The following is a 57,403-nucleotide window of genomic DNA, read 5'->3' on the forward strand; positions in this document are numbered from 1 at the left end:
ATTACGGTGGTCTGACACCGAGGCGTTATCGGGCGCGCACGTCGGGCTCTCGGCGCCTACGGTAGGGGAAACTCAAGACATAAGGCGTTAGCGCCCATCGGGGGACAGCGATGATTCGGATAGCCTCTTTGTTTGCCTTGGGATTCATTTCGCTCCAATGCTTCGCTAGCGATTCTGTCAGCTACGCCCAAATGGCTAGAGCCAGTTGGAGCTCTTTTGAGTGCTCAACCCTTGCATCGAAGATGTGGCAACCTGCCGAGCAAGAGCGTCTGTTCAACTTTGGTTACGCGCAAGGGCGAGAGTTCATCTCTGCGCTAGAGGCAGGAAAGATCAAACGCGAAGATCTATCATCGCATGCGCCAGTGGGTGCCCTCCTGCTACTGGAGGGTCCCAGCGCGGATTTCATCCTCGGTCGAATCTACGCGGCTGCAGAGGAGAATGCTCTGAAAGATGTCTATCGGACAGATGAGGTTTTCAACTCCGAGGCCACACAGGAACTGATTGCGTTCAACAAGTTCACGCGCAGCAACCGCCAACTTATCGGCAATGGGCGGTGAATTAACACCCCAAGTGCACCACCCCTGAGATCGCGCTGAGCCTTTCGATGGGTGTCTGGTAGCCATACCGCTTCCTCGGTCTTGTGTTGAGTTTGTGGACGACACGGTCGCAGTCGCGTTGCCGTACGCGTGCGAGGCTCTTTCGTTTGGGGAAGTATTGGCGCAACAGGCCGTTGAAGTTCTCGTTGCTGCCGCGTTCCCAAGGCCGGTGCGGATAGGCGAAGTAGCAGCGTACACCGGTCGTTTCTTCGAGCACCTTGTAGCCATGGAACTCGGTGCCGTTGTCCCAGGTGATGGTCTTGAAGGGCAGGCCGCTGTCGCGGATAAGCTCCAGGACGGCGCGGTTGACGGCGGTAACGGTGCGGTGGCGCAGCTTCTTGACCAAGCTCATCCCTGAGCTACGGTCGACAAGGGTCAGGAGACAGTCGCGTTCGCCTGCGGCGCCCATGACGGTGTCGCCTTCCCAGTGGCCGGGCTCCTTGCGCAGCTCAACGGCTTCGGGCCGGGTGTCGATCATGGGTTTGCCCTGCAGGCGACCGCGTGTTTCCAGCGGTGAATTAACACCCCAAGTGCGACAGCAGTGTCCCTATTCCCTGTGTCCCTGTCCTTAGTAGCCGCCGAGCGGGCGAGCCGTTCGAGCATCGCCGTCCTGTTTTACGCCGCGCCGCAGCATTCCCGCATGCTATAGGGCCGGCCGATTTCTTCATTGGTATGGAATTGCTCGCCCGCCTATCCTCCGCAGTTGGACCGGCGAGGGTGGGGTGCTGGACGCAATGGGCTTCGGGGCGGGATGTTCAAGGCGAGAGAGCGGCGCCCTGGCTTGGGCGACGCTGGCGCTGATCTGCCTGTGCACACTCTCCGGGGTGCTGCAGGCGCAGGCGGACGGCTATCGCTGGCGCAACGTTGCGATTGGCGGCGGCGGATTCGTCAGCGGGCTGGTGTTCCATCCGGCCGAAGCGGGCCTGCTGTACGCGCGCACCGACATTGGCGGTGCGTATCGCTGGGAATCCGTGGGGCGGCGCTGGACGCCACTGCTCGACTGGATGGGCGAGGACGACCGGGGGCGTTTGGGTATCGAAAGTCTGGCGCTGGATCCTTCCGATCCGGACCGGCTCTATCTCGCGGTCGGCACCTACCTGCACGAGCGTGGTGCCGACGGCGCGATCCTGCGTTCGCACGATCGTGGCGCAACGTTCCAACGCGCCGCGCTGCCGTTCAAGCTGGGCGGCAACGAGCAGGGCCGCGGCAACGGCGAGCGGCTGACGGTGGATCCGAACGACGGCCGCGTGCTGTTGCTGGGCACGCGCGCGCATGGGCTGTGGCGCAGCGATGACGGTGGCGCGCGCTGGGCGGAAATGCCCGGGTTCCCGGCCATCGCGAAATCCAGGTCCGCCTGGGCGAAGGGCTGGCGCGACGAGGTGCCGATCGGCATCGCGTTCGTGGTGTTCGACCCGGCCAGCGGAACGCAGGGGACGCCGTCGCGCACGATCTATGCGGGTGTTTCAACGCGGGAAACAGCGATCTATCGCTCCGATGACGCTGGCCGCAGCTGGCAGGCCGTGCCGGGCCAGCCCGTTGGCCTGCGGCCCAGCCACATGGTGCGCGACGCGCGCGGGCGCTGGCTGCTGAGCTATGGCGACGAGCCCGGGCCCAACCACATGGCCGATGGCGCGGTGTATCGCTTCGATCCGGCCGACGGCAGCTGGACCGACATCACGCCGCTGCCGCGCACGCCGGGCGTGGCCAGCGGCTTCGGCTGGGGCGCGGTGGCGGTGGACGCGCGCGATCCGGACGTGATCGTGGCCACGACGTTCCGCCGCTATCGGCCGCGTGACGAGCTGTTCCGCAGCACCGACGGTGGCCGCAGTTGGGTCGCGACCTTCGAGCGCTCGCGTTTCGATCACGCCAGCGCGCCGTGGACAACGGATGCGACGCCGCACTGGATGGCCGACGTGGAGATCGATCCGCACGATCCGGACCGGATCTGGTTCGTCACCGGCTACGGCGCCTGGTCCTCGCGCAACGCGCGCGCGTTCGATGCCGGCGACGTGCTGCTGTGGGAATTCCCGCAGGCCGGATTCGAGGAAACGGTGCCGCTGGCGCTGGCGAGTCCGCCGCAGGGCGCGCACCTGGTCAGCGGGCTGGGCGATGTCGACGGTTTCGTGCACGACGATCTGGACGTGTCGCAGCAGCGCTTTGCCGGGGTGCGCTTCTCCAACACCGAGAACCTTGCGTTCGCGGGACAGGCGCCACAGCGCATGGTGCGCAGCGGCCACTTCCACAACCGGCCCGAGGGCGCGGTGCGTGGCGCGTGGTCTGGCGATGGCGGCCGCAGCTGGACCGCGTTCGCCAGCGAGCCGCCCGAGGGCGAAGGCGCGGGACACATTGCCCTGTCGGCCGATGGCGCGCGCGTGATCTGGCATCCGCGCGGCGCCGAGCATCACTGGTTGAGCGACAACGCCGGCGCCCGCTGGCAGAAGGTGCGTGGCCTGCCGCGCGGCGCGGTGGTGGAGGCGGACCGCGTGGAATCGGCCATCTACTACGGGTTCGACGCGACCAGCGGAACGCTATACGTCAGCGGCGACGGGGGCGTGTCGTTCGAGGCGGTGCGGGCGAAAGTGGGTGAGGTCGGCGACTGGTTCCGGGCCGAGATCCAACCGCATCCGGCGCGCAGCGGCGAGGCCTGGGTGGCGGCGTCGTGGCGCGGCCTGCTGCACTGGTCGCCGGGCAAGCTCGTGCGCCTGCCGGGCGTGGACGATGCGCGTTCGGTCGGGCTTGGCGCGCCGGCGCGCGAGGGCGAGCCGCCGGTGCTGTTCGTGCACGGGCAGGTCGAGGGTGCGCCGGGCCTGTTCCGCTCCGACGACGGCGGCCGCAGCTGGCGTCGCATCGATCACGACGGCATGCGCTTTGGCGGCATCATGCGTCACGTCACGGGCGATCCCCGCCTGCACGGCCGCGTCTACTTCGGTACCGAGGGACGCGGCATCTGGTATGGAGATCCGCAATGAATCATTCGTCCACATCGTCTGCTCCGGTCTGCAATTGCCACCGCCTGCCGCGGCTGCTGTGCGCGGGCGCGCTGGCACTGCTCGCCGCCGGCGTGCAGGCAGTCGAACTGCCGCGCATGTTCTCCGACGGCATGGTGCTGCAGCGCGGGCAACCGGTTCCGGTCTGGGGTTATGCGGAGCCGGGTGCGCGCGTCGAAGTCGCCTTCGATGGCGCCAGCGTCCACGCCAGTGCCGACGGCAACGGCGCGTGGCGCGTAGAGCTTCCGGCGCGCGAGGCGGGTGGGCCGTTCGTCCTGCGCATCGACGATGGCAAGGCGCCGGTCGAGCTGCGCGACGTACTGGTGGGCGACGTGTGGCTGGCCTCGGGACAGTCGAACATGGAGTGGCCGATCTCGCAGTCCGCGGATGCCGAAACCGAGATTGCACGCGCCACTGATCCGCTGATCCGCCACTTCAAGGTTCCGAAGTCCTGGGCGGGCCTGCCGCAGTGGCAGCTGGCCGGCGGCGACTGGATCGCATCGACGCCTGAAGCGGCTGGCGACTTCTCGGCGATCGCACACTTCTTCGCGCGCGAGCTGCGCGCGTCCGAAGGCGTGCCGATCGGCATCATCGACAGCACCTGGGGCGGCAGCAGCATCGAGGCGTGGATGGATGCCGGCACCCAGGGCATCGACGGCGACGGGCTGGTGGAGCTGGCGCGCCGGATGAAGGAGGAAGACGAGCGCGCGCTCGCGCAGTCGCGCGCACAGGTGGCGCGGTGGCAGCTGCCGGCCGACGACAGCGCGTGGCATGCCGCGGGCCTGGATACTTCCGGGTGGGACGACATGGCCGTGCCGGGCCTGTGGGAAGCAGCCGGCTGGAACGGCATGGATGGCGTGGCCTGGTACCGCACCACGTTCACCCTGGATGCGGAGCAGGCGCGGCGCGGACTGACCATCGGCGTTGGCCGCATCGACGACAGCGACACCACATGGGTCAACGGCGTCGAGGTCGGGCAGACGCAGTTGCAGTACGACCTGCCGCGTGTGTACGCGGTACCGGCGGCGGCGCTACGCGCCGGCGTGAACGAGATCGCGGTGCGCGTCACCGACAACGGTGGCGGTGGCGGCATCCATGGGCCGGCGCAGGAACTGTTCGTGCAGCCGGAGGGCGGCGCACGTCTTGCGCTGGCAGGCACGTGGAAGTTCCGCCCTGCCGAGGTCACCGCGCTTGCGCTCGACGACAACAAGAACCAGCAGCCGACGCTGCTGTACAACGCGATGATCCGTCCGCTGCAGCCGTTTCCGGTACGCGGCGTGATCTGGTACCAGGGCGAGTCCAACGCCGGCAGCGTCGAGCAGGCGATGGCGTACCGGGTGCAGTTCCCGGCGATGATCCGCCAGTGGCGCAAGCAGTGGAATGCCCCGGAACTGCCGTTCCTGTGGGTGCAGCTGGCCAGCTGGCATTCGGGCGGGGACCAGGGTGATACGAGTCCATGGGCGGTGCTGCGTGAATCGCAGACCGCAACGCTGTCGCTGCCGGCAACGGCGCAGGCGGTGGCGATCGACATCGGCGATCTCGCCGACATCCATCCCAAGAACAAGCAGGACGCCGGCAAGCGGCTCGCGCTGGCGGCGCGGCATGTGGCCTACGGTGAGGCGGTGGTGCATTCGGGGCCGGTGTTCACCGGTGCGACCTTCGATGGTGGCGCGGCGACGCTGGTGTTCGAGGGCAACGGCAACGGCGAGGCTGGCCGCAGCGGGCTGACCGTGCGCGGCGGTGGCGTGCTGCAGGGCTTCCGGCTGGCCGGCGCGGATCGCATGTTCCATCCGGCCAGCGCGACCATTGACGGCGAGCACGTCGTGGTGCGGAGCGAGGCGGTGCAGGCGCCGGTCGCGGTGCGTTATGCGTGGCAGGACGCGCCGGTCGACGCAAATCTGGTCGGCGCCAGCGGGCTGCCGGCATCGCCCTTCAGGAGTGACGAATGGTGACTGCGCTGCGACGCATGACGCAAGGCTTGGCAGTTTGGCTCCTTCCCCCGCGTGCGGGGGAAGGCCGGGATGGGGGCGGGCCCGTCGCGTCGGAGCGTGCCCCCACCCAACCCTCCCCCGCACGCGGGGGAGGGCTCCAAGCGTTGCGGATGACCGGGCTGGCAAGCCTGCTTGCGCTTGCGGCCTGCCAGCCGACTGCTGAAAACAAGGGCGCTGCCGTCGCGACCGATACCGTGACCCCGAATCCGGCCTTGGAGGCCGGCGAGCGCCCGATCCCGCGCTTTGAAAGCCGCGACGGCAAGCACGCCCTGATCGTCGACGGCGCACCGTTCCTGATCCTTGGCGGCCAGGCGCACAACTCCAGCAACTATCCCGACCCGCTCAAACAGGTGTGGCCCGCGCTGGAGGACCTCGGTGCCAACACGCTGTCGATCTCGGTCGCCTGGGAGCAGGTCGAACCCGAGGAAGGGAAGTTCGACTTTTCCTTCGTCGACCACCTGCTGCAGCAGGCGCGCGAGCACGACAAGCGGCTGGTCCTGCTGTGGTTCGCGACCTGGAAGAACAACGGGCCCAACTACGCGCCACGCTGGGTCAAGCTCGACAACGCGCGCTTCCCGCGCGTGGTGCGCGAGGATGGCGTGGTGCTCAACTCGCTCTCGCCGCATGCGCAGGCGACGCTCGACGCCGACCGAAAGGCTTTTGCCGCGCTGATGCGCCACCTGAGGCAGGCCGATCCGCAGCGCACGGTGATCCTCGTGCAGCCGCAGAACGAGCCGGGCACCTACGGCGGCGTGCGCGACTTCTCGCCGCTGGCCCAGCAGGCGTTCGACGGCGCGGTCCCCGAGGCGCTGCTCAGGCATCTTGGCAAGTCCCCCGGCACCTGGCGCGAAGTGTTCGGCAGCGACGCCGACGAAACCTTCCATGCCTGGCATATCGCGCACTACATCAACGAGGTGGCGAAGGCGGGCAAGGCCGAGTACCCGCTGCCGATGTACGTCAATGCCGCGCTGCGCGGTCCGTTCAATCCGGGTCAGCCGGGCCAGTACGCCAGCGGCGGTCCGACCGACAACATGCTCGACGTCTACAAGGCCGCCGCGCCGGACATCGACCTGCTCGCGCCCGACATCTACATGCCCGAGTACGTCAACTACACCACCGTGCTCGAGCGCTATGCGCGGCCCGACAACGCGCTGTTCGTGGCCGAGACCGGCAACTCCGCGGCGTATGCACGCTATCTGTTCCCCGCGCTTGGCCATGACGGAATCGGCTGGGTACCGTTCGGCATGGACTACACGCCCTATGGCAACTTTCCGCTGGGCGTGAAGCGCACCACGCCGGACACCATCAAGCCGTTCGCGCTCGGTTTCGCCCTGGTCAACCAGGGCATGCGCGAGTTCGCGAAGGCATCGTCCGAAGGCCGCCTGCACGGGGTCGCCGAGCAGGCCGGCGTGCCGGAGCAGACCATCCGCCTCAACGACCGCTGGAACGCAACGATCGGCTACGGCATGCCGCACTTCTGGTTCGTAGGCGACGTGCCGGGTAACCCCGAACCGATCGGCGGCGCGCTGATCGCCGAACTCGGTCCGGACGAGTTCCTGGTCACCGGCATGCATGCACGGGTGACCATCCATCCTTCGGCCCAGGGCGAAGCGCTGATCTACGACCGCGTCGAGGAGGGCCGCTACGTCGATGGCGCCTGGCAGTTCCAGCGCAACTGGAACGGCGACCAGACCGACTACGGCCTGAACTTTTCCGACGCAGTGCAACTGCTGCGCGTGACCCTTGCGACCTACCGCACCACTTCCGACGTCGACCCCCAGGAGGACTGACGCCATGACCCGACTTTCCCGTTTCCCGCGCCTGCTTGCCCTGCCCGTGGCCATGGCCCTGGCCGGCTGCGGCGCGCAGGCCGCCACCAGCTGGGAGCGCGTCGACGATGGCCTCGTCGTGCGCCCGCTCGCCGACGGCGCCGCCGACGTGCGCCTGCAGGTGGTGTCCGACCGCATCATCCGCGTCACCGCCGACCCGGACGGCGATTTCGAGCGCTCCAGGAGCCTGATGCGCGTGGAGCGCGAAGGCGCGGCGCCGACCTTCGAAGCCAGCGAAGCGGACGGCAAACTGCGCGTCGTTGCCGCCGGCATCTCGGCCGAAGTCTCGTTGGCCGACGGCCGCGTGGCCTTCTTCGATGCCGCCGGCAAGCCGCTGGTGTCGGAAGTGGCGGGCGGCCGCAGCTTCGAGGCCACCGAGTTCGACGGCACGCCCTACTACAGCATCCGCCAGCGCTTCGAGTCGAACTCCGACGAGGGTCTGTACGGCACCGGCCTGCACCAGCAGGGCTGGATGAACCTCAAGGGCCGCGACGTCGAGCTGTTCCAGCACAACATCGACAATGCGATCCCGTACCTCTCGTCCAGTCGCAACTACGGCATCCTCTGGGACAACAACTCGATCACGCGCTATGGCGATCCGCGTGGCCTGCGGCAGATCGGGGAGGCGGTCACGCTGTACGACAAGGACGGCAATGAGGGCGCGCTGACCGCGACCTACTCGATCGACGGCGAGGTCAAGCTCACGCGACGCGAGGGCAAGATCGACTATCAGTTCATCTCCGGGCTGGAGGACTTCCCCGACGAGGGCAAGAACCTCGCGCCGGGCGGCCGCAGCGACGTGCTCTGGGAAGGGCAGATCGAGGCCAGGAGCGACGGCCGCCACAGCTTCTCGCTCTACAACAGCGAGTACGCCAAGCTTTACGTCGACGGCAAGCTGGTGATCGACCGCTGGCGCCAGAACTGGAACCCCTGGCACCACGAGTTCGCGCTCGACCTCAAGGCCGGCCAGAAGCACGACCTGCGCATCGAGTGGGATCGCATCGAGCCGGCCTACATCGCGCTGCAGGGGCGCGACCCGCTGCCGGCGGCGGAGGCGCAGGACCTGTCAATCTGGTCCGAGGCCGCGCAGGTGATCGACTACTACGTGGTCGCCGCGGACGACGCCGACGGCGTGATCGCCGGCTACCGCGAACTCACCGGCAAGGCGGTGCTGCTGCCGAAGTGGTCGTACGGCTTCTGGCAGAGTCGCGAACGCTACAAGACGCAAGCCGAGCTCACCGACGCGCTGGACGAGTACCGCCGCCGCAAGCTGCCGATCGACGCGATCGTGCTCGACTGGTCGTACTGGCCCGAGAACGCATGGGGTTCGCACGATTTCGATCCGAAGAACTTCCCGGACCCGGACGGCATGGTCGATCACGTGCACGCGCAGAACGCGCAGGTGATGATCTCGGTGTGGCCGAAGTTCTATCCGACCACCGAGCACTACAAGGAGCTCGACGCGGCCGGCTACATGTACAAGCGCAATGTCGAGGTCGGCGAGCTGGACTGGATCGGCAAGGGCTACCTCAACTCGTTCTACGATCCGTTCACGCGTGAGGCGCAGGACATCTTCTGGCGCCAGGTCAACACCAAGCTCAACAGCAAGGGCTTCGACGCCTGGTGGCTGGATGCGTCCGAGCCGGACCTGCACAGCAACATCGACACCGGCGAGCGCAAGGCGCGCACGATGCCGAACGCACTGGGTTCGTCGACCGAGTACTTCAACGCCTACCCGCTGCCGCATTCGGAAGGCGTGTATCGCGGATCGCGCGAGGTCGAGCCGGACAAGCGCGTGTTCATCCTGTCGCGCGCGTTCTTCGCGGGTCAGCAGCGCGCCGGCGCGGCGTTCTGGAGCGGCGACATCGTGCCGCGCTGGGAGGATTATCGCGAGCAGATCTCGGGCCTGGTCAACGCCTCGATGGCGGGCGCGCCAAACGTCAGCTTCGACATCGGCGGCTTCTCGCCCGAGCGGCGCTACGAGCAGAAGGACCCGGCGCACCTGCCCGAATGGCGCGAGCTGAGCCTGCGCTGGTTCCAGCATGGGGCATTCGTGCCGATCTTCCGCGTGCACGGCCAGTTCCCCTACCGCGAGATCTGGGAGATCGCGCCCGAGGGCACGCCGCATTACGACAGCTTCGTGCACTACCTCAAGCTGCGCTACACCCTGCTGCCCTACATCTACACGCTCGCCGGCGACACCTGGCACCAGGACGGCAGCATCCTGCGCGGGCTGGCGATGGACTTCCCGGGCGATGCGAAAGCGCGCGACATCGCCGACCAGTACCTGTTCGGACCGGCCTTCCTGGTCGCGCCGGTGACGGAGTTCAAGGCCACCAGCCGCGAGGTCTACCTGCCGGCGGGTACGCAGTGGATCGACTTCGAGACCGGCAAGCGCTTCGATGGCGGGCAGACGATCACCGCCGACGCGCCACTGCAGCGCATGCCGCTGTTCGTGCGCGCCGGGTCGATCGTGCCGCGCACGGTGGTGCAGCAGTACGTCGACGAAAAGCCCGATGCGCCGCTGACGATCGAGGTCTACACCGGCGCCGACGGCAGCTTCTCGCTGTACGAGGACAACGGCCGCAGCTATGGCTACGAGCGCGGCGAGTCGGCGCGCATTCCGCTGGCGTGGGACGAGAAGAAGGGCGAGCTGTCGATCGGCGCGCGCGAGGGCGAGTATCCCGGCATGCAGGTCACGCGCGAGGTCCGCGTGCGCTTCGTCGACGGTCCGCGCGGCGACAACGGCGCGCTGGAGCCTGCCGCCGACGTGACCGTGCGCTACGACGGCGCGGCGCAGGTGGTCGGGCGTCCGGCGAAATGACGGATCGCGGCGCACGCGCATGAGCTTCGATCCACGTCGCCGGGAGGCGCTGAAGGTCGCCGCGCTCGCCGCGGTGGCAGGCGGTGCAGGCGCTGTCGGCCTGGCGCAGGCTGCGCCTGCTGGCGCCAATGCCGGCACGCGTGCGGCCGCGTCGACCGTCGGCGGGGCCGCGTCGTCCGCGACCGGCCCTGCGGGCGAGGCCCGGGACGCGCTGCGCCTGTGGTATCCGCGTCCGGCCACGCAATGGGTCGAGGCCATGCCGCTGGGCAATGGACGGCTCGGCGCCATGGTCTGGGGCGGCGGCAAGCACGAGCGCATCCAGCTCAACGAGGACACGCTCTACGCCGGCGGGCCCTACGATCCGACGCCGCCGGGCGCGCTGGCCGCGCTGCCGGAGGTGCGGCGGCTGCTGTTCGCCGGTCGCTACGCCGAGGCCGAGGCGCTGGCCAACGCGAAGATGATGGGGCAGCCCATCAAGCAGATGCCCTACCAGCCGCTGGGCGACCTGGTGCTCGATTTCTTCGAGATCTCCGAGACCAACGGCTATCGCCGCGAACTCGACCTCGATACCGCGCTGGCAAGCTCGACCTTCGAGGCGCGCGGCCTGCAGCATCGTCGCGAAGTGCTGGTCTCGCCGGTGGACCAGTGCGTGGCGGTGCGCCTGTCGGGCGACAAGCCCGGGCGCCTTTCGTTGCGCATCGGGCTGGCGAGCGACCAGCCGTCGGCGCAGGTTGAATCCGATGGCGACGCCAGCCTGCTCATGCGCGGCCGCAACGAAGCCGCGTTCGGCGTCGAAGGCCGCCTGCGCTTCGCCGCGCGCCTGCGCGTGTTGCCGCTGGGCGGCACCTTGCGGCGACAGGGCGATCGCATCGAGGTGCGCGATGCCGACGAGGTCCTGCTGCTGCTCACGGCGGCCACCAGCTTCCGGCGCCACGACGACGTATCCGGCGATCCGGACGCGATCACCCGCGACCAGCTCGCGCGCGCGGCCGCGCGCAGCTGGCAGGCGCTGCTCGATGACCATGTCGCTGCGCACCGCATATTGTTCCGGCGCGTGTCGATCGACCTGGGCCGCACGCCGGCCGACGTTTCCGCGCTGCCCACCGACGAGCGTGTCGCCCGTTTCGCAGACGGGCACGACCCGCAGCTGGCCGCGCTCTACCACCAGTTCGGCCGCTACCTGCTGATCGCCAGCTCGCGCGCGGGATCGCAGCCGGCCAACCTGCAGGGCATCTGGAACGACCTGATGCAGCCGCCGTGGGAAAGCAAATACACGATCAACATCAACACCCAGATGAACTACTGGCCCAGCGAGGCCAACGCGCTGGCCGAGTGCGTCGAACCGCTGGAGCGCATGGTCTTCGAGCTGGCCGAATCCGGCGCCCGCACCGCGCGCGCGATGTACGACGCGCCGGGCTGGGTCGCCCACCACAACACCGACCTGTGGCGCGCCACCGCACCGATCGACGGCGCGCAGTGGGGCCTGTGGCCGCTGGGTGGCGCCTGGCTGCTGCAGCAGCTGTGGGGCCGCTGGGATTACGGCCGTGACCTCGCCTACCTGCGCCGCGTGTATCCGTTGTTCAAGGGCGCGGCCGAGTTCTTCGCCGCCACCCTGGTCGAGGATCCAAACACCGGCGCGATGGTCACCGCCCCCTCGATTTCGCCGGAAAACGTGCATCCGCACGGTGCCGCGCTCTGCGCCGGCCCGTCGATGGACGCGCAGATCCTGCGCGACCTGTTCGGCCAGTGCATCGAGGCGGCGCAACTGCTCGACGCGGACGCGGATTTCGCGGCGCAGCTGGCCGGGCTGCGCGACCGTCTGCCGCCGCATCGCATCGGCAAGGCGGGGCAGCTGCAGGAATGGCAGCAGGACTGGGACATGGACGCGCCCGAGATCGACCACCGCCACGTCTCGCACCTGTACGCGCTGCATCCCTCCAGCCAGGTCAATCCGCGCGATACGCCGCAGCTCGCGGCCGCCGCGCGCCGTTCGCTCGAGATCCGCGGCGATGAGGCCACGGGCTGGGGCATCGGCTGGCGGCTCAACCTCTGGGCGCGGCTGCGCGATGGCGCACGCGCGATGAAGATCCTGCGCATGCTGCTGAGTCCGTCGCGCACCTATCCCAACCTGTTCGACGCGCATCCGCCGTTCCAGATCGACGGCAACTTCGGCGGCACTGCCGGCATCACCGAGATGCTGGTGCAGAGCTGGGGTGGGACGGTGTTCCTGCTGCCCGCGCTGCCGCCGGATTGGGCAACGGGCGAACTGCGCGGGCTGCGCGTGCGCAATGCCGCGCGCCTGGACCTGGCCTGGCGTGACGGCGCGCTGCACAGCGCCACCCTGCACAGCGACCGCGGCGGCGACTACCGGGTGGACTATCGCGGCCGCGAACTGACGCTGACGCTTGCCGCAGGCGAGTCGGCGCTATTGCGGCCAGGTCGCGGCGGGCTGGTGCGTGCGTGAGCGGGTTGACGCGTCGCCGCAGTCGGTTTCTCCGGCAACGGATTGCGCACGAATGCTGCAGTGCAGGAACCCTCCGGACGGTGTCTCGGGCTACCCTAGCGCGCTGGATGACAGCGCAGTCATCCAGCGCTGCCGTGTCGTCGCGCAAGCGGACATCGGATGTCTTCCGTGAGGTCGGGTGGAAGACATGGATGACGGGGCATCGGTCGTTGTGGCGTGCCCGTCTTCGCGGGAATGCCGGTGGACACAAGCCGGCAGTAGTCAGGCAAAGAAACAGTGCATATCCCGGGGAGGGAGTACATGAGCAGTCCCAACGCATCAGGTGAGAACACCCGTTTCATCATCCTGATCAGTCTGGTCGCCACCATCGGCGGCTTCCTGTTCGGCTACGACAGTGGCGTGATCAACGGCACGGTCGACGGCATCACCGTCGCCTTCAATTCCGACGCTGCGGTGACCGGTTTCAACGTGGCCTCGATGCTGCTGGGCTGCGCGATCGGCGCCTGGTTCGCCGGCACACTGGCCGACCGCTACGGCCGGCGCACGATGCTGCTGTGGTCGGCGGTGTTCTTCATCGTCTCGGCCTGGGGCTCGGGCATCGCCACCTCCTCGGCGGAGTTCGTGGTCTACCGCGTGATCGGCGGTTTCGCGGTCGGCGCGGCCAGCGTCATGTCGCCGGCCTACATCGCCGAAGTCGCGCCGGCACGCTACCGCGGGCGGTTGGCGACGGTGCAGCAGATCGCGATCATTTCCGGCCTGTTCGCCTCGTTCCTCAGCAACTACCTGCTCGCGCGCATGGCGACCTCGTCGATGGCCGAACTGTGGCTAGGCTACGAGGCCTGGCGCTGGATGTTCTGGGCCGAGCTGTTGCCGGCGTTCCTGTTCCTGTTCATGCTGTTCTTCATCCCGGAAAGCCCGCGCTACCTGGTCGCACGCGGCCTGCGCGAGCGCGCGAGCAAGGTGCTGGCGCGGCTCTACGGCGCGGTCCAGGGCGAGCGCAAGCTGGGTGAGATCGAAGGCTCGCTGGCCACCGATCACCATCGCCCGCGGCTGTCGGACCTGATCAGCAAGACGACGGGCAAGATCCGGCCGATCGTCTGGATCGGCGTGGGCCTGGCGACGTTCCAGCAACTGGTCGGCATCAACGTGGTGTTCTACTACGGCGCGGTGCTGTGGCAGGCGGTGGGCTTCTCCGAAAGCGACGCGCTGCTGATCAACGTGCTGTCGGGCGCGCTCAGCATCGGTGCCTGCATCGTGACCGTGCTGCTGATCGACAAGGTGGGCCGCAAGCCGCTGCTGTGGATCGGCTCGGTCGGCATGGCCATCACCCTGGGCCTGGTGACCTTCGCCTTCGCCACAGGCGGGGTTGATGCGGCGGGCAAGCTGCAGCTCACCGATTCGATGGGCCTGCTGGCGCTGATCGCGGCCAATGCCTACGTGGTGTTCTTCAACATGTCCTGGGGCCCGGTGATGTGGGTGATGCTGGGCGAGATGTTCCCGAACCAGATCCGCGGCTCGGGCCTGGCGGTGGCGGGTCTGGCGCAGTGGACCGCGAACTTCCTGATCACCTGGACCTTCCCGATGATGCTGGCCGGCATTGGCCTGGCCGCGGCCTACGGCATCTACACGGTGATGGCGGTGCTGTCGGTGTTCTTCGTGTTCAAGTTCGTGTACGAGACCAAGGGTCGCGAGCTGGAGCAGATGGAAGGCTGAGCCTGCATCCGGTCGCCGCCACGGCAGGCGGCGACCGGCTTTCGATGGCAGAAGCAAGTACGTGATTCCCGCGCTCGCGGGAGTGATGCGTCGCTGACGATGACGACGTGGCCCGACACCTGGTGTCGCTGCCACACCTGGAGCGTGCAATGCAGTTGTCGAGCCTCGATATCGGCATCGTGCTGGCCTACCTGGCCGGCGTGTTCGTGCTGGCGCAGTGGGTGTCACGCGAAAAGGCGGGGCACAGCAAGAACGCACAGGACTACTTCCTCGCCAGCAAGTCGCTGCCCTGGTGGGCGATTGGCGCCTCGCTGATCGCGGCCAACATCTCGGCCGAGCAGATCATCGGCATGTCCGGCTCGGGCTACGCGATCGGCCTGGCCATCGCGTCGTACGAGTGGATGGCGGCGGCGACGCTGCTGATCGTCGGCAAGTGGTTCCTGCCGGTGTTCCTGCGCAACGGCATCTACACCATGCCGCAGTTCCTCGAGCAGCGTTACGGCACCCGCATCCGCACGGTGATGGCGGTGTTCTGGCTGGGCCTGTACGTGTTCGTCAACATCACCTCGATCCTGTGGCTGGGCGCGATCGCGGTCAGCCAGGTCACCGGCATGGACCAGATGCTGGCGGTGGTGCTGATCGGTGTGTTCGCGCTGGCCTACCAGCTCTACGGCGGGCTCAAGGCCGTCGCTCTGACCGACATCGTGCAGGTCACCCTGCTGGTGCTGGGCGGCCTGCTGGTGGCCGGGCTCACGCTGGACCAGCTGGGCGAAGGCAACGGCATCGTGGCCGGCTTCAACCGCCTCTGGGCCGAACATCCCGGCCACTTCGAGATGATCCTCGACAAGGACAACCCGTTCTACAAGGACCTGCCCGGCATCAGCGTGCTGATCGGCGGCATGTGGATCATGAACATCAGCTACTGGGGCTTCAACCAGTACATCATCCAGCGCGCACTTGCCGCCAAGGACATCCATGAGGCGCAGAAGGGCGTGCTGTTCGCCGCCTTCCTCAAGCTGCTGATGCCGGTGATCGTGGTGCTGCCGGGTATCGCCGCGGTCACGCTGGCGTCGGATATCTCGCGCCCCGACGAGGCTTACCCGACGATGATGCGGCTGTTGCCGACCGGCATCCTCGGCCTGGTGTTCGCTGCGCTGGTGGCGGCGATCGTCGCCTCGCTGGCCTCGAAGATCAATTCGGTGGCGACGATCTTCACCCTGGATTTCTACGCCAAGCGCGCGCCCCAGGCCGACCAGCAGCGGCTGGTGCGCGTGGGCCGCATCGCCGCCGCGGTGGCGGTGCTGCTCGGCATCCTCACCGCCAAGCCGCTGCTGGGCAGCTTCGACCAGGCCTTCCAGTACATCCAGGAATACACGGGCTTCTTCACCCCGGGCATCGTGGTGATCTTCGTGCTCGGCCTGTTCTGGAAGCGCGCCAACGAGGCCGGCGCGCTGGCTGCCGCGATCGGCTCGTTTGCGCTGTCGGTGGTGCTCAAGCTGGCGTGGCCGTCGCTGCCGTTCATCGACCGCGTCGGCCTGGTGTTCCTGCTGGCGCTGGCGCTGGCGGTGGTGGTGTCGCTGCTCACCCGGCATTCGCCGGAGAAGGACATCATCCAGACGCGCGACGTGGACTACCGCACCAGCGGCGCGTTCAATGTCGGCGCACTCGCCGTGGTGGCGATCCTGGTCGCGCTGTACGCACTGTTCTGGTAGCCGGTCTTCGCCGCTGCGGATGCGGCGGACAGGGCAGGCGCGCGGACGACTGCGCCGCGCGGGTTCCCGGCGCCTGGCACATCGGCGATGACCCGGCTGCAGTACGATCGCGGCCGCACTTGATCCAGGTCAGACAGCGCGCCGTCGGCGGCCTGCATCATCCCGCGCTGCAGAACGCGGGGCGACTGGGGAATGAAGCGGAACAAGCCGGGCGTGCCTTGCGTCGGGATGGGCGCGGCGCGCGGCATCCTTGACTGGAACGTGCCGGATGCGGCGGCGCCTGTCCGCGCCGTGCGCGCGTCCGGTGGCGACGGCGGGGCATGAGCTTCCACGACCTGCGCGGTTTTCTCGATCGCCTGTCCGCGCGCGGCGACCTGCTGCAGATCGATGCGCCGGTCGACCCGGTGCTCGAAAGCACGGCCCTGTGCCTGCGTGCGCAGCGCGAACAGGGTCCGGCGCTGCTGATGCGCCAGCCCACCGGCTCGAGTCACGCGCTGCTCGGCAACCTGTTCGGCCATCGGCGCCGCATCGAGCTGGCGCTGGGCGACCGGCCGCTGTCGTCATTGCGCGAGCTGGGCCAACTGCTGGCACGGCTGAAGGAACCTGACTGGCCGGGCTCGATGCGCGAGGCGCTGGCCGCGTGGCCGGGGCTGGCGCAGCTGGCGCATGCGGCGCCCCGGCGCGTGCACGAGGCCGCGTTCTGCGAGCAGGTGTTCGAGCGCGACGAGATCGACCTGTCGCGCCTGCCGATCCAGCACTGCTGGCCGGGCGACGTCGACCGCCTGCTCACCTTCGGCCTGGTCGTCACCCGCGGACCGCAGCGGCGGCGCCAGAACGTGGCGATCTACCGCCAGCAACCGATCGGACGCAATCGCCTGATCATGCGCTGGCTACCGCACCGCGGCGGCGCACTCGATTACGCAGCCTGGTGCCAGCAGCATCCCGGCCGCCCGTTCCCGGTGCTGGTGGCGATCGGCGCCGATCCGGCCACGATGCTTGCGGCGGTCGCGCCGATCCCGGACACCATGTCCGAATACGAGTTCGCCGGACTGCTGCGCGGTGAACGCACCCGCGTCTGGCACAGCGCGGCCACCGGGCTGGATGCACCGGCCGGTGCCGAGATCCTGCTCGAGGGCTTCATCCATCCCGGTGACACCGCGCTGGAGGGGCCGTTCGGCGACCACACCGGCTACTACAACGCGCAGGGCACGTTCCCGGTGCTGACGGTCGAACGCATGCGCATGCGCCACGACGCGATCTACCACGGCAGCTACATGGGGCGCGCGCCGTTCGACGAACCGTCGGTGCTGTCGATGGCGCTCAACGACGTGTTCGTGCCGATCCTGCAGCGGGTGTTTCCGGAGATCATCGACTTCCACCTGCCGCCGGAAGCCTGCTCGTACCGCATCGCGGTGGTGTCGATCCGCAAGCAGTACGCCGGCCATGCGCGGCGCGTGATGATGGCGGTCTGGTCGTACCTGCGCCAGTTCACCTACACCAAGTTCGTGATCGTCACCGACGAGGACATCGACGTGCGCGACTGGGGGCAGGTGCTGTGGGCGCTGTCCACGCGCGTGGACCCGGCGCGCGACATGCTGCTGGTCGAGAACACGCCGATCGATTATCTCGACTTCGCCTCGCCCGTCGCCGGCCTGGGCTCCAAGCTCGGGCTCGATGCCACCCGCAAGTGGCCGGGCGAATCGGACCGCGAATGGGGCCGTCCGATCCAGCTGGATGCAGAGGTGGAGCGGCGCGTCGATGCGCTGTGGTCGCAGCTGGGCGCCACCGGACGCGTCGCGGAACCCGCCACGGGGCCGCTGCCTGCCGCAATCAACACAGGGAGTCACTGATGCAACTGGTATGTCCCGCGGGCAACCTGCCTGCACTGCAGGCCGCGATCGACGCGGGCGCCGATGCGGTCTACGCGGGCTTCCGCGACCAGACCAACGCGCGCGCGTTCCCCGGCCTGAACTTCGACGAGCAGGAACTGCGGCGCGGCATCGCCTACGCGCATGCGCGCGGCCGCAAGGTGTACCTGGCGCTCAACACCTATCCCGACAGCGTGCGCCTGCCGTACTGGCAGGCCGCGGTCGACCATGCCGCCGAGCTGGGCGTGGACGCGATCATCGCCGCGGAGATGGCGGTACTCGACTACGCCTGCCGCACGCATCCGGTGCTGGCCCGGCACCTGTCGGTGCAGGGTTCGGCCACCACCGCGCCGGCGCTGAAGTACGCGTACGAGCGCTTCGGCATCGCCCGCGCGGTGCTGCCGCGTGTGCTGGCGCTGCAGCAGGTGGAGCGCCTGTGCGCGGCTTCGCCGGTGCCGCTGGAGGTGTTCGCCTTCGGCAGCCTGTGCATCATGGTCGAGGGCCGCTGCCAGCTGTCGAGCTACGTCACCGGCGTCTCGCCCAACCGCCACGGCGTGTGTTCGCCGGCCAGCTTCGTGCGCTGGGACGAGCATCCGGACAACAGCCGCAGCGTGCGCTTGAACGGCATGCTAATCGACCGCTTCGGCGAAGCCGAGCCGGCCGGCTATCCCACGGTGTGCAAGGGCCGCTACGCCGTGGGCGGCGAGGTGTTCCACGCGCTCGAGGAACCGACCAGCCTCAACACCCTGGAGCTGCTGCCGAGGCTGGCCGAGGCCGGGGTGGTGGCGCTGAAGATCGAGGGCCGCCAGCGCGGCGTGGCCTACGTGCGCGCGGTGACCTCCACCTGGCGCCAGGCGATCGACCGCTACCGCGCCGATCCGCAGCGCTGGACCACCGAGGCTGCCTGGCAGCAGGCGCTGGCCGCACACGCCGAGGGCCAGCAGACCACGCTGGGCCCCTACCACCGCGCCTGGCATTGAGGAGGCACCGATGAAGCTGAGCCTGGGGCCGCCGCAGTACTTCTGGCCGCGCGAGCGCACGCTCGCGTTCTATCGCGACGTCGCCGGCTGGCCGGTGGACATCGTCTATCTGGGGGAAACGATCTGCAGCAAGCGCCGCGAGCTGCGCCTGCAGGACTGGCTGGCGATCGCGCACGAGCTCGCCGCCGCAGGCAAGGAAGTGGTGCTCTCGACGCTGGCGCTGATCGAGGCCGAATCGGAGCTGGGCGCGCTGCGCCGCCAGGTCGGCAACGGCACGTTCCGGATCGAGGCCAACGACCTGTCCGCGGTACAGGTGTGCCGCGAGCAGGGGCTGCCCTTCGTCGGCGGACCGACCCTCAATGTGTACAACCATCGCGCCCTGGCGATGCTGATGGCGGACGGGCTGTGGCGCTGGGTGCCCGGCGTCGAGCAGGGTCGCACCCTGCTGCAGGAGCTGCGCGAGGCGCTGGAGGTCGAGGGCGGCACGATGCCCGAGGTCGAGATGCTGGCCTGGGGCCGCCTGCCGCTGGCCTATTCGGCGCGCTGCTTCACCGCGCGCGCGCTGGACGTGCCCAAGGACCAGTGCGGCTTCCGCTGCATCGAGCATCCCGACGGCCTGCCGCTGGCCACCCGCGAGGGCGAGCCGTTCCTGACCATCAACGGCATCCAGATCCAGGGCACCGAGGTGATGGACCTGCTGCCCCAGCGCGACGCGCTGATCGCCTGCGGCGTGGGCGTCCTGCGCATCTCGCCGCAGGCCCACGGCACCGACGAGGTGCTGGCCCATTTCCGCCAGGGCCTGGCCGCGCCGCAGCCGCCGGCGCCGCTGGGCGCGCACAACGGCTACTGGGACGGACGGCCGGGCAAGGCGACGCTGGCGCAGGCCTGAGCCACGCCGCGGGCGCGCATCGACGCGGGCCTATTGACCCGGCCAGCCGAAGTTTTGACTCGTGTCATTCCGAACCCGCGCAGCGGGTGAGGAATCTCGTTCTGTCAGGCCCGTGTCGGCGATCGGGATCCCTCACCTGCGGTTCGGGATGGCAAGTTCAAACATCGTGTGGCCGGATCAACAGGCAGGGGCGTCACTGCGGCTATGCGCACCGAGGCTGCCGCTGCGGTGCAGCGCCGCGTCCAGCAGCCGCAGCGCCAGCCCGCCCTGCCAGCCGTAATCGGCCGCATCGGCGTGCAGCAGGTGCGCGGCCACGGTCAGGCCGATGCCGTCGCGGACCGGCCCGCAGGCGCTCCACAGCAGGCTGCGCAGGCGCGCGAGTGCGTCGGCGTCCGCCGCCGGGCCGGCGCTGGCCCAGGCGAACGCGCCGCTGCGCTCCATCGCCGGCCAGGTGTCTTCCGCGCCCAGCAGCCGGCCCAGCCGGCGGCCGAAGACCAGGCCTTCGAGCAATGAGTTGCTGGCCAGCCGGTTGGCCCCGTGCACCCGGTTGCAGGCGACCTCGCCGACCGCGTACAGGCCAGGCACCGTGGTGCGGCCATCGCGGTCGGTGGCCAGGCCGCCCATGTGGAAGTGCGCGGCGGGCGTGATCGGGATCGGCTGCCGGGTCGGGTCGATGCCGTGCGTGCGGCAGGCCGCGTACACGGTGGGAAAGCGCGCCGGCCAGGCGTCGCCGAGGGCGGTGGCGTCGAGCCACGCGCCGCCGTGGCGCTGCAGCTCGCGGCAGACGCGACGCGCGACCAGATCGCGCGGGGCAAGGTCGGCCAACGGATGCAGGCCGGCCATGAGCGCCTCGCCGCGGCCGTTGCACAGGCGCGCGCCGGCGCCGCGCAGGGCTTCGGTGACCAGCGGCAGCGGCTGGCCGTCGCGGCGGGCACCGGGCACGGCCAGCGCGGTGGGATGGAACTGCACGAACTCCAGGTCGCGCCCGGCGGCACCGGCCGCCAGGCCCAGCGCCAGGCCATTGCCGTCGGCGCCGGCCGGATTGGTGCTGGCGGCAAACAACGCGCCCAGCCCGCCGGTGGCCAGCACCACGCCGCTGGCTTCGAGCGGCGCGATCGTGCCCCGCGCGTCGCGCACCCGCAGGCCGGCGACGGCGCCGCCGCGCAGCAACAGCGCCTCCGCGTGCTGGCCTTCGCGCAGTTCGACGTGCGCGGCCGTGCGCGTCGCCCGCAGCAGGGTGCGCAGCAGCGCCGCGCCGCTGGCATCACCGCCGGCGTGCACGATGCGGTCGGCGTGGTGGCCACCCTCGCGGCCCAGGCGCAGGCGGCCGTCGTCGTGGTCGAAGACCAGGCCCAGCGACTGCAGCCAGGCGATCGCCGCCGGTGCCTGCCGTGCCAGGTAGCGCACCGTGGCGGCATCGTTGTGCGCGGCGCCGGCCACCAGGGTGTCGCGGACATGCGCGGCCGGCGAATCGCCGGGGCCGATCGCCGCTGCGATCCCGCCCTGGGCCAGGGCGCTCGCGCTGCCCGCACCCTCGCGTCCGCGCGCGAGCACCAGCACTGGCCGTGGTGCGGCGGCCAGGGCGACCGACAGCCCGGCGACGCCGGCGCCGACCACCACCAGCGGCGCGCAGGCCCCGGCGCTCACACCCGGTCGCGCCGGCCCACCGCCAGCATCCGCTCCAGCGCGGTGCGGGCACGCGCTGCGATGTCCGCCGGCACCTGCACCTCGTGCCTGAGATCGCGCAGGCAGGCGTGGATGCCGGGCAGGGTGATCCGCTTCATGTGCGGGCACAGGTTGCAGGGCTTGATGAACTCGATCTGCGGGAAACGCGCGCGCAGGTTGTCGGCCATCGAGCATTCGGTGATCAGCGCCACGCGCGCAGGCCGCTCACGCTCCAGCCACGCGCCCATCGCCGTGGTCGAGCCGACGAAGTCGGCCTCGTCCTGCACCTCCGGCGGACATTCGGGGTGCGCGACCAGGCGCGCATCGAAGCGCTCGCGCGCGTGCCGCGCCTGCTGCGCGGTGAACTGCTCGTGGACCTCGCAGCGACCGTCCCACAGCACCAGTTCGATGCCGGTCTGCAGGGCCACGTGGCGGCCGAGGAAGGCATCGGGCAGGAAGATCACCCTGTCGGCGCCGAACTGCGCGGCCATCGCCTCGACCACCTGCGCGGCATTGGCCGAGGTGCAGCAGGCGTCCGATTCGGCCTTCACCGCAGCGCTGGTGTTGACGTAACTCACCACCGGCGTGTCGGGGTGGCGGTGGCGCAGCTCGCGCACGTCGGCGGCGGTGATCGAGGCGGCGAGCGAGCAACCGGCTTCGGGATCGGGGATCAGCACGGTCTTGTCCGGCGCCAGGATCTTCGCGCTCTCGGCCATGAAGTGCACGCCGGCCAGCACGATCAGCTGCGCCTCGCAGTCGGCCGCGGCCTGGGCCAGGGCCAGCGAATCGCCGGTCACGTCGGCCACGCCGTGGAAGATTTCCGGCGACTGGTAGCTGTGCGCCATGATCACCGCGCCACGCTCGCGCTTGAGGGTGTTGATCGCGTCGATCCACGGCAGGTGCAGCGGCCATTCCAGGCAGGGCAGCAGCGGCTCCAGGCGCGCGCCGAGTTCGGCGTACGCCGATTCCAGTTCCGGGCGCCAGCGCGGTGCGGTGTCAGCCATTGCGGGCCTGCCGTGCGGCACGGGCGAAGCGGGCGCCGCGATGCAGGACGATGCGCAGCGCCAGCGGCACCGCTTCCCAGGGCATGCGGTCGAGCAGGTTGCGCACGGTCAGGCCGAGTTCGGTGTCGCCGGTGAGCACCAGCCTGCGCTGGAAGAACAGCGTGTCGGCGTCCTCCAGGCGCGCCGCCAGCAGCAGCAGGTCGGTCGCGCTGCCGCGCACGGTGGCTTCGGCCGGTGCGTCCACCGCATGCAGGCGCCCGTCACGCCACTCCAGGACGCAGCGCTGCCCCAGGTCCACCACCTCGATGCCCAGGCGGCGGCCGGCGAGTTCGTCCAGCGCGCTGCCGATGTGTTCCGGTGCCAGCGCCTGCGACAGGGCGCGGGCCACAATCCGGTCGCGCAGCGGCGCAGGCGCGAGTCGCAGCAGCGGACGCCAGCGGGTGGGTGGCGGGATCAGGCGCAGCAGGGCGTGGGATCGGGTCATGGTGGGGTCGCTTGTGGCAGTGGGGATGGCACGGCACGCCGCCGCGCGGGTGGCGTGGACGCCCTGCTGGTGCAGGGCATCGGTGAACAGGAAGGAGGCCAGGCCGTCGGCGGTCCCGGCCGACACGTGCAGGCGCCGCGCGAGCCTGCGCGCGCGCAGGCGCACCTGCGACTCGCGCGCTTCGTCGCGCAGCGGACGTCCAAGCGCACGCTTCTGTCGTCCGGCCGCCGCCGACATCAGCCGGCGCAGCGCCAGCAACCCGAGCATGCCGTCATCGACCCGGTCGATGCCGTGGCGCGCGCAGGCCAGCAGCAGCGACGCCAGGGGCGGGTTGATCGGCAGTGGCGAGGCAGGCGATGGCTGGTGCATGGGACCCCGGGTGATCGATTTGGATGTCGCTCTTGCCGCGTCCTGCTCCCTCCCCCGCCCGCGGGACAGGGCGGGGGCACTCTCGCCGGAAGGGTGCCGGCTTCGCGCGTCACGCACCCCCATCCCAGCCTTCCCCCGCTTGCGGGGGAAGGGGCCCAAGCGGTGCTGCGCCCCTGTCCGCGGCAGAAGCGGCCCGCCTTGCTCCCTCCCCCGCATCGCGGGGGAGGGTTGGGGTGGGGGCGCTCTTTGCCGGAAGCGGGTTCGCAGTCGCGCAGGCTATCGGTGCCGCCAGCCGTCCCGCGCTGATCCAGGTCAAGCGCCTGCCGGTGCCGGAGGAGTGTCGTCGCCAGCGCCGGGACGCAGCGCGCGCGCGGCGGGCAGCACCTCGGCCTCGAACACCGCGCGCGCCTGCGCCTGGTCGAAATCCGCATGCCTGCGCTTGGCCACGCCATAGTCCGACAGCGTCAGGTGCGCGTCGGCCTGTACGCCGGCCTGCGCCAGGCAGGCGCTCACGCAGTGCAGCACGCAGCCGTCCAGCGCCAGGATAGGCCGGCCCGCCTGCGCGGTGCGCACCAGGCCGGTGACGCCGCCGCCGACGCCGGCGATGCACGACATCTCGGCCGCGCCCTCGCGGTCGAGCCACAGCGCCAGCTGGTTGGCCATCTGCGCGGCGCTGGAGCAACCCGAGCACGAATACACCAGCGGTGGCTTGGCCTTCCTGGACATGTCGGTCTCCCCGTTCGGCAGGCAGGCGCCCGCGGTGCGCGGCGGCGCTGGTGCCCGCGCCTGGTCGCGGCGGCGCACCGCCTCGGCATCGTGGTGCAAGGCATCCGCTACGACGCCGGCAGCAGCGCCCGCAGCCGCGCCTGCAGGTGTTCGAAGTAGCGGTCGATGTAGCTGATGCCGTTCTCGCGGTCGATCAGATAGGGGTTCATCAGCGTGTGGCGCAGGATCACCAGGCGGCCGGCGTCGTCGCCCTCGTCGCCGCTGGCCGGATCGATCCCGAGCGCGCCGAGGATGTCCTGCATGTCCTGCTCGCCGACCACGTCGCGCCGCAGCGTGGTGATCGAGGCGAAGAACTGCTTGAGCTGCAACGGTTGGCCGGGATCGCAGCGCAGCTCGTCGTGGAGCTGGCGCACGAGGACGTTGGCGCGGGCGAGTTCGCGGTTGCCGCGCGGATTGAGCGCCAGGCAGACCAGGTTGCTGTCCGGTGGGAACGGCACCACCGCCGCCACGGTGCCTGCCATCTCCACGGCGAAACGCTGCGCGCGCGCCTGGAAGGCTTCCGCGGCAAGCACGGTCTGGCGCGGCAGCAGGCCGAAGTTGGCGTGGTCGAGTGGCAGCACGCGATGGCTCACGTACACCGCGGCCGCCATCGCACCGGACTTGGAGCCTTCCGGGATGAGCTGCCCGAGCTGCCGGTAGCGGGTCGCGTAGTCGTCGGCCTCACCGCTGTGGAACACGTAGTCGGCCGCCTCGGCCAGCAGCGGCATCGCGCGCTGGTCGCGGCAGATGAAGGCGCCGGCGCCGTAGGGCAGGTAGCCGAGCTTGTGCGGATCGACGGTGACCGAATCGACCTCGGCCAGCGCCGCGAATGCGGCGTGCACCGCCGGCTGCGGGAATTCGTCGAAACCCTGCCGCACCTCGTGCAGCGGGCGCAGGCTGCCATCGGCATTGCGGAACAGGGTGGTCAGGTAACCGCCCCAGGCGGCGTCCACGTGCACGCTGAAGCCCAGGCCGCGCGCCTGCGCGCGCTGGCGTGCGGCCACCACGGCGTCGACCGGATCGATCGTGCCGTATTCGGTGGTGCCCAGCACGGCGACGGCCATCAGCACCGGCTGGTGGTCGCGCGCGCACTGCTGGAGCGTCTCCTCCAGGGCATCGGCATCCAGGCGCATGCCGCGCGTGGGCAGCAGGCGCAGCTGGTCGCGTCCCAGGCCCAGCATCTTCAGGCCCTTGCTCCACGAGTAGTGGGCGGTGATCGGCGCCAGCACCAGCGGCACGCGCAGGTCGCGATGGCGTCCGAAGAATTCCGCCAGCCCCAGTTGTTCGACGCGCTGCGCCTGCACCCGCCCGCTCCAGCGCGCGCGATCGGCGGCGGGCTGCGTGGCCAGCCACTGCCGCCACTGCGAGAACAGCGCGATGCCGGCTTCGGGTGAAAGGTTGAACGCCTGCCAGTCGTCCTCCGGCAGCGCCATGTCCGGCACGGCGGCCGCGCGCAACGCCACCGGGAACGCCTTCAGCGCCAGCGCCAGCCGCAGCGACTGGTAGTTGGCCAGGGTGCCGCCGGAGGTCAGGTGCCCGAACGCGCAGTCCGGCCGCGCCGGATCGTCCGGCCAGCCGAGCATGCGCGCCAGCTGCAGGCCGACCTGCATTTCCAGCTGCAGGGTCACCGGCGCAGCGTCGCCGCTGACGTTGTTGGGGTTGTAGGGCAGGGTCAGGATCTGCGCCGCCAGCCCCGGCAGCAGCAGGTCCGACACCATGTGGCCGATGTAGCGCGGGCTGTGGAAGGGCACCGAACGCTTGAGCGCGGCCGAGAGCTGGTGCAGCTCGCGCCGCGTCCTGGCCTCGAAGGCCTGGTAGTCCGGATGCTGCGCGGCGCGGGTGGGGATTGCCGGCGGATCCTCGGGATGGAAGTTGCGCCGCCAGTGCACGTGGTCGCGCAGGAACTCCACCACCAGCCGCTCCAGCAGCGTGTCGTTCTCGGCGTAGGGGCCGAGGAAGCAGGCGTCGAGCATGCGCTGCCCGTCCGCCGGCGGAACGTCGGCGGGGGAGGGCGTCATGAGGAAGGGGGCTGGCTGCATGGGGCGAGCCTAGCGGCCGGTGGCCAGGCGCCCCATGACCCAGATCAACCCGCCTGCGGGGCAGGCGCGGCAATGCGGCCGCAGGTCGGCGGGGAATACGATGGTCAGCGTGCGCAGTCGCCAGTGGCCAGGGGCCGGGCGGCGCCGGGCCGTGCGCGCGTCGTGCCGCCTCGAGCGCCGCGACCGGTGCGCCTGGAGCTGCACCGCCCGCGGCAATGGCGAAACGGGATGAAGCCTGCCCGATGGCAAGGTGCGCCGTCGCAGCGCGTCATGCACCAGCTAGTGTGCCGTCTACCGCCGTCGCGGTTTTCGGTGATACCGTCACGACGCGCATAGTGCTTATGGATCCGGGCGCGCTGGGAACAGGGAAGACTATCTGGTGCGTCCCGAGGTCATTGATCGGGATGGACATGCATGGTTATGGAAGATGTCGCGATCACCGGCATGGGCCTTGTTTCGCCCATCGGTTTGAACGTGCCCGAGGCGGAAGCCTCTTTGCGGAACGCCGCCTCCGGTATCCGCCTGTACGAGGCGCCGCCGATCCGCAAGCCGTTCGCGGCGGGCGCGATCCCGGTGCAATTCGAGGAGGAGTTTCCCAGGCTCGAGCGGCCGTTCCTGGACCGCGTCCAGCAGATGGCGATCCTGGCCGCGCGCCAGGCGATCGCGCAGGCGGGGCTTGAGGAATTCTCCAGCTACGGCGAGCGTGCGGGGCTGTACTACGGCAACGTCAACGGCGGCACCGCGACCGGGCTGGAATGGTTCCAGCAGCTGCTGCTCGAGGGCCGGCAGCGCTCGCGGCCGTGGACCTCGATGGCGATCATGGGCAACGGCGGCGGCGCGCAGATCGCGATCCGCCACCGCATCACCGGCCCGGTCATCACCAGCTCCAGCGCCTGCGCGTCCTCGGGCGTGTCGATCGGCGAGGCGGCCCGGGCGATCGCGCGCGGCGACCTCGACATCGCCGTGGCCGGCGGCGCGGAAGGCTCGCTGACCTCGCTGGTGCTGGGCACCTTCGACGGCACGCGGGCGATGTCCGAACCCGACCCTGACGATCCGTCCACCAGTTGCCGTCCATTCTCCAGGCAGCGTACCGGCCTGGTGCTGGGCGAAGGAGCGGCTTTCGTGATCCTGGAAAACGCCAGGCTCGCGCGCGAGCGCGGCGCCACGATCCTGGGTTACCTCAGCGGCTACGCCTGCACCAACGACGCCCACCACATCGGCATGCCCGATTCGCGTGGCCAGATCGCCGCGCTGCGCTCGGCGGTCGCCTCGGCCGGCCTGCAGCCCGCGGACATCGCCTATGTCAACGCCCACGCGACGGCCACCCGCGGTGGCGACGAGATCGAGTCCGCCTCGATCCGGGAGGTCTTCGGTGCCGGCCCTGGCGACGCTGCGGTCTCGTCCACCAAGTCCGTGCACGGCCATCTGCTAGGCGGCGCCAGCGCGCTGGAGCTGGTGCTGACCCTGCTGGCGATGCGGATCGGCATGGCGCCAGCCAGCGCCCATATCGGCGAGCCCGACGCTGCCTGCGCGCTCAACCATGTCGGCCCGGCTCCGCGTGCCATGCCGATCCCGCATGCACTGTCCTTCTCCTGCGGCTTTGGCGGCACCAACGTCGCACTCGTGGTTTCCAGTACCCCCAGGCAATCGCCATCCCGCCCACAAGGAGAGTCCCCATGCACCACGCCCTGACTGCCCCCCGCAACGTCCACACACGTGTCAGCACCCAGTTCCGCCAGCTGGCCGAACGCACGCTGTGGGTCACCGTCGCCCCCGACGCCTCCGGCGTCCACAACTTCACCCCGGCGCTGGTGGAGGAATTCCACGGCCTGATCGACGAGCTGCGGATCCCGGCCGCGGTCGCCGGCGCGATCGGCCACCCGCCCCCGTATGCGGTGATCCAGTCCAGCCATCCGACCTACTTCAGCCAGGGTGGCGACCTGCGCTTCTTCCTGCAGTGCATCAAGCGCCGCGACGTGCAGCAGCTGCGCGAGTATTCGATGCGCTGCCTCGACGCCATCGTCGCCTGGTCGACCGAGTTCAAGGGCAACATGGCCACGATCTCGCTGGTGCAGGGCCGCGCGCTGGGCGGTGGCTTCGAACTGGCGCTGGCCGCCGACCACATCATCGCCGAGGAGCAGAGCAGCTTCGGCTTCCCCGAGATCATGTTCGGCCTGTTCCCCTGCAGCGGCGCGATGGGCCTGCTGTGCGAGCGCATCACGCCCAAGGCCGCCGAGAAGCTGATGACCAACAAGAAGGTCTACAGCGCCGCGCAGCTGCTGGAGATGGGCCTGGTCGACGAGGTCGTGCCGCAGGGCGCGGGCGAGCTGGCGGTGGAGCGCCATATCCGCGAACACGCATCGCGTCGCAAGTCGCGGATGATGGTCCGCCAGGCAGTGCGGCGCACGGCCGGGATCGACTATGCCGAAGGCAGGCGCGTGGTGGAGGACTGGGTGGAGGCGGCGATGCAGCTTTCGGCCGAGGAGGTGCGTGCCATGGAGATGCTGATCCTGATGCAGGCGGGTGAGCCGCCCGCGCCCGCCCCGGTGGCCGATGCCGCACCGGCCACAGCCGCGGTGGCGCGCGTCGCCTGAGTCGGGGTGCCGCGGAACGGCGTGCTTTCCGGATCCAGCTCCCTCCTCCGCTTGCGGCGGAGGGACGGGGCGGGGCCTGCAGCGCATCCCACCTGCAGCCGCCCCACTCCAGCCGGGGCAGCGGTCAGTTGTTCACAGCAAGCTGCGTCGCAAAGGCCAGCCGCAGGTCGTCCAGGGCCTGGCAGCTCCTCGCCACGCAGGCGTCGAGGTCCTCGTGCCAGCGTGGTGCGCTGCCGGTCAGCACGTCGTGGGTCATGGTCATCAGGCGATCGGACAGATGTGCCAGCCGCACCACGCCCAGGCTCAGCGCCACGCCCTTCATCGCATGCGCCTGCTTGTGCAGGCCCGGCAGGTCGGCGCCGTCCAGGGCCTCGGCCAGGGCCTGGTGCAGGGCATGGATGTCGGCGATGCCGTCGGTGATCACCGCATGCAGGAAGTCCGGGCTGTCCTTGATTTCCCGCAGTCCCTCGATCGCGCTCGGGTCCAGGTATTCGACCGGTACCCCGCTGATCGCCACCGCGCCCTGCCGTGGCCGCAGCGGCTCGACCGGCACCGGCCGCGCCTCGTCGGGGAACACGCTGGCAATCGCCTGCCGGATCTTCTCGAACGTCAGCGGCTTGTAGATCACGCCGTTGGCGCCGAGGTCCTCAAGCAGGCGCGTGGTCATCGCCGTCGTGTCGGCGGTGATGAAGAAGGTCGGCGACAGCTGTACCCGGCTGTAGGCATAGGTCTGGTAGACCACCGCACCGTTGACGTCGTCCATGTTGTAGTCGAGGAAGATCACGTCGTAGGTGTTGGCGCTGAGCATCACGATGGCTTCGTGCCCGCTCTCGACCGCCGTGACCTGGTGCCCGTCCTTGAGCAGCATCTCCCTGAGCAGCGAAAGGTTGGTGGCATTGTCGTCGGCCACCAGCACGCGCTTGCCGGCCACGCAAGAGGGCGCGGCGTTGGCGGCCGCCGCCGCCGGGCTGGCGTCGACGGGCATCTGCAGCTCGAAGAAGAAGGTGCTGCCGCGTCCCAGCGCGCTGTCGACCTGCAGCTGGCCGCCCATGCGCCGCACCAGCTCGCTGGCGATCGAGGTGCCCAGGCCCGTGCCGCCGTAGCGGCGCGCCGGTCCGCCCTCGACCTGGAAGAAGGGCTGGAAGATCTTCTCGTGGTGGGCCGGGGCGATGCCGATGCCGGTGTCGGACACGGCGAAGCGCACCCGGTACGCGGTGTCGGTGGTCCCGAGCAGCCGCACCTCCAGCGTCACTGCCCCTTCCTCGGTGAACTTCACCGCATTGCCGGCCAGGTTGGTCAGGATCGACACCAGCTCCTGGTGGCGCCCGAGTACCGGCAGCTTGATCCGCTCGTCGAAATCCAGCTCCACCGAGATCGGTCGCGTGCCGACGATCGAGCGGATCGAGCCCATCACCTGGGTCGCGGTGAAGGCCAGGCTGAAGGGTTCTTCCTCCTGGCGGCGGTCACCGCCGTGCACCGCGATCTTGGACAGGTCGAGCAGCTGCTTGATCTCGGCGTCCAGGGTTGTGGCCAGGCGCTGGATCGAGCGCGCGCGGTTCACGGTGCCCGCGTCGGTGGCCTCGACCTCCAGCAGCTGCGCGTCGGCGACGATCCCGGTCAGCGGCGTGCGCAGCTCGTGGCTGACCTTGGCCAGCAGCTGCGACTTGGCGCGGCTGTCGAATTCGGCCGCTTCGCGCGCGGCATTGATGCGCCGGATCAGGCTGGCTGCATACAGCGGCACCACCACCAGCAGCAGCGCGTGCGAGGCCGCGAACAGCAGGTTGTCCTGCCACGTGGGCGAGGCCATCACCACCACGCCAAACCCGGCCAGCGAAAACACCTGGCAGATGTGCATTGCCCGGGTGCCGACGCGGAAGCCGAAGCCGAGCGTGGTGAACAGGTAGAAAGCGACGAAGACCGTCGACGAACCGCCGGCGAAGTACATCCAGGCCGACAGGACCAGCGGATCGATCACCGCGGTGATGACGACCAGGTCGTGGCTGCCCAGCCACTGCGGATGCGCGGCCAGGTAGCGGGCGAGCGCGGCATATCCGACATAGCCGCCCAGCATGCCGACCACCAGTGCATCGGTCGTACTGGACCCGGCGGGGCCGAACCAGTGCACCCCGGCGATGATGATGGCGACCAGCACGCCGAAGCTCAGCCGGAAGTTCGCCTGGGCAATGACGTTCCTGTTCGCTTCGTTGCTGTCGTCCGGCTCCATTACAATGCCCTCAACGTCCCATTGCTGTCGTTCGTCCCGCCGACGGAATCCCTTCACTTCCGGCACGCAGGAACCGGGCCAGCGCGGACATTAGACAGGGGTCCCACGTGGAAAATCCAGCGATTCTGCGGCGCCTGACCGAGATGCTGCAGGAGCGGGTCGGTCCGACCGACGTGCCCATTACCGCACAGACCCGGCTTCAGGAACTGGGCATCGATTCCATCATCCAGGTCGACATCATGCTCGACCTCGAGAGCGAGCTGGATTTCACGTTCAAGAGCATGACCCTGCCGCGCGACCCGACGGTGGAGCAGATCGTGCAGCTGATCCAGGAAACGATAGGCAACCAGTCCGCCTGATCCGGTGGTGGCAGGCGCGCGCCTGGGCCACGCCGCGGGACGCCCGGACAGATCGGAATGCCGCCACGCGCCCGTGCCTGGAGCGGATACGAAAACACCCGCGAGCGAGGCGGGGCGCGGCGTGGATGACGTGGTGGCTATGGGTGGACTCGAACCACCGACCCCAGCATTATGAGTGCTGTGCTCTAACCAGCTGAGCTACATAGCCATCGGCCGCCGCGTGGGCGGCGAGCCGCATATTGTCCGGGGCTGGCGGGGCTGCGTCAACGTCGGGCGGCCGGGCTGTCGTTTTCGTGACAGACGTGGCAGAGTCGGGCGCAGTAGATCTTTGGAGTCCGCATCGTGATCGATCCGGACGGGTATCGCCCCAATGTCGGCATCGTGCTGATGCATCCGGATGGACGCGTCTTCTGGGCGCGGCGGGTGCGGCGGGACGGCTGGCAATTCCCGCAGGGCGGGATGAACAGCGACGAGACGCCCATCGAGGCGATGTACCGCGAGCTGCGCGAGGAGACCGGGCTGCTGCCCGACCACGTGGCGGTGCTCGGGGTGACCCCCGGCTGGCTGCGCTACCGCCTGCCGCGCAACGCGATCCGCCGCAACGACCGGGTGGTATGCATCGGCCAGAAGCAGGTCTGGTTCCTACTGCAGTTCACCGGGGCCGAGAGCGACCTGCGCCTCGACCTGACCGCCAAGCCCGAGTTTGACAACTGGCGCTGGGTGGATTTCTGGTACCCCATGGAGCACGTGGTGATCTTCAAGCGCGGCGTGTACGCCAGCGCGTTGGGGCACCTTGCGCCGTTTGCGCGGCAGATCGCGGGGGCGGGGGCGATCCCATCGGACGGCATCGAGACCCGCGAACGGCCGGGACGACGCCGGCCGTGGCCGAATGGCGCGGCTGGACAGGCGGCGGGGCGCGATCGGGACCGCGGTCCGGGCTGAGTACGAACGCAGGCGCTATTGACACTCATTCTCATGTGTGGCGGAATGGCGTCCTGCCCCACCAGGTTGTCCGCACCGTGTACGTCTGCATCTGCAATGGGATCACCGACCACGACATCCGCCGCGCTGCCGAAGCCGGCTGCAGCTCGCTCTCCGAGCTGACCATGCGCACCGGCGTCGGTGCCTGCTGCGGCACCTGCGTGGATACCGCCCAGGCCCTGCTCGACGAGGCCCGGCCCGCTTCGGCCCGGCTCGTGGCCCTGCCGCTGGTCGCGCGCGCCGCCTGAGGGGCCTTGGCGTCGGGGCGGCACATGCCGGGCTCCGCCCGCGCTCCTCTCGAGACCCGTTCCCGCGCCTGCGGCAAGACAGGCGACGCGGATACAAATGCACACCATTCCCGTTCCGGCATCGATTGCGGCCTGCGGGTAGAGTCTGTCTCTCCATGGCGCAGGGAGCCCACCGATGAAAGGCGACGCGCGGGTCATCCGCTATCTCAACCAGGCGCTCTACAACGAGCTGACCGCGATCAACCAGTACTTCCTGCACGCCAAGATGCTGAAGCACTGGGGCCTGGCCGAACTGGCCAAGCATGAGTACGAGGAATCGATCGACGAGATGAAGCACGCGGACGTGCTGTCCGAACGCATCCTGTTCCTCGAAGGCCTGCCCAACTTCCAGGCGCTGGGCAAGCTCAAGATCGGCGAAAACCCGATCGAAATCCTGCGCTGCGACCTGGCTCTGGAGCTGGAGGGCATCCCGCTGCTGCGTGAGGCGATCGCCTACTGCGAGACCGTCGGTGACTACGTCAGCCGCAAGCTGTTCACCGACATCCTCGAGAACGAGGAGGAGCACGTGGACTGGATCGAGACCCAGCTCGACCTGGCCGAGCGCATCGGTGAGCAGAACTACCTGCAGAGCCAGATCGAGGACTGAGCGGGGCGGGCGCCGCGGCGCTCAGACCTTCTGCGTCGCGCGCCGCGCCAGCAGTTGCTGGCGGGCGCGGGCGAACTCGTTGGCGATCAGCGCCACCGCCACCGCCGGGCGCTCGAGCGAGCGCTCGCGCGCGGCCAGCTCGACGCGCCTGGCCGCAGCCGACAGCGACATCGCGCCGAGATTGGCGCTGGACGACTTCAATGAATGCGCCGCCTCGCGCAGGGCGTCGTAATCGGGGCCGCCAGCGGCGTTCTCCAGCGCGCGCACCAGCCGCGGCGTGTCCTCCAGGAAGATGTCGACCAGGCGCTCGACCTCGTCGCCGAGCATGGCCTCCAGGTCCTCCAGGATCGCGGCGTCGAGCACCGGCGCGAGCACGCGCTGCGGAGCGGGTGCGGCCGGTGCCTGGGTTGGTGCGGCGGGTGCAGGGGCCGGGGCAGCTACAGGTGCAGGTGCAGGGGCGACAGGCGGTGAAGCCGCAGTGGCGGATGCGAAGGCAGCATCGGGTGCCGAGACTGCAGCAGGTGTCGAGGTTGCCACCGAGGCGGGGGCCGCCGCAGGCAATGAAGCCACAGCAGGCTCCGGGACTGCGGCATGCGCAGGAATCGCGGCTGGCGCAGTGATCGCAGGCCCGGCAGCGAAGTCCGGCGCAGTCACGGTGTACAACGCCGTCGCGGCAGCTTGCGGCACGCCGGATGCTGCGCCTGTGACATCGGCGACGTGCTCCGGGATGGCGTACTCCGGGTAGGGCTCCGGCTTGGAGGCAACAGTGGCCAGGTCGGAACCCTGCGCCGTGGCGCCGAACGCCGCATCGAAATCAAATGAACCGGTGCGGGCCGTCTCCACCAGCGGATCGCCCATCGGCAGGCCCAGCAGCTGCGGGTCCAGCGTCGTCGGCACCGGCTCGCCGTCCGCGTCGCCGTCGACCAGGCCGGCGAAGTCCGCCGGTGCCCCGGACTGCTCCGGATCCCACCAGCGGTGCAGGCAACGTTCGAGTTCGCTGCGGGTCACCGGCTTGGGCAGGTAGTCGTCCATGCCGGCGTCCAGGCACTTCTGGCGGTCGCCGGCCATGGCGTTGGCGGTCATCGCGATGATGGGCAGGTGCCGGCCCTCGTTGGCGGCTTCCTCGTTCTCGCGCCAGCGCCGGGTGGCGGTGTAGCCGTCCATCACCGGCATCTGGCAGTCCATCAGCACGATGTCGTAGCGCGAGGCCGACATCCGCAGCAGCGCGGCCTCGCCGTTGCTGGCGGTATCGCAGGTGATCCCGAGCACGCCAAGCAGGCGCTGGCCGACCATCAGGTTGACCGGGTTGTCCTCGACCAGCAGCACGCGCGGCTTGCGCGCCGCCAGCCGGCCGGGTTCGCGCGCTGCAGGCGCGATGGTGGCTGCCGCAGGCTCGGCAGCGGCCGGCGCCGCAGCGGAATCGGCCGTGGCGTCGAACAGCGCCGCGCGCAGGTTGGCATCGGGGGTCTGACGGCTGAGCAGGGTGACGCTGCGCTGCAGTTCGTCGGGCACCGGGTCATCGCCGTACAGGCAGACCAGGCGCAGCTCGCCGTACACGCTCTGGCGGCCGAGGTTGCGGTGCAGGGCCAGCGCGGTGTTGCGCATCCCCGACAGGTCGGCCAGCACGATCGAGTAGGCCCACGGCGGCCCTTGGTTGGCGGCGTTGCGCAGGCGATCCAGCGCTTCCTGGGTGGTTTCGACCGAGGTCACGCGCAGGCCCCAGTTGGGCAGCAGCATGCTCAGGCGCAGGCGCAGGCGCGGGTCGGCGCTGAGCAGCAGCAGCCGGCCGCCCTGGGGATTGGTGTCATCTGCTTGCATGTCGCCCTGCACCTTGAGCAGCGGGATCTCGAACCAGAACGTGGCGCCGAGACCCGGTTCGGACTCCACCCCGATGCGTCCGCCCATCAGGTCGACGATGCGCTTGGAAATCGCCAGCCCCAGGCCAGTGCCGCCATACAGGCGCGTGGTCGAGGCATCGGCCTGGCTGAAGGCTTGGAACAGCCGGCCCTGCGCGGCCTGGGAGATGCCCACGCCGGTGTCGCGGACCTCGAAGCGCAGCTGGTGCTGGGTCGCGGTTTCGCCGAGCCTGCGCACGGACAGGGTCACCGAGCCGCGGTCGGTGAACTTCACCGCGTTGCTGATCAGGTTGCCCAGCACCTGCCGCATCCGCACCGGGTCGCCGCGCACCGGCAGGCGCACGCCGGGGTCGAGCTGCATGTGCATGCGCAGGCCCTTGCTCTGCGCCGGGCGCTCCAGCAGCTGCAGCACGCCCTCGACCACCTCGCGCAGGTTGAACGCGGTGGTCTCGAGTTCGAGCTTGTTGGCCTCGAGTTTGGAGTAGTCGAGGATGTCGTCGACGATGCGCAGCATCTGCTGCGAGGACAGATAGGCGGTGCGCACCAGCTCGGCGTGGTCGGGCGCCATGCGCGCGTGCATCAGCAGGTCGAGCATCGGCACGATGCCGTTGAGCGGGGTGCGGATCTCGTGGCTCATGGTGGCCAGGAATTCGCCCTTGGCCATCACCGCCGATTCGGAAGCCTGCTTGGCCAGGCGCAGGTCCTGTTCGAGCTGCGCGTGGCGCTCCAGCTCGCGGTGCAGTTCGGCGAGCACCGCCTCGTCGCGCTCCCGGCGCTCGTTCGCTTCGCGCAGCTCGCGGTCGCGCGTGCGCAGGTTGTAGAACACCGCAATCGAGGCGAACACCGCCAGCAGCGCCAGCACCAGGGCGAAGCCCTGCCACGGCCCTTCCATGCCCAGCACGTGCAGCACCAGGCTCAGCGCCGCGCCGCCGGCCGCGCCAAGGGTGAACCATCGCAGCATGATGCTCGAGGGGCGGGCGTTGCTGATCAGCGCCATACCCTGTCTCCTCACAGCACGGAGCTGTTGAAATCGAACTGGAGGTCGTCGGCCGGGCGCTGCACCAGGTTGCCCTGGATGTAGTCCACGCCGGTCATCCACAGCGTGGCGGCCGACTGCGCGTCCTCGACCTGCTGGCCGATCACCTGCAGCCCCATGCGGTGGGCGAAATCGATCGCGCTGCGCATCTCGTCGCGCACGAGGGTGTCGTCGAGGTCGCGCGAATAGCGTGGGTCCAGGCGCACATAGCCCAGCGGCAGCTGCCCGAGCAGGGCATTGGCCTCGGGACCGTGGCGATACTGGCTCAGGCACAGCTGCACCCCGGCCGAAACCATCGCGCTGCAGAAATCCTGCAGCGACAGCGCATGCACCAGCGCGTCCTCCTGGCGCACGTCGATCACCAGCGACGCGCCATCCACGCCGGCTTCGGCCAGCGACTGCAGCAGCCACTGCGCGTGCCCGTCGTGCGAGAGCGTGGACGGCGACTGGGTCACGAACAGGCGCAGCGCGCGCTGCTCCTGGCGCTGGCGGCGCAGCGCGCCGATCGCGATCCCGGCCATGCGCCGGTCCACCTGCAGGGTGGCGCCGATGCGGTTGGCGGCCTGCAGCACGCGTCCGGCCGCATGCAGCTCGTCGCCGGCGCCGCGCAGGCGCAACAGGACCTGGTACTGGGCATCGTCGCCGCCGGCGACTGCGACGATCGGCTGGAACGCCGCCAGCAGGCTGTCGGAAGCCAGCGCCTCGCGCAGCGACTGCTCGACCGCGGCTAGGTCGCGATCCTCGGCCGACACCGGTCGCGCCCACGCGGCCACGCCGTGCGCGTGGCTGCGCGCGGCACGCAGGGCTTCCTCGGCTGCGGACAGGGCTGCACCCGCGTCCTCGAAGCCCAGCGCCAGGTCGGCGTAACCGACCACCGCGCGCAGGCGCAGGCGTTCGCCGCCCACCTGGAAGCCATGCTCGCCCAGGCCGTCGCGCAGCTGGCGCGCGAACGGCGGCAGCGCGGCGCCCTCGAGCCCGGTCGCGAACACCAGGAAGGTGTTGTCGTTCAGGCGCGAAGCCGCGTGGCCCTCGGCGATCTCGCCGAGCCGGCGCCCGGCGTCGGCCAGCAGCGCTTCCAGCGCGGCATAGCCGAAACGGTCGCGCAGCGCGGCAGTGCCGGCGATCTCGACGAACAGCGCCGCGCCCGAGCGTGCCTGCGGCACCGACGCGGTCAGCAGCTGCAGCATCTGCGGGCGGGTGTGCAGGCCGGTCACCGGATGGCGGGCGCCGCCACCGCCTGCCTGCACGATGCGCGCGCGCTGGATGCGGCTCTGCACCGCGGAGACCAGGTGGCGGGGACGCACCGGCTTGCGCAGGAAGTCGTCCGCGCCCACGTCCAGCACCTCGAAGCGGCGTTCGGGGTCCTCGTCGCCGGTCAGGAACACCACCGGGGTCATCGCGAAATCGGCGTGGCCGCGGATCAGCGCGGTCAGCTCGACGCCGTCCAGGCCGGGCATGTGCAGGTCCATCAGCACCAGGTCCGGGCGCAGCCGCTGCATCGCGTCCATCACCTCGCCGGTGACCGAGACCACGTGCGCCTGCATTCCGGCGCCGTTGAGCACGCTCTCGGCAAACAGCGCCTGGCTGGGATCGTCCTCGACCACCAGCACGCGCCAGGCCGCGGCTTCGCGACCGGGCTCGGCCGGGGCTTGCGCCGGCGCGGGCGCGGGCCGGACCTCTTCGGTGGCGGGCACGTCCACGCGCGGCAGCACCGCAGGCGCCGCGTCGGCGCACCAGCGGCGCCAGTAACCGGTGGGCGGGACTTCCGCGCGTTGGCGATTGTTGGCGTCAGACACCACGGGAACCTTGCCGGAAAGCACATGCAGGGGCAACCGCAGGCGCGGCCGCGGCGCAGGTGCGCGACGACAGCCAAAGCATTGACGGGCCTGCCTGCGCAGCCTCGTGGTGCATTCCGGATCCCCCTGTTGCCGGCATTATCGCGACTGCGTGGCCCGGCGACTATCGCATGCCGGCAACAGGCCTGCGCGAGGACGCCGCGCGGCCATCGCGGCCCGGCTGCAAACCGTGATGGCGCACTCAGCCGGGCGCAGGTCGAGGCGCCCGTCGGAACAGCTTGCGCCAGACCCACCACAGCACCAGCGCCACGCCCAGGCCAAGTCCCACCACGACCGCCAGCACCAGCCAGGGATACGACCAGGCCAGGGCCAGCGCGCCCACCACCACCACGTCCTCGGTGGCCGAGGCGGCCAGATTGCTGACCGGTTCGGGCGAGGTGTTGAGCAGGGCGCGCGAGCCGGCCTTGATCGTGTGGCTGGCCAGCGCAACGCCAGCGCCGGCCGCCATCATGCCGGCCCCCAGCTCGCCATCGGGCGACAGCGCGGCGGCGGCGAGGAAGGCGCCGGCCGGTACCCGGGCCAGGGTCTGCAGCAGGTCCCAGGCCGAATCCACGCCGGGAATCTTGTCGGCAAAGAACTCGGCCAGCGCCAGCGCGCCCGAGACGCCAAGCACCCAGGGGGAGGTTGTCGCCTCCAGCGCCGGCGGCAGGTCGAGCCAGCCCATCACGCCGGCCAGGCCGACGCCGAACACGGTGAGATAGGCGCGGATCCCCGCCAGCCAGGCCAGCAGCACGCCGACGGCGAACAGGTGGGCTTCGGTCATGGCGGACTCCTCGCGACAAAGCCGGCGGGCGGCTGAACGTGGCAGCAGGCCCACGGCCTGCGCAGGCGAGTATAGGGCGCGCGCCTTGACGCGGCCGCGGGCAGGTGGATATACCGGTTGCGATGACTGACACCCCTTCTTCCCGGCCGGTCGACGGCGCGCCCAGCGCCGGAGTCGTGCCTGCCCATGTCCGCGGCGCCTCCTATGCGGTGCTGGCCGTGTTCATCGCGGCGCTTGGATTCGGGCTGTGGGGCCTGTGGCAGGCAGTGATTGGCGCGGCCCCGCGCACCGGCGTCGACCAGGCGCAGGTCGAGGCGCTGGCACAGCAGGTCGCCACCCTGACCCGCTCCGACCAGATCAGCCGCGATGCCAACCGCGACCTGCAGGGCACGCTGGCCGAGCGCGATGAGGAAATCGCCGCACTGCGCGCGGACGTCGCCTTCTACGAGCGCTTCGTCGGGTCCACCGCGCAGCGGCGCGGGCTGACCGTGCACCAGTTGGCCCTGACCCCGCGCGCGGGCCAGGCCTGGCACTACACCGCCACCCTGACCCAGAACCTCAACCGGGGCGCGGTCAGCAGCGGCCGGCTCAGCCTGGCGGTGGAGGGCACCCGCGACGGGCGGCTGGAACGGCTGGACTGGGCGGCGCTGCGCCAGGATCCCGAGGCGGCCGGCGTGGAGTACTCGTTCAAGTATTTCCAGCAGGTCGAGGGCGAGATCATCCTGCCGCCGGGCTTCGAGCCGCTGCGCATCCGCGTGCGCCTGACGCCGGCATCCGGCCCGCCGGTCGACCAGACCCTGCCCTGGGACGAAGTGGCGGGCGCGGCGCCCGGCTGAACGCTGCATCCGCGCCTCGGCTTGAAGTCGGCACCGCCGCGCCCCATCCTGACTGCATGGAACAAGCCGCCCCCGACTACCTTTCGCTGCCGCGCCCGCTCGATTTCACCCCGGCCGCGGCCGGCAAGGTGCGCGAGCTGATCGCCGAGGAGGGCAATCCGGCGCTCAAGCTGCGCGTCTATATCCAGGGCGGCGGCTGCTCCGGCTTCCAGTACGGCTTCGAGTTCGACGAACAGCAGGGCGAGGACGACCTGGCGGTCATCACCGAGGGGGTGACCCTGGTGGTCGACCCGCTCAGCCTGCAGTACCTGATGGGCGCGGCGGTCGATTACACCGAGAGCCTGCATGGTGCCCAGTTCACGATCCGCAACCCGAACGCGAAGTCGACCTGCGGCTGCGGGTCCTCTTTCACGGCCTGAAACCATGGCCGAGGCGCCGTCGCCGTTCGCACCGGCCCCATTCGCTTTCGTCGACGGTGCCCTCGACCGCGCCGAATACCTGCGCAACGACGCCGACCGCCTGGCCGTGCTGTGGCCACAGGCGCGGCTGCTGCTGCTCGATGGCGAAGGTCGCGCGCTGGGCGACGCCGACGCCGGGCCGCTGCCGGTGACCGGCGCGCAGCGGCCGGAGCTGCGCGAGGACGCGGTGCTGCTGGGCCTGGACGGCCAACAGGCCTGGTTCGCGGCGCGCGATGACAGCGGCGATGATCGCGCCCGCATCGACCTGCGCAGCGCGGCTGCGCACTGGCCGGCGCGCGAAGCCACCGCCTTCGCCCAGGCCCGGGCGGTCCTGCACTGGCGCACGCGCCACCGCCTTTGCGGGGCCTGCGGTGGCGCACTGCGCTACGGCCGCGCCGGCTGGCTCGGCCATTGCGCGGGCTGCGGGCTGGACCACTACCCGCGCACCGATCCGGCGGTGATCGTGGCGGTCAGCGATGGCCAGCGCCTGCTGCTGGGGCGTGAGGCCAACTGGCCGCCGCGGCGCTATTCGACCCTGGCCGGCTTCGTCGAGCCGGGCGAAACCCTGGAGCAGACCGTGGTGCGCGAGGTGTTCGAGGAATCGGCGGTGCGCGTGCGCAGCTGTCGCTACCTGGCCTCGCAGCCGTGGCCATTCCCCTCGTCGCTGATGCTCGGCTTCGTGGCCGAGGCCGAGCCCGATGAGCCCGTCCCCGCCGACGAGGAACTCGAGGACGCGCGCTGGTTCAGCCGGGACGAAATCGGCGCGGCGCTGCGCGGCGAAACCCATGCCGATGGCCTGCTGCTGTCGCCCAGGCTGTCGATCTCGCGCTGGCTGATCGAGCAGTGGTACGAGCGCGGCGGCTGATCCGGCTGCCCGGCCTCGTTGCGCCGCATGCCCGGCCTGCAGCCCCAGCGCGCCGCGCGTGACCGCCAGCGCCTAGAATCGTCCCATGTTCGCCACCCTGCTTGCCGTCGTCATCGCGCTGGTGCTCGGTCATCTGGCGCAGGGCGCGGCGAGCGCGCTGCGCAACCACGCCTGGTTCCGCCGCTGGCTGCGCTGGCTGGACGCACGCCTGGCCGACGCCAGCCTGTGGCGCGGCGCATTCGGGATCGTGCTGGCGCTGCTGCCGGTGCTGGCGCTGGTTGGCCTGCTGCAGTTGCTGCTGTCCGGCCACTGGCTGGGCCTGCCGTCGCTGCTGCTCGGCATCGCCGTGCTGTTCCACGCCTGGGGGCCAGGCAACCTCGACCATGACGTCGAGGCGGTGCTGGACGCATCCACCGGCGACGAGCGCCGCGCCGCAGCCGCCTGGCTGTGGCCGCCGCTGCGCCGCGACGAGACACGCGTGGATTCGCCAGCCTTGGTCGGCGCCGTGTTCGGCTGCGCGCTGCGACGCTGGTTCGCGGTGCTGCTGTGGTTCCTGCTGCTGGGGCCGGTGGGCGCGCTGGGCTACCGGCTGGTGGCGATCGCGGCGGAGGACGATGTCGCAGCCAGCCTGCCGGCCGCCATGGTGTCGGGCGCGCGCACGCTGCTGGCGGCGCTGGACTGGCCGGTGGCGCAGCTGATGACGCTGTCGCTGGCGCTGGTGGGCAACTTCGAGGACGTGGTGCTGGCCTGGAAGCAGGCCGGGGGTGCCTCGCTGCGGGCGGATGCGGGGTTCCTCGCGGCGGCCGGCCGCGCCAGCGTGCGCGGCGGCGTCGCCGACGAGGCCGAAGACTATGCCGAAGCCGGCGTCGCCAGCGGCAGTGCGCTGGTGCGCGAGCTTGGCCCGATGCCGGAGCTGCGCGAAGCGATGGGCCTGGCCTGGCGTGCGCTGGTGCTGTGGCTGGCGGTGCTGGCGCTGCTGGTCATCGCCGGCTGGGTGAGCTGAGCTGCGCGAGTCGCCGGCGCGGGTCAGGCGTGGGGGCCGCGCAGGGTGCGCACCCTGGCTTCAAGCTGCTCTGCGGTGACGGCGGGATCATGCACCGGCGCTTCGGCAGCCACGCCGATATGCGCGCGGAAGCGGCGCGGCACGCGCATGCGGCCCAGCCGTGAATCGCGCCGGCTCCACATGCTCGACCACATGCCGCGCAGCGCCATCGGCACGACCGGCACGACCTGGCCGCGCGCGGCGGCGCGCTCGAGGATCTTTTCCACGCCCGACTTGAAGGCGGCGATCTCGCCATCCTTCGTCAGTGCGCCCTCCGGGAAGATGCCGACCAGTTCGCCTTCGGCCAGCGCCGCGTCGATCGCGTCGAACGCCTGCTGCATCAACGCCGGGTTCTCGCGCGCACCGGCGATGGGGATGGCGCGGGCGGTGCGGAAGATCCAGCGCATCACCGGGATGTTGAAGATCTTCCAGTACATGACAAAGCGCACCGGCCGCGGGATCGTGGCCGCCAGGATCAGCGCGTCCATGTAGCTGACGTGGTTGCACACCAGCAGCGCGGCGCCCTCGTCGGGCACGTGCTTCTCGATGCCGTGCAGCTCCAGCCGGTACAGCCCGCGCACCATCAGCCAGCTGACGAAGCGCATGAAGAATTCCGGCACGATGCTGAAGATCCAGATCGCCACCAGCACGTTGGCGATCGCCAGCGCCAGGAACAGCTGCGGGATGGTCCAGCCGAACAAGCGCTGCAGCGCGATCCCGATCGCCGCAGCGGCGACGATGAACAGCGAGTTCTGGATGTTCATCCCGGCGATCACGCGCGCCAGCTCCGCGCGCGGCGTGCGGCTCTGGATCAGCGCGAACAGCGGCACCACGAAGAAGCCGGTGAACAGGCCGATGCCGGTCAGGTCGACGATCACGCGCCAGCTGCCGGGCGCGTCGATGAACTGGGTCATCGACATGCCCGTGGCGAGCGCGCCGGCCGGCCGCGCGAAATACAGGTCGAGCATGAACGCGCTCACGCCAAACGCGCCCAGCGGCACCAGGCCGATCTCGACGGTTCGCCCCGACAGCCTCTCGCACAACAGCGAACCCACGCCCACGCCGATCGAGAACAGCGCCAGCGCGAAGATGTACAGCGACGCCGTGCCGCCCAGGTTCACCTCCGCATACACCGGCAGCTGCGCGGTGAGCACGGTGCCGATGAACCAGAACCAGGACACGCCCAGCACCGCGTTGCGCACCGCCGGCTGGCGCCGCGTCAGCTGCCAGATGTGCCAGGACTGGCGGACGATGTTGAAGTCCACACGCAGCCCGGGCTCGCCCGCGTCAACGCGCGGGATGCGCCGCGCAACCAGGTTGCCGGCGACGGCGAGCAGCACGATCACCAGCGCCGCCACGTGGGGCCCGGCCGCGCCGGCAAGCAGGAAGATTGAGCCACCGACGATCATGCCCAGCAGGATCGAGATCGAGGTGCCCATCTCGACAAGGCCATTGCCGCCGGTGAGTTCCTCGGGCTTGAGTACCGAAGGCAGGATCGAATACTTCACCGGCCCGAACAGGGTCGACTGCAGGCCGGTGCAGAACAGCGCGACCAGCAGCAGCGGCATGTTCTGCAGCATGAAACCGATCGCCGCCAGCGACATGATCGCGATCTCCATCGCGGTGGTGATCACGATCAGGCGCTGCTTCTCCAGCTTCTCGGCGATCTGCCCGGCGGTGGCGGAAAACAGGAAGTAGGGCACGATGAAGATCGCCGGCGCGAGCTGCGTATACAGCGCGCGTGCGTCGGACGACATCGTGCCGGCCACGACCATCGCGCCGAGCAGGCCGATGATCGCCTGCCGGTAGACGTTGTCGTTGAACGCACCCAGCGCCTGCACGGTGAAGTAGGGCAGGAAGCGGCGCTGGCGCAGCAGGTCGAACTGCGAATGGCGGTTGCGGGTCTCGTGCTCGGGATCGTGCGCCATGCGCCCTCCATCGGCTGGCGGCGAGTGTAGCGGGCGAACGCCGCCTGCGGCTGGCGCCACACCGCGTGGACACGCTGTTGCTAGAGTGCCGGGCACGCACCCCGCGCCGGAGCTTCCATGCCCCCGTCACTCACGCCGGCCGCCTTCCTCGGCCACGGCAGCCCGATGAACGCGCTCGAGCGCAACCGCTACACCGAGGCCTGGCGCACGTTTGGCGCCTCGGTGCCGCGGCCGCGCGCGATCCTGGCGGTGTCGGCGCACTGGTACGTGCCGGTGCTGGCGGTGACCGCGATGCCGCGGCCGCGCACGATCCACGACTTCTTCGGCTTTCCGCAGGCGCTGTTCGACGTGCAGTATCCCGCGCCGGGGCTGCCCGAGCTGGTCGAGGAAGTGGCCGAGGTGGCGCGGCCCGACCGGGTCGGCGCCGACATCGACAGCTGGGGCATCGACCACGGGACCTGGTCGGTGCTGGTGCACGCATTTCCCGAAGCCGACATTCCGGTCGTGCAGTTGTCGATCGACACGCGCAAGCCGCTCGACTGGCACCTGGAACTCGGCGCGAAGCTGGCGGCGCTGCGCGAGCGTGGCGTGCTCGTCATCGGCAGCGGCAACGTCGTGCACAACCTGCGCGCGATCGACTGGAAGCAGCCCGACGGCGCCTTCGCCTGGTCGCAGCGCTTCGACGAGCGTGCGCGCGAGCTGATGCTCGAACGCCCGCAGGACATCCCTTCGCTGGCCTCGCATCCGGACTTCCGCATGGCGGTGCCGACCCCGGACCACTTCCTGCCGCTGCTGTACGTCGCCGGCCTGGCCGCCAGCGCCGGCAAGCCGGCCGACACGCTGATCGATGGCTACGCCTACGGATCGCTGTCGATGACCTCCTACACGCTGGAAGCGCGCTGCCCGTCGTCGTCGGAGCAGGACATGGGCGGCGCCGCGCCGCTGCAGACCAGCCTGCCCCCGGAGGCGGCCAACGTCTGATGCGCCGTGCGGCGCTTCAGCCGATGGGCGGCTGCGCGGCGAACCACGGCCGCAGCCGCCGCAGCGCTTCCTCGATCTGCGCGGTGGCCGGCGCGAAGCTGAAGCGGATGAAGCGGTGGCCGTCCACCGGATCGAAGTCCACGCCGGGCGCCAGGGCCACGCCGGTCTCTTCCAGCATGCGGGTGCAGAAGGCCAGGCTGTCGTCGGTCAGGTGGCCCACGTCGGCCCAGATGTAGAACGCGCCATCCGGGGGGGCGATGCGCTCCAACCCCAGTGCCGGCAGGGCGTCCAGCAGCAGCGCGCGGTTGCGTGCGTACACCGTGCGGTGGCCCTCCAGCTCGTCGCGGCAGTCCATCGCCACCAGCGCGGCCTGCTGGCTGGGCGAAGGCGGGGTCAGGAACAGGTTGCCGGAGTAGGCACGCGCGGTGTCGACCAGCGACGGCGGCACCAGCAGCCAGCCCAGGCGCCAGTCCACCATGCTGTAGTACTTGGAAAAGCTGTTGAGCACCAGCGCGTCGGCGGCGTACTCGAGCACCGAATGCGCCGGCTGGGTGTAGTGCAGGCCATGGTAGATCTCGTCGGAGATCAGCTCGATGCCGCGCTCGCGGCAGACCCGGGCGATGGCCTGCAGTTCCTCGCCGGGAATGATCGTGCCGGTGGGGTTGGCTGGACTGGCCAGGATCACGCCGGCCGGGGCCGGATCCAGCGCGGCGATCGCCGCGGCGGTGAGCTGGTAGCCCGTCTCCGGTCCGCAGCCGATCGCCACGGGCTGCATGTGCGAGGCCACGGTGGTGTTGCGATAGGCGATGTAGCCCGGTCGCGCGAAGGCGATGCGGTCGCCCGGACTGAACCGTGACAGCAGGGCCAGCAGCAGTGCTGGCGACGCGCCGCAGGTCAGGATGATGCGCGCCGGCTCCACCTCCACGCCGTGGCGTTCGCGGTAGTAGCGGGCGATGCGCACGCGCAGGGGCTCGCTTTCCCAGTAGCCGGGCGGATCGCGATCCAGCGCCTCGCGCACCGCCGCCAGCGCGGCGGCCGGCGCCGGCGTGGACGGCTGGCCGAACTCCATGTGCACCACGGAGCGGCCGCCGGCCTCCAGCGCACGAGCCAGCTGGCTGATGGCGATCGCGCGGAACGGTTCGACGCGACCGGGCATGCGTCAGCCGGCCTGCTCGCGCGCGATCGCGCGCCAGCCGATGTCGCGACGGTGGAACGCGCTGGTCCAGCCGATGGCATCGACGCCGGCGTGCGCGCGCCGCTGCGCCTCGGCCACGCTGTCGCCCAGCGCGGTCACGCACAGCACCCGGCCGCCGGCGCTGAGCACGCGACCCTGCACATCGAGCGCGGTGCCGGCATGGAACACCTTGGCATCGGCCGGAACCGCGTCCAGTCCGCGGATAGGCTCGCCGGTGACCGGCGTGTCGGGGTAGGGCCGTGCCGCCATCACCACGCCAAGCGCGGGGCGCGGATCCCACTGCGCCTGCACCTGGTCCAGGCGGCCGTCGATCGCGGCTTCCAGCAGGTCGACCAGGTCGGACTGCAGGCGCAGCATTACCGGCTGTGTTTCCGGATCGCCGAAACGCACGTTGAACTCGATCACCTTCGGCGCGCCTGCGGCATCGATCATCAGTCCGGCATAGAGGAATCCGGTGAACGGCACGCCATCGGCGATCATGCCCTGCACGGTGGGATCCACCACCTCGCGCATGACGCGCGCATGCACCTCGGCCGTGACCACCGGCGCCGGCGAATATGCGCCCATGCCGCCGGTATTGGGCCCGGTGTCGCCATCGCCGACGCGCTTGTGGTCCTGGCTGGTCGCCATCGGCAGCGCGGTGCGGCCATCGACGATCGAGATGAAGCTGGCTTCCTCGCCGTCGAGGAATTCCTCGATCACCACGCGCGCGCCGGCATCGCCGAACGCATTGCCCGAGAGCATGTCGCGCACTGCGGCCTCGGCCTCGTCGAGCGTCATCGCCACGATCACGCCCTTGCCGGCGGCCAGGCCGTCGGCCTTGATGACGATGGGCGCGCCCTTGTCGCGCACGTAGGCCAGCGCGGGCTCGACTTCGGTGTGGACCGCATAGAACGCGGTGGGGATGCCGTGGCGCGCGAGGAAATCCTTGGCGAAGGCCTTGCTGCCTTCCAGCTGCGCGGCCGCGGCGGTGGGGCCGAAGATGCGCAGGCCGGCGGTGCGGAAGCGGTCGACCACCCCGGCGACCAGTGGCACCTCCGGGCCAACCACGGTCAAGGCGACGCCCTCGTCCCGCGCAAGCGCCAGCAGGCCATCGAGATCGCCGACCTTCACCTCGATGTTGCGGCAGCGCGGCTCGGTGGCCGTGCCGGCATTGCCCGGCGCGACGAGTACTTCGTCCACGCGCGGCGACTGCGCCAGCTTCCACGCCAGCGCGTGCTCGCGGCCGCCCGCGCCGATGACCAGGATTTTCAAGCGTCAGTCCTCATGCGGAGGTGCGCAGTCGCGCGCAGGGAAGGTGGTTTCGAAGAACAGCTTGCCGTGGCGATCGACGAAGCGGCGCACCAGCACCGCATCGCCACCTGCCAGGCGCGCGAGCGCGGGGTGGCTGCACAAGGTGTGCATCTCGTCCTGCTCGGTCTGGCGCAGCAGCTCGAACTGCGGATGATCGCGGGTCCTGTCGGCGTCGCCCTCGGGGCTGCGCACCAGCAGCACCAGGCGCTCGCCTTCGATCGTGGCCGATTCTGTCACCAGGTCCTCGAAGTACGGCTCCGGCAGGCCGGTGGCCAGCGCATCGCGCGCGGCCTGCAATTCGCCGCTGTCGCTGTCGCTGTCGCTGTCGCTGTCGCTGTCGCTGTCGCTGCCGCAGGCGGCCAGCGCCAGCAGCAGGATCGCCGCCGGCAGGTGCGCAGACACGCGGCGCAGGCTGTGCATTCGCCCCGTCGCCAGTTCAGTGGCGGAAATGACGAACGCCGGTGAACACCATGGCGATGCCGTGCTCGTCGGCCGCGGCGATCACCTCGGCATCGCGCATCGAGCCGCCCGGCTGGATCACCGCCTGGATGCCCGCGGCCGCCGCGGCGTCGATGCCGTCGCGGAACGGGAAGAAGGCATCCGATGCCATCACCGATCCCTCGACCACCAGGCCCGCGTCGGTCGCCTTGATCCCGGCGATGCGCGCCGAGTAGACGCGGCTCATCTGCCCGGCGCCGACGCCGATCGTGCGGTGGTTCTTCGCATAGACGATGGCGTTGGACTTGACGAACTTCGCCACCTTCCAGGCAAACAGCAGGTCGGCGAACTGCGACTCGCTGGGCGCGCGCTGGGTCACCACCTTCAGCTCGTCGCGGGTGACCACGCGATCGTCGACGGTCTGCATCAGCAGGCCGGAGCCCACGCGCTTGGTGTCGATGAAGCCGGTCGATACCGGCGCCAGGGCAATGCGCAGCACGCGCACATTGGCTTTCTTCCTCGCGTAGGCGAGGGCGTCGTCGTCGTAGTCCGGTGCGATCAACACTTCGACGAACTGGCGATCGAGGATGGCTTTCGCGGTCGCCGCGTCGAGCGTGCGGTTGAAGGCGATGATGCCGCCGAACGCCGATGTCGGGTCGGTGGCATGGGCCTGCTCGTAGGCATCGCCGCAGGCCGTGCCCACGGCGACGCCGCAGGGATTGGCGTGCTTGACGATCACGCAGGCCGGCGCGTCGAACTGGCGCACGCATTCCCAGGCCGCATCGCTGTCGGCGATGTTGTTGTAGCTCAGCTCCTTGCCCTGCAGCTGGCTGAAGGTCGCCAGTGAACCGGGCGCGGGATGCAGGTCGCGGTAGAACGCGGCCTGCTGGTGCGGATTCTCGCCATAGCGCAGATCCATGAGCTTGACGAAGCTGCCGTTGGCCTGGGCGGCGAATGGCGCGCGCGCCGGCACGCCAGGCGACGCGTCGGTGACCGCCGACAGGTAGTTGCTGATTGCCGCGTCGTACTGCGCGACGCGGTTGAACGCGGCGACGGACAGCGCGAAGCGGGTGTTCGCCGACAGTGCGCCGTCGTTGCGCGCCAGTTCGTCCAGCAGGCCGGCGTACTGCTCCGGCGCGGTCGCCACCGCAACGCGCGCGAAGTTCTTCGCGGCCGAGCGCAGCATGGCCGGACCGCCGATGTCGATGTTCTCCACCGCGTCGGCCAGCGTGCAGTCGGCGCGCGCGGTCACCGTCTCGAACGGATACAGGTTGAGCACCAGCAGGTCGATCGGCGCGATGCCGTGCTGCGCCATCACCGCATCATCGGTGCCGGCGCGGCCGAGCAGGCCGCCGTGCACCATCGGATGCAGGGTCTTGACCCGGCCGTCCATCATCTCGGGAAAGCCCGTGGCCTCGCTCACGTCCTGCACCGGCAGGCCGGCGTCGCGGATCGCCTTCGCGGTGCCGCCGGTGGAGAGCAGTTCGACGCCGCGCGCGGACAGGGCGGTGGCCAGTTCGATCAGTCCGGTCTTGTCGGACACGGACAGCAGCGCCCGGCGCAGGGGCAGGAGGTCGTGGGTCATCGGGTATGCAACGCGGAGACGCGGAAAGAGGCGGAATTATAGCCACCCGCGCAGCGCGGCGTGGCTCAGGCGATGCCGTACTCGCGCAGTTTCTTGCGCAACGTTGCGCGGTGGATGCCGAGCATCGTCGCGGCGCGGCTCTGGTTGCCCTCGCAGTGTTCGAGCACTTCCAGGAACAGCGGGATCTCCAGCTCGCGCAGCGCGATCTGGTAGAGGTTGTCGGCATCGCTGCCGTTGAGGTCGCCCAGGTAGCGCCGCACCGAATTGGCGACGTGTTCGCGCAACGGTGCACGCGGCGCGCTGCGGATGGCGGGGTCGGTCTGTTCTGCGGTGTTCAATGGGGCGCTCGGTGCGGCCGGGCGATGCGGCGCACGGGGTGGCGGTCATCGCGGGGCGATCGAGTCTAGCGCCTCGTGGTCGCAGCCGACAATGCGAACGCCTGCGCCGATGGTCTAGCGCAGGTCCCAGGCGTAGGACACCGTCTCGACCGACGGCTCGCGGATGTCCAGCGCGATGTCCACCGTCTGTCCGGGTTCGACCAGCGGCGTCGCAGGCGCGCCGCCAAGGTACTGGTCGGGCGTGAACGCACGCGCGGCCACGGCGCGGCCGTCGACGTCCGAGAGCGTCAGCAGCAGCTGCGGCCACGGCTGCGGCCAGCGCGCCTCGTTGCGGAACGATGCGCGTGCGCGCAGCGCGTCGCTGCGTTGCGGATGCGGCGCCACTTCGCGCGCGAGCAGGACGAAGGCCTGCGGTTCGCGCCACGGCTGCACGCTGCAGCCGAGCACGCCACAGATGCCGCTCACCAACGGACGCCAGCGGGCGTCGGCGGCGAGGCGTTCGCGGTCGGCAAGCACGATCTGCAGGCCAAGCAGCGCCAGCAGGACCGCGATCACCACCAGCTGCCGCCACGCGCTCGGGCTGCGCTGCGGGGGCGGCGTGGGGATGCCGCCGAGGAACCCGGGCGGCGAAGGCGCGTTGACGGCTGCCGCCCCTTCACGTGCCTGCGGGGGTGGGGCGTCGGTTGGGGGGGCTTCGCTAGGGGCAGGCGATGCATCCGCCGCAGCGGCGTCCACGGTCACGGCGTCGGACGCCGGCGCGGAGGGTGCATCGGGCTGCGCCGGGACCGCGATCGCGGGGTCGCGTGGTCCGGAGTCGTCCGGGGGTGCCGGCTCCAGGGCAGGCGTCATGCTGCTGCCGGCTGGCGCCGCGGGCGCGGGTGCGGCGGTCTCGCGTTTGCCGGCGTCCGGCGACGGATCGGCACCGGCATCCGCGGCGACTTGCGCATCGGCAACCGGCGCGGGCCGGCGCAGCACGCCCGCGCAGCGCGGGCAGCGCTCGGGCGGCAGGCCGGTCGCCGGATCGGTCGCGACCAGCGTGTTGCAGTGCCGGCAGTTGATGAACATGGGGGCTATTCAACCATGCAGGCGCGGATGCCGACCGCGGCCGACGTCACCGGCGGATGCCGTCGATGCGGATCCAGTCGCCTTCCTGCGCGACGGCCAGCGCGTCGAACCACTCGCCGTAGCGCTGCAGCAGCGGTTCCTGCTGTCCATCGAGGATGCCGGACAGGGCGATGCGCCCGCCCGGCGCGGTGCGCGCAGCCAGCTCCGGCGCAAGCGTGTCGAGCGCCGATGCCAGGATGTTGGCGACCACGACCGGATACGCCTCGCGCGGCGCTTTGCCCGGTTCGAACACGTCCAGCGCCTGCGCGACCTCGTTGCGCTGCGCGTTGTCGGCGGTCGCGATGAGCGCCTGCGGGTCGTTGTCGATGCCCACCGCGCGCGCCGCGCCGAGCTTCAGCGCCGCCAGCGCAAGGATGCCGCTGCCGCAGCCGAAGTCGAGCACCGTCGCGCCGCGAAGCAGCCCGTCCGCGCCGAGCGCGTCCAGCCACTGCAGGCACAGCGAGGTGGTCGCATGGGTGCCCGAGCCGAAGGCCAGGCCCGGGTCCAGCCGCACCACGGCGGCGTCGTCACCGCGCGCATCGTCCGGCAGCTCGTGGTTCCAGGGCACGATGAAGGTGCGGCTGCCAAAGCGCAGCGGCGCGTACTGGTCCATCCATGCGCGCTCCCAGTCCTGGTCCTCGACCTTGCGGAAGCTGGCGCCGCTCCAGTCCAGGCCAGGGTCGAACGCCTCCAGCGCGGCCAGCAGCAGCAGCGCGTCGGCATCGTGCGGGAACAGCGCGCTGAGCGAGATCGCCTGCCACAGCGGCGTTTCGCCCACGCCCGGCTCCAGGATCGCGTGTTCGTCGGGCGTTTCGGCGTCGGCATCGAGCATGGTCACGGCCAGCGCGCCGACATCGTCCAGCGCATGTTCGTAGCGCGGCTGGTCGGACTCGCGGCAGCGCAGGGTCAATTCGATGAATGGCATGGCGCCAGTGTATCCGCGGCCGCCCGCATGGTTGCGGCGGAAAGCAGCATCACGGCGCCGGTCATCGAGTTTTTACCCCCGTCACGGCACAATGATCGGCCCCCCGACCCGAATGGAGATCGCCGTGGCCTTTACCCTCCCCAAGCTGCCCTATGCCTATGACGCGCTCGAGCCGCATATCGACGCGCAGACGATGGAAATCCACCACACCAAGCATCACCAGACCTACATCAACAACGCGAACGCGGCGCTCGAAGGCACCGAGTTTGCGGGCAAGAGCGCCGAGGAGATCATCGCCAACCTCGACGCGCTGCCCGAGGACAAGCGCGGCCCGCTGCGCAACAACGCCGGTGGCCACGCCAACCATTCGCTGTTCTGGACGGTGATGTCGCCCAAGGGCGGCGGCAACCCGGTGGGCGAGGTGGCCAAGCGCATCGATAGCGAGCTGGGCGGCTTCGACGCCTTCAAGGAGGCCTTCACCAAGGCAGCGCTGACCCGCTTCGGCAGCGGCTGGGCGTGGCTGTCGACCGACAAGGCCGGCAAGCTCAAGGTCGAGAGCAGCGCCAACCAGGACAATCCGCTCATGAAGGGCGTCGGCTCGGGCAACACCCCGGTGCTGGGCCTGGACGTGTGGGAGCACGCCTACTACCTGAAGTACCAGAACCGTCGCCCGGACTACATCGGCGCGTTCTACAACGTGGTCGACTGGAACGAGGTCGAGCGTCGCTACCAGGAAGCCCTGAAGGGCTGATCCTGCGCCGCAGCTGCATTCGCAACGGGCCGCGCAAGCGGCCCGTTCGCGTTGTGGCAGTTCGTCAGGCCGTTGGGCGCAGCCGCGCCAGGCGTTTGGCCACCGGGCAGTCCGGGCGGTGTGCGCCGGGCAGGTAGCCCAGGCTCATCAGGAATTCGCCGGTGATCTCGCCGCCGGTGAAGCGGAAGGTCCGCTTGAACAGCTTCACCCACGCGGCCTTGTCGCGCGGGCTGTCGTCATCGTCGTGCACATGGGCGTCCAGCCACGCGGCAAAGCCGCCGTGCGAGGCGCGCATGCCGCGCACCACGCCGGCATTGTGGATTGCGGCGGCCACCTTGAGCCGGTTGCGGATGATGCCAGGGTCGGCCAGCAGGCGCGCAACGTCGGCCTCGCCGTAGCCGGCGACGGTATCGACGTCGAAGCCCTGGTAGGCGCAGCGAAAGCCTTCGCGCTTTTTCAGGATGGTTTCCCAGCTCAGCCCGGCCTGGTTGATCTCGAGCAGCAGGCGTTCGAACAGCGCCGCTTCGTCGCGCTGCGGGAAGCCGTACTCGTGCTCGTGGTAGGGGCCGTGCACCGGATGTCCGGGCGCGACGTCGCAATAGCTCGTCATCGCCGCAGCATAGCGGCCGGCCTGCGCCGCGGGTTGCCCCGGGTTGCCCGCAGCGGTGCCTCCGCGCCACCATGCGCGCACCTCCCCGGGAAGGACGCCATGGACATCGCCGACCGCCGCATCGCCACCGTCCACTTCAGCCTGCACGACGAACAGGGCCAGACCATTACCTCCACCCACGGCCACGATCCGCTGGTGTACATGCACGGCACCGGCAGCATCATGCCGGGCCTGGAGCAGGCGCTGGCGGGCAGGGCGGCGGGCGACGCGTTCAGTGTGACGATCGCATCGGAGGCAGGCTTCGGCCCGCGCCACGAGGCGCTGGTGCAGACGCTGCCGCGCAGTCGGCTGCAGGCCGCTGGCGAGGTGGCGGTAGGCACCAAGCTGGCCGCGCAGACCGCGAAGGGGCCGCTGGACGTGGTGGTGGTGGCGGTCGAAGGCGACGCCATCACGGTCGACGGCAACCATCCGCTGGCCGGGCGCACCGTGGAGGCGCGGGTGGAAGTGCTCGAGGTGCGGCTGGCGACCCCGCATGAGCAGCAGTTCGGGCTGGGCGCGGGCGGCTAGGGGCGGTCGGCGGGGCTCGAAGAGGGCCCAGCCCGCCCCGGACCCTTCACCGCAGCCCGCCTACAATGTCCGCATGTCCACGCTGTCCTGTTCGTTCGCCAACCAGCTGCTGATCGCGCTGCCCACGCTGGCCGATCCGCATTTCGCACGCAGCGTCGCGCTGATCTGCCAGCACGATGCCGATGGCGCGATGGGCGTGGTGGTCAACCGCGCCTCGGACTACACCCTGGGCGAGGTCCTGCGGCAGATGGGGATCGAGTCCGACGACCCGGCGCTGCTGGAGCAGCGCGTGCTGGCCGGCGGTCCGGTGCATCCGGAGCGCGGCTTCGTGCTGCACGATGGCGGGCGCGCCTGGGATTCGACGCTGGCGGTGTCCGACGGACTGGCGGTGACCACCTCGCGCGACATCCTCGAGGCGATCGCGCGCGGCGACGGTCCCGAGCACGCCACGGTCGCGCTGGGCTGCGCTGGCTGGGGCGCAGGGCAGCTCGAGCATGAGCTCACCGAGAACAGCTGGCTGACCGCGCCTGCGCAGGCAGGCATCCTGTTCTCGCTGCCGCTGGACCAGCGCTGGCAGGCCGCGGCCGGGCAGATCGGCGTGGACCTGATGCGCATGGCGGGGCACGTGGGGCACGCATGAGCGGCGCGATCCGCGCCGACGGCACGGTGCTCGGTTTCGACGTGGGTGCACGCCGCATCGGCGTGGCGATCGGCAGTGCCTTCGGACACGGTGCGCGCGCGCTGGCGGTGATCGACGTCCACGGTGAGCAGGTGGACTGGGCGGCGATCGACCGGCTGCAGAAGGAATGGCGGCCCGATGGCCTGGTGGTCGGTGATCCGATGACGCTCGACGGTGGCGACCAGCCGATCCGCGTCCGCGCCCGCGCCTTTGCCGTCGAACTCAAGGCGCGATATCAGCTGCCCGTGGTGATGGTGGACGAGCGCGCCAGCTCGATCGAGGCCGCGCAGCGCTTCGCCGTGGACCGCGCCCAAGGGCGTCGCCGCCGCCGCGATGCGGTTGCGCTGGATGCGGTGGCCGCGGCAGTGATCGTCGAACGCTGGTTCGCCGCGCCCGGCGATGCGACGCCCCTGTAGGAGCGGCTTTGGTCGCGACGGGGGGCCGGGGGGTCAGAGTCACTTTCCCCTGAAGCGAACAAGCCCCGAGAGAGACAGCGGGGGAAAGTGACTCTGACCCCCGAGTCGCACTCCTGCCGCGCCCGTGATTGCGGGACAATGGCGACATGACCGAACAGACCGACGCCCAGGGCCGCCTCGTCCACCTGCTGACCCTCGAAGGCCTGCCGCGGCAGGCCCTGGTTGATCTGCTCGACCGTGCCCAGGCGTTTGCCGAAGGCCGCGACGCGCGCCAGGCCCTGGCCGGGACCGCAATCTGCACCTTGTTCTTCGAGCCCTCCACGCGCACCCGGCTCAGCTTCCATCGCGCCGCGCAGCGGCTGGGCGCGGACGTGCTCGGCTTCGACGCCGCCACCTCGTCCACGACCAAGGGCGAAACCGCGCGCGACACCCTGCAGAACATCGAGGCGATGGGGGTGCGCGGCTTCGTGGTGCGGCATTCGGGCGACGGCGCGGTCGCGGAACTGGCGGCGATGGCCGGGCCGGGCACCGCGCTGGTCAACGCCGGCGACGGTCGCAGCGCCCACCCCACCCAGGGGCTGCTCGACATGCTGACCCTGCGCCAGTCCCTCGGCGACGATTTCGGCAAGCGCCGCTTCGTCATCGTCGGCGACGTGAAGCACTCGCGCGTCGCGCGCTCCGACCTGCACGCGCTGCGCACGCTGGGTGCGGGCGAGATCCGCATCTGCGGCCCTGCCGCCCTGCTGCCGGACGACGGCACGCTCGCCGGTTGCACCGTGACGCACGATCTCGACGCGGCGCTCGATGGCGTGGATGCGGTGATGATGCTGCGCCTGCAGCGCGAGCGCATGGAAGAGGGCCTGGTCAAATCGCTCGACGACTACCACCGCGACTACGGGCTCACGTCCACGCGCCTGCGCCGGGCAGCGGCCGGCGCGGTGGTGCTGCATCCCGGGCCGCTCAACCGCGGCGTGGAGATCAGCGATGCGGTCGCCGACGGCGCGCAGTCGCTGATCCTGCGCCAGGTCGGCAACGGCGTCGCGGTGCGAATGGCGGTGCTGGAGGCGCTGCTCGGCGCACGTTGAGCGCGGCCCGCTGCGGCCCAGTCTTCGTGGCGGCGCACGAACGCGACCGCGACCCGCGTCAGCGTTGCGGGCGCTGCACGGAGCGGCGCTGTACAAACAGCCAGGTCCACAGTTCCGGAGTCGCGTAGGCGGCATCCCAGCTGTTGTGGTCGGCCTCGGGGAACTCGGTGTAGCGCGCGTCGCGCGCGCCCGCGGCCTGGAGCGCCATATCGAGCCGGCGCGAATATTCCACGGGCACCGATTCATCCCGCGCGCCGTGGAAGAGCCAGACCGGTACCTCGCGCAAACGCTGCGCCACGGCGGCATAGGGATCGGCTTCATCGTCCAGCCCGGTCACCGCCATCGACGGCCGCCGCGCGTGCAACAGGCCGCCGCAGACCGGCACCAGCGCGGCGAAGCGCTCACTCTGGCGTAGGGCCAGCTCCCAGACGCCGTAGCCGCCCATCGACAGGCCGGTGAGGCTGGTGCGGTCGGGATCGCCGTTGAACTCGAGCGTGGCCGCGTCGAGTTGCGCGAACACCACGTCGGCCAGCTGGTTCCATTCGCTGTCGGCGGGCGCCTGCGGGAACACCACGATGGCGGGGAATTCGTCTGCGTACTCGCGCAGGTGCGGGCCGAGGCCGACCGCGAGCTGGCTGCGATTGTCGTCGCCGCGCTCGCCCGAACCGTGCAGGAACACGACCACCGGCGCCTTGCCGCGGGCCACGCTGGCGGGGACGAACACCTGGTAGCGGTGGCGGCGTCCGTCGATCGTGACCTCGCGCTCGACGAAGCCGCCCCGGTCCGGGCGTGGTGGCGTGGAGCCGCAGGCGGCGAGCATTGCGGCCATCAGCAGCACCAGTGCGGGCAGGCGTGGGCGGCGCATGGGCGATGTTCCATTGTCATTTCTGCCGTCGATGTTAGCGCTGCGGATCCGGCGACGGCGCCCTCAGTGCAGCAGGATCACCGTGGCCAGGCCGAGGAAGCTGAAAAAGCCCATCACGTCGGTGACTGCGGTCACCACCACGGTGCCGGCCACGGCCGGGTCCACGCGCATGCGCTTGAGCAGCAGCGGCAGCAGCACCCCGGCCAGCGCGGCCGAACAGAAGTTGATCACCAGCGCCGCGCCGATCACCAGCGACAGCCGCCAGGAACCGAACCACAGCAGCGCCACGGTGCCGACCAACGCGCCGATCAGCAGCCCGTTGATCAGCGCCACGCGCAGTTCCTTCCACAGCAGGATGCGGGCGTTGCTCTGCCCCACCTGTCCCAGCGCGATGCCGCGGACCATCAGGGTCAGCACCTGCACGGCGGCGTTGCCGCCGATGCCGGCCACGATCGGCATCAGCACCGCCAGCGCCACGATCTGCTCGATGGTGGCGTCGAACTGGCCGATCACGGCCGCTGCCAGGAACGCGGTGAGCAGGTTGATGCCCAGCCACACCACGCGACCGCGCACCGCGCGCGGGATCGGCGAGAACAGGTCCTCGTCCTCGTCCAGGCCGGCCGCGCCCAGCGCCTGGTGCTCGGCCTGCTCGCGGATGATGTCGACCACGTCGTCGACGGTGACGCGGCCGAGCAGCACG

At 70.2% G+C, this 57,403-nt stretch carries 47 protein-coding genes, 1 tRNA gene and 1 pseudogene (1 of these 49 cut by a window edge); 27 read left to right on the plus strand and 22 right to left on the minus strand.

Annotation, left to right across the window (positions count from 1 at the left end; genetic code table 11):
* Positions 1-242: 242 nt before the first annotated feature.
* Positions 243-557 (plus strand): hypothetical protein, encoded by a 315-nt coding sequence (locus tag ACW5EG_RS15030; RefSeq protein ID WP_457022137.1) that lies wholly within the window; start codon positions 243-245, stop codon positions 555-557.
* 1 nt (position 558) lies between these two features.
* Here ACW5EG_RS15030 and ACW5EG_RS15035 read toward each other — a convergent pair.
* Positions 559-1,104 (minus strand): annotated as a pseudogene (locus ACW5EG_RS15035) (IS30 family transposase); the annotation flags it as partial.
* Between the two features lie 226 nt (positions 1,105-1,330).
* Between ACW5EG_RS15035 and ACW5EG_RS15040 the strand changes: the two are divergent.
* The 10 genes from ACW5EG_RS15040 (at position 1,331) to ACW5EG_RS15085 (ending at position 19,853) form a co-directional block, all read left to right on the plus strand.
* Positions 1,331-3,565 (plus strand): cellulase, encoded by a 2,235-nt coding sequence (locus ACW5EG_RS15040; protein ID WP_457022139.1) that lies wholly within the window; start codon positions 1,331-1,333, stop codon positions 3,563-3,565.
* Between the two features lie 116 nt (positions 3,566-3,681).
* The gene (locus ACW5EG_RS15045; RefSeq protein WP_457022260.1) at positions 3,682-5,535 is read left to right on the plus strand and encodes a sialate O-acetylesterase; all 1,854 of its coding nucleotides are present in this window, start codon (positions 3,682-3,684) and stop codon (positions 5,533-5,535) included.
* Positions 5,536-5,684: 149 nt separating this feature from the next.
* Positions 5,685-7,364 carry a DUF5597 domain-containing protein gene (locus ACW5EG_RS15050; protein ID WP_457022141.1) on the plus strand — a complete coding sequence of 560 codons (1,680 nt, stop codon included), beginning with the start codon at positions 5,685-5,687 and terminating at the stop codon, positions 7,362-7,364.
* Between the two features lie 4 nt (positions 7,365-7,368).
* The gene (locus ACW5EG_RS15055) at positions 7,369-10,227 is read left to right on the plus strand and encodes a TIM-barrel domain-containing protein (RefSeq protein WP_457022143.1); all 2,859 of its coding nucleotides are present in this window, start codon (positions 7,369-7,371) and stop codon (positions 10,225-10,227) included.
* 19 nt (positions 10,228-10,246) lie between these two features.
* Positions 10,247-12,691 (plus strand): glycoside hydrolase family 95 protein, encoded by a 2,445-nt coding sequence (locus ACW5EG_RS15060; RefSeq protein ID WP_457022145.1) that lies wholly within the window; start codon positions 10,247-10,249, stop codon positions 12,689-12,691.
* A gap of 300 nt (positions 12,692-12,991) precedes the next feature.
* On the plus strand, positions 12,992-14,404 hold the full coding sequence (locus tag ACW5EG_RS15065; RefSeq protein WP_457022147.1) for a sugar porter family MFS transporter: 1,413 nt from the start codon (positions 12,992-12,994) through the stop codon (positions 14,402-14,404).
* Between the two features lie 149 nt (positions 14,405-14,553).
* Positions 14,554-16,116: a sodium/sugar symporter gene (locus ACW5EG_RS15070; protein ID WP_457022262.1), complete on the plus strand. Its 1,563-nt coding sequence runs from the start codon at positions 14,554-14,556 to the stop codon at positions 16,114-16,116.
* Positions 16,117-16,436: 320 nt separating this feature from the next.
* Positions 16,437-17,966 (plus strand): UbiD family decarboxylase, encoded by a 1,530-nt coding sequence (locus ACW5EG_RS15075; RefSeq protein WP_457022149.1) that lies wholly within the window; start codon positions 16,437-16,439, stop codon positions 17,964-17,966.
* The gene (gene ubiU / locus ACW5EG_RS15080) at positions 17,966-18,964 is read left to right on the plus strand and encodes a ubiquinone anaerobic biosynthesis protein UbiU (RefSeq protein ID WP_457022151.1); all 999 of its coding nucleotides are present in this window, start codon (positions 17,966-17,968) and stop codon (positions 18,962-18,964) included. Before ACW5EG_RS15075 ends, ubiU begins: the two co-directional genes overlap by 1 nt.
* A 10-nt stretch (positions 18,965-18,974) precedes the next feature.
* Entirely contained in the window at positions 18,975-19,853 is an 879-nt protein-coding gene (locus ACW5EG_RS15085) for a U32 family peptidase (RefSeq protein WP_457022153.1), read from the plus strand.
* 177 nt (positions 19,854-20,030) lie between these two features.
* Here the strand turns inward: ACW5EG_RS15085 and ACW5EG_RS15090 are convergent, their stop codons facing one another.
* From ACW5EG_RS15090 to ACW5EG_RS15110, 5 genes are all read right to left on the minus strand, one after another.
* Positions 20,031-21,500 (minus strand): L-aspartate oxidase, encoded by a 1,470-nt coding sequence (locus ACW5EG_RS15090; RefSeq protein WP_457022155.1) that lies wholly within the window; start codon positions 21,498-21,500, stop codon positions 20,031-20,033.
* Positions 21,497-22,522, minus strand: coding sequence for a quinolinate synthase NadA (gene nadA, locus ACW5EG_RS15095; RefSeq protein ID WP_457022157.1), 1,026 nt, complete (start codon positions 22,520-22,522; stop codon positions 21,497-21,499). The genes ACW5EG_RS15090 and nadA overlap by 4 nt, the downstream gene beginning before the upstream one ends.
* A complete protein-coding gene (gene ubiT, locus ACW5EG_RS15100; protein ID WP_457022159.1) occupies positions 22,515-23,375 on the minus strand; it encodes a ubiquinone anaerobic biosynthesis accessory factor UbiT in 861 nt (286 codons plus the stop codon). The genes nadA and ubiT overlap by 8 nt, the downstream gene beginning before the upstream one ends.
* Positions 23,376-23,687: 312 nt before the next feature.
* Positions 23,688-24,101 carry a putative zinc-binding protein gene (locus ACW5EG_RS15105; protein WP_457020316.1) on the minus strand — a complete coding sequence of 138 codons (414 nt, stop codon included), beginning with the start codon at positions 24,099-24,101 and terminating at the stop codon, positions 23,688-23,690.
* Positions 24,102-24,208: 107 nt separating this feature from the next.
* Positions 24,209-26,179: a pyridoxal phosphate-dependent decarboxylase family protein gene (locus ACW5EG_RS15110; protein WP_457022161.1), complete on the minus strand. Its 1,971-nt coding sequence runs from the start codon at positions 26,177-26,179 to the stop codon at positions 24,209-24,211.
* A 414-nt stretch (positions 26,180-26,593) separates the two neighbouring features.
* On the opposite strand from ACW5EG_RS15110, the gene ACW5EG_RS15115 reads away from it, so the two are divergent.
* Both ACW5EG_RS15115 and ACW5EG_RS15120 read left to right on the plus strand, forming a co-directional pair.
* Positions 26,594-27,871 carry a beta-ketoacyl-[acyl-carrier-protein] synthase family protein gene (locus tag ACW5EG_RS15115; protein WP_457020312.1) on the plus strand — a complete coding sequence of 426 codons (1,278 nt, stop codon included), beginning with the start codon at positions 26,594-26,596 and terminating at the stop codon, positions 27,869-27,871.
* The gene (locus tag ACW5EG_RS15120) at positions 27,856-28,773 is read left to right on the plus strand and encodes a crotonase/enoyl-CoA hydratase family protein (RefSeq protein ID WP_457020311.1); all 918 of its coding nucleotides are present in this window, start codon (positions 27,856-27,858) and stop codon (positions 28,771-28,773) included. The genes ACW5EG_RS15115 and ACW5EG_RS15120 overlap by 16 nt, the downstream gene beginning before the upstream one ends.
* 124 nt (positions 28,774-28,897) lie before the next feature.
* Here ACW5EG_RS15120 and ACW5EG_RS15125 read toward each other — a convergent pair whose 3' ends face one another.
* Positions 28,898-30,997 (minus strand): ATP-binding protein, encoded by a 2,100-nt coding sequence (locus tag ACW5EG_RS15125; RefSeq protein ID WP_457020309.1) that lies wholly within the window; start codon positions 30,995-30,997, stop codon positions 28,898-28,900.
* Positions 30,998-31,104: 107 nt separating this feature from the next.
* Between ACW5EG_RS15125 and ACW5EG_RS15130 the strand changes: the two genes are divergently transcribed.
* Positions 31,105-31,356, plus strand: coding sequence for an acyl carrier protein (locus ACW5EG_RS15130; protein ID WP_457020308.1), 252 nt, complete (start codon positions 31,105-31,107; stop codon positions 31,354-31,356).
* Positions 31,357-31,487: 131 nt separating this feature from the next.
* Here the strand turns inward: ACW5EG_RS15130 and ACW5EG_RS15135 are convergent.
* Positions 31,488-31,564: transfer RNA gene (locus ACW5EG_RS15135), tRNA-Met, on the minus strand.
* Between the two features lie 134 nt (positions 31,565-31,698).
* Between ACW5EG_RS15135 and ACW5EG_RS15140 the strand changes: the two genes are divergently transcribed.
* From ACW5EG_RS15140 to bfr, 3 genes are all read left to right on the plus strand, one after another.
* On the plus strand, positions 31,699-32,298 hold the full coding sequence (locus ACW5EG_RS15140) for an RNA pyrophosphohydrolase (protein WP_457020307.1): 600 nt from the start codon (positions 31,699-31,701) through the stop codon (positions 32,296-32,298).
* 77 nt (positions 32,299-32,375) lie between these two features.
* The gene (locus ACW5EG_RS15145; RefSeq protein WP_457020306.1) at positions 32,376-32,585 is read left to right on the plus strand and encodes a bacterioferritin-associated ferredoxin; all 210 of its coding nucleotides are present in this window, start codon (positions 32,376-32,378) and stop codon (positions 32,583-32,585) included.
* Positions 32,586-32,760: 175 nt separating this feature from the next.
* On the plus strand, positions 32,761-33,231 hold the full coding sequence (gene bfr / locus ACW5EG_RS15150; RefSeq protein WP_457022162.1) for a bacterioferritin: 471 nt from the start codon (positions 32,761-32,763) through the stop codon (positions 33,229-33,231).
* Positions 33,232-33,252: 21 nt separating this feature from the next.
* Here the strand turns inward: bfr and ACW5EG_RS15155 are convergent, their stop codons facing one another.
* The 3 genes from ACW5EG_RS15155 to ACW5EG_RS15165 all read right to left on the minus strand — a co-directional run bounded on the left by ACW5EG_RS15155 (position 33,253) and on the right by ACW5EG_RS15165 (position 38,742).
* Entirely contained in the window at positions 33,253-36,084 is a 2,832-nt protein-coding gene (locus ACW5EG_RS15155) for an ATP-binding protein (protein ID WP_457022164.1), read from the minus strand.
* 11 nt (positions 36,085-36,095) lie between these two features.
* Positions 36,096-37,919, minus strand: coding sequence for an EAL domain-containing protein (locus ACW5EG_RS15160; protein ID WP_457020301.1), 1,824 nt, complete (start codon positions 37,917-37,919; stop codon positions 36,096-36,098).
* A 241-nt stretch (positions 37,920-38,160) separates the two neighbouring features.
* Positions 38,161-38,742 carry a DUF4126 domain-containing protein gene (locus ACW5EG_RS15165; RefSeq protein WP_457022166.1) on the minus strand — a complete coding sequence of 194 codons (582 nt, stop codon included), beginning with the start codon at positions 38,740-38,742 and terminating at the stop codon, positions 38,161-38,163.
* Positions 38,743-38,864: 122 nt separating this feature from the next.
* Between ACW5EG_RS15165 and ACW5EG_RS15170 the strand changes: the two genes are divergently transcribed.
* The 4 genes from ACW5EG_RS15170 to ampE all read left to right on the plus strand — a co-directional run bounded on the left by ACW5EG_RS15170 (position 38,865) and on the right by ampE (position 41,904).
* Entirely contained in the window at positions 38,865-39,578 is a 714-nt protein-coding gene (locus ACW5EG_RS15170; protein WP_457022168.1) for a DUF6776 family protein, read from the plus strand.
* 56 nt (positions 39,579-39,634) lie between these two features.
* Positions 39,635-39,997 (plus strand): iron-sulfur cluster insertion protein ErpA, encoded by a 363-nt coding sequence (gene erpA / locus ACW5EG_RS15175; protein WP_457020298.1) that lies wholly within the window; start codon positions 39,635-39,637, stop codon positions 39,995-39,997.
* Between the two features lie 4 nt (positions 39,998-40,001).
* Positions 40,002-40,901, plus strand: a complete 900-nt coding sequence (nudC, locus tag ACW5EG_RS15180; RefSeq protein ID WP_457022170.1) for an NAD(+) diphosphatase — start codon at positions 40,002-40,004, stop codon at positions 40,899-40,901.
* Positions 40,902-40,986: 85 nt separating this feature from the next.
* Positions 40,987-41,904: a regulatory signaling modulator protein AmpE gene (gene ampE / locus ACW5EG_RS15185; RefSeq protein ID WP_457022172.1), complete on the plus strand. Its 918-nt coding sequence runs from the start codon at positions 40,987-40,989 to the stop codon at positions 41,902-41,904.
* A gap of 23 nt (positions 41,905-41,927) precedes the next feature.
* Here ampE and ACW5EG_RS15190 read toward each other — a convergent pair whose 3' ends face one another.
* Entirely contained in the window at positions 41,928-43,871 is a 1,944-nt protein-coding gene (locus tag ACW5EG_RS15190; RefSeq protein ID WP_457022174.1) for an MFS transporter, read from the minus strand.
* A 117-nt stretch (positions 43,872-43,988) separates the two neighbouring features.
* Between ACW5EG_RS15190 and ygiD the strand changes: the two genes are divergently transcribed.
* The gene (ygiD, locus tag ACW5EG_RS15195; RefSeq protein ID WP_457022176.1) at positions 43,989-44,852 is read left to right on the plus strand and encodes a 4,5-DOPA-extradiol-dioxygenase; all 864 of its coding nucleotides are present in this window, start codon (positions 43,989-43,991) and stop codon (positions 44,850-44,852) included.
* A 16-nt stretch (positions 44,853-44,868) separates the two neighbouring features.
* Here the strand turns inward: ygiD and ACW5EG_RS15200 are convergent, their stop codons facing one another.
* The 7 genes from ACW5EG_RS15200 to prmA form a co-directional block, all read right to left on the minus strand.
* Positions 44,869-46,008 carry a pyridoxal phosphate-dependent aminotransferase gene (locus ACW5EG_RS15200; RefSeq protein WP_457020289.1) on the minus strand — a complete coding sequence of 380 codons (1,140 nt, stop codon included), beginning with the start codon at positions 46,006-46,008 and terminating at the stop codon, positions 44,869-44,871.
* A 3-nt stretch (positions 46,009-46,011) separates the two neighbouring features.
* Entirely contained in the window at positions 46,012-47,301 is a 1,290-nt protein-coding gene (purD, locus tag ACW5EG_RS15205; protein WP_457022178.1) for a phosphoribosylamine--glycine ligase, read from the minus strand.
* 3 nt (positions 47,302-47,304) lie between these two features.
* Positions 47,305-47,760, minus strand: a complete 456-nt coding sequence (locus ACW5EG_RS15210; protein WP_457022180.1) for a hypothetical protein — start codon at positions 47,758-47,760, stop codon at positions 47,305-47,307.
* A gap of 16 nt (positions 47,761-47,776) precedes the next feature.
* Positions 47,777-49,363, minus strand: a complete 1,587-nt coding sequence (gene purH / locus ACW5EG_RS15215) for a bifunctional phosphoribosylaminoimidazolecarboxamide formyltransferase/IMP cyclohydrolase (RefSeq protein ID WP_457022182.1) — start codon at positions 49,361-49,363, stop codon at positions 47,777-47,779.
* A gap of 65 nt (positions 49,364-49,428) precedes the next feature.
* Positions 49,429-49,701: a DNA-binding transcriptional regulator Fis gene (fis, locus tag ACW5EG_RS15220; protein WP_457020285.1), complete on the minus strand. Its 273-nt coding sequence runs from the start codon at positions 49,699-49,701 to the stop codon at positions 49,429-49,431.
* Between the two features lie 114 nt (positions 49,702-49,815).
* Positions 49,816-50,766 carry a DUF3426 domain-containing protein gene (locus tag ACW5EG_RS15225; RefSeq protein ID WP_457022184.1) on the minus strand — a complete coding sequence of 317 codons (951 nt, stop codon included), beginning with the start codon at positions 50,764-50,766 and terminating at the stop codon, positions 49,816-49,818.
* Positions 50,767-50,812: 46 nt separating this feature from the next.
* Complete coding sequence (gene prmA, locus ACW5EG_RS15230) at positions 50,813-51,730, minus strand: 50S ribosomal protein L11 methyltransferase (protein ID WP_457022186.1); 918 nt, start codon at positions 51,728-51,730, stop codon at positions 50,813-50,815.
* 124 nt (positions 51,731-51,854) lie between these two features.
* On the opposite strand from prmA, the gene ACW5EG_RS15235 reads away from it, so the two are divergent.
* Positions 51,855-52,481: a superoxide dismutase gene (locus ACW5EG_RS15235; protein ID WP_457022188.1), complete on the plus strand. Its 627-nt coding sequence runs from the start codon at positions 51,855-51,857 to the stop codon at positions 52,479-52,481.
* 64 nt (positions 52,482-52,545) lie between these two features.
* Here the strand turns inward: ACW5EG_RS15235 and ACW5EG_RS15240 are convergent, their stop codons facing one another.
* A complete protein-coding gene (locus ACW5EG_RS15240; RefSeq protein ID WP_457020280.1) occupies positions 52,546-53,091 on the minus strand; it encodes a DNA-3-methyladenine glycosylase I in 546 nt (181 codons plus the stop codon).
* Positions 53,092-53,190: 99 nt separating this feature from the next.
* Here ACW5EG_RS15240 and ACW5EG_RS15245 point away from each other — a divergent pair, with 99 nt between their 5' ends.
* The 4 genes from ACW5EG_RS15245 to ACW5EG_RS15260 all read left to right on the plus strand — a co-directional run bounded on the left by ACW5EG_RS15245 (position 53,191) and on the right by ACW5EG_RS15260 (position 55,838).
* The gene (locus tag ACW5EG_RS15245; RefSeq protein ID WP_457020279.1) at positions 53,191-53,658 is read left to right on the plus strand and encodes an FKBP-type peptidyl-prolyl cis-trans isomerase; all 468 of its coding nucleotides are present in this window, start codon (positions 53,191-53,193) and stop codon (positions 53,656-53,658) included.
* 73 nt (positions 53,659-53,731) lie between these two features.
* On the plus strand, positions 53,732-54,298 hold the full coding sequence (locus tag ACW5EG_RS15250) for a YqgE/AlgH family protein (RefSeq protein ID WP_457020278.1): 567 nt from the start codon (positions 53,732-53,734) through the stop codon (positions 54,296-54,298).
* On the plus strand, positions 54,295-54,753 hold the full coding sequence (ruvX, locus tag ACW5EG_RS15255) for a Holliday junction resolvase RuvX (protein WP_457020277.1): 459 nt from the start codon (positions 54,295-54,297) through the stop codon (positions 54,751-54,753). Before ACW5EG_RS15250 ends, ruvX begins: the two co-directional genes overlap by 4 nt.
* Positions 54,754-54,899: 146 nt before the next feature.
* Positions 54,900-55,838: an aspartate carbamoyltransferase catalytic subunit gene (locus tag ACW5EG_RS15260; RefSeq protein ID WP_457022190.1), complete on the plus strand. Its 939-nt coding sequence runs from the start codon at positions 54,900-54,902 to the stop codon at positions 55,836-55,838.
* Positions 55,839-55,896: 58 nt separating this feature from the next.
* Here the strand turns inward: ACW5EG_RS15260 and ACW5EG_RS15265 are convergent, their stop codons facing one another.
* Positions 55,897-56,703, minus strand: a complete 807-nt coding sequence (locus ACW5EG_RS15265) for a carboxylesterase family protein (RefSeq protein WP_457020274.1) — start codon at positions 56,701-56,703, stop codon at positions 55,897-55,899.
* A 63-nt stretch (positions 56,704-56,766) separates the two neighbouring features.
* Positions 56,767-57,403, minus strand: the 3' portion of a protein-coding gene (mgtE, locus tag ACW5EG_RS15270) for a magnesium transporter (protein ID WP_457020273.1). 725 nt of this gene lie beyond the right edge of the window; the window shows 637 of its 1,362 coding nt (coding positions 726-1,362); its start codon lies off the right edge, out of view; the stop codon is at positions 56,767-56,769.

Source organism: Luteimonas sp. A611, from assembly GCF_054072715.1.

Coding starts and splice junctions, on each gene's coding strand:
- ACW5EG_RS15065 (WP_457022147.1), top strand. CDS start 12,992: ATGAGCAGTCCCAACGCATCAGGTGAGAACACCCGTTTCATCATCCTG.
- ACW5EG_RS15165 (WP_457022166.1), bottom strand. CDS start 38,742: ATGACCGAAGCCCACCTGTTCGCCGTCGGCGTGCTGCTGGCCTGGCTG.
- ACW5EG_RS15105 (WP_457020316.1), bottom strand. CDS start 24,101: ATGTCCAGGAAGGCCAAGCCACCGCTGGTGTATTCGTGCTCGGGTTGC.
- ACW5EG_RS15210 (WP_457022180.1), bottom strand. CDS start 47,760: ATGCACAGCCTGCGCCGCGTGTCTGCGCACCTGCCGGCGGCGATCCTG.
- ACW5EG_RS15075 (WP_457022149.1), top strand. CDS start 16,437: ATGAGCTTCCACGACCTGCGCGGTTTTCTCGATCGCCTGTCCGCGCGC.
- ACW5EG_RS15265 (WP_457020274.1), bottom strand. CDS start 56,703: ATGCGCCGCCCACGCCTGCCCGCACTGGTGCTGCTGATGGCCGCAATG.
- ACW5EG_RS15120 (WP_457020311.1), top strand. CDS start 27,856: ATGCACCACGCCCTGACTGCCCCCCGCAACGTCCACACACGTGTCAGC.
- ACW5EG_RS15225 (WP_457022184.1), bottom strand. CDS start 50,766: ATGTTCATCAACTGCCGGCACTGCAACACGCTGGTCGCGACCGATCCG.
- prmA (WP_457022186.1), bottom strand. CDS start 51,730: ATGCCATTCATCGAATTGACCCTGCGCTGCCGCGAGTCCGACCAGCCG.
- ACW5EG_RS15115 (WP_457020312.1), top strand. CDS start 26,594: ATGGTTATGGAAGATGTCGCGATCACCGGCATGGGCCTTGTTTCGCCC.
- ACW5EG_RS15260 (WP_457022190.1), top strand. CDS start 54,900: ATGACCGAACAGACCGACGCCCAGGGCCGCCTCGTCCACCTGCTGACC.
- ampE (WP_457022172.1), top strand. CDS start 40,987: ATGTTCGCCACCCTGCTTGCCGTCGTCATCGCGCTGGTGCTCGGTCAT.
- ACW5EG_RS15060 (WP_457022145.1), top strand. CDS start 10,247: ATGAGCTTCGATCCACGTCGCCGGGAGGCGCTGAAGGTCGCCGCGCTC.
- ACW5EG_RS15125 (WP_457020309.1), bottom strand. CDS start 30,997: ATGGAGCCGGACGACAGCAACGAAGCGAACAGGAACGTCATTGCCCAG.
- ACW5EG_RS15110 (WP_457022161.1), bottom strand. CDS start 26,179: ATGCAGCCAGCCCCCTTCCTCATGACGCCCTCCCCCGCCGACGTTCCG.
- ACW5EG_RS15190 (WP_457022174.1), bottom strand. CDS start 43,871: ATGGCGCACGATCCCGAGCACGAGACCCGCAACCGCCATTCGCAGTTC.
- ACW5EG_RS15155 (WP_457022164.1), bottom strand. CDS start 36,084: ATGGCGCTGATCAGCAACGCCCGCCCCTCGAGCATCATGCTGCGATGG.
- bfr (WP_457022162.1), top strand. CDS start 32,761: ATGAAAGGCGACGCGCGGGTCATCCGCTATCTCAACCAGGCGCTCTAC.
- ACW5EG_RS15050 (WP_457022141.1), top strand. CDS start 5,685: ATGACCGGGCTGGCAAGCCTGCTTGCGCTTGCGGCCTGCCAGCCGACT.
- ACW5EG_RS15250 (WP_457020278.1), top strand. CDS start 53,732: ATGTCCACGCTGTCCTGTTCGTTCGCCAACCAGCTGCTGATCGCGCTG.
- nadA (WP_457022157.1), bottom strand. CDS start 22,522: ATGGCTGACACCGCACCGCGCTGGCGCCCGGAACTGGAATCGGCGTAC.
- ubiU (WP_457022151.1), top strand. CDS start 17,966: ATGCAACTGGTATGTCCCGCGGGCAACCTGCCTGCACTGCAGGCCGCG.
- purH (WP_457022182.1), bottom strand. CDS start 49,363: ATGACCCACGACCTCCTGCCCCTGCGCCGGGCGCTGCTGTCCGTGTCC.
- ubiT (WP_457022159.1), bottom strand. CDS start 23,375: ATGCACCAGCCATCGCCTGCCTCGCCACTGCCGATCAACCCGCCCCTG.
- ACW5EG_RS15200 (WP_457020289.1), bottom strand. CDS start 46,008: ATGCCCGGTCGCGTCGAACCGTTCCGCGCGATCGCCATCAGCCAGCTG.
- ruvX (WP_457020277.1), top strand. CDS start 54,295: ATGAGCGGCGCGATCCGCGCCGACGGCACGGTGCTCGGTTTCGACGTG.
- ACW5EG_RS15245 (WP_457020279.1), top strand. CDS start 53,191: ATGGACATCGCCGACCGCCGCATCGCCACCGTCCACTTCAGCCTGCAC.
- ACW5EG_RS15170 (WP_457022168.1), top strand. CDS start 38,865: ATGACTGACACCCCTTCTTCCCGGCCGGTCGACGGCGCGCCCAGCGCC.
- ygiD (WP_457022176.1), top strand. CDS start 43,989: ATGCCCCCGTCACTCACGCCGGCCGCCTTCCTCGGCCACGGCAGCCCG.
- ACW5EG_RS15085 (WP_457022153.1), top strand. CDS start 18,975: ATGAAGCTGAGCCTGGGGCCGCCGCAGTACTTCTGGCCGCGCGAGCGC.
- nudC (WP_457022170.1), top strand. CDS start 40,002: ATGGCCGAGGCGCCGTCGCCGTTCGCACCGGCCCCATTCGCTTTCGTC.
- ACW5EG_RS15045 (WP_457022260.1), top strand. CDS start 3,682: ATGTTCTCCGACGGCATGGTGCTGCAGCGCGGGCAACCGGTTCCGGTC.
- ACW5EG_RS15055 (WP_457022143.1), top strand. CDS start 7,369: ATGACCCGACTTTCCCGTTTCCCGCGCCTGCTTGCCCTGCCCGTGGCC.
- erpA (WP_457020298.1), top strand. CDS start 39,635: ATGGAACAAGCCGCCCCCGACTACCTTTCGCTGCCGCGCCCGCTCGAT.
- ACW5EG_RS15040 (WP_457022139.1), top strand. CDS start 1,331: ATGGGCTTCGGGGCGGGATGTTCAAGGCGAGAGAGCGGCGCCCTGGCT.
- ACW5EG_RS15070 (WP_457022262.1), top strand. CDS start 14,554: ATGCAGTTGTCGAGCCTCGATATCGGCATCGTGCTGGCCTACCTGGCC.
- ACW5EG_RS15240 (WP_457020280.1), bottom strand. CDS start 53,091: ATGACGAGCTATTGCGACGTCGCGCCCGGACATCCGGTGCACGGCCCC.
- ACW5EG_RS15030 (WP_457022137.1), top strand. CDS start 243: ATGTGGCAACCTGCCGAGCAAGAGCGTCTGTTCAACTTTGGTTACGCG.